The sequence below is a fragment of the Spirosoma migulaei genome (genome assembly GCF_054776855.1).
On record NZ_BAAHBG010000002.1, the window covers coordinates 685,336 to 732,445 of the forward strand.

The 47,110-nt window shown below is 46.9% G+C and carries 41 protein-coding genes and 1 tRNA gene (1 of these 42 cut by a window edge); 12 read left to right on the forward strand and 30 right to left on the reverse strand.

Translation table 11 applies throughout. The features are described from left to right. Nucleotides 1-471, reverse strand: partial view of an alpha/beta fold hydrolase gene (locus ACYVGO_RS04130; RefSeq protein ID WP_460967715.1) — the 5' portion only. It extends 354 nt beyond the left edge of the window; 471 of the gene's 825 nt are visible here — the first part of the coding sequence; the start codon lies at nt 469-471; the stop codon falls past the left edge of the window. An 837-nt stretch (nt 472-1,308) separates the two neighbouring features. On the opposite strand from ACYVGO_RS04130, the gene ACYVGO_RS04135 reads away from it, so the two are divergent. After that, nucleotides 1,309-1,539 (forward strand): hypothetical protein, encoded by a 231-nt coding sequence (locus ACYVGO_RS04135; RefSeq protein WP_142770561.1) that lies wholly within the window; start codon nt 1,309-1,311, stop codon nt 1,537-1,539. A 580-nt stretch (nt 1,540-2,119) separates the two neighbouring features. On the opposite strand, the gene ACYVGO_RS04140 is transcribed toward ACYVGO_RS04135, so the two are convergent. The 5 genes from ACYVGO_RS04140 to ACYVGO_RS04160 all read right to left on the reverse strand — a co-directional run bounded on the left by ACYVGO_RS04140 (nt 2,120) and on the right by ACYVGO_RS04160 (nt 7,057). Then, nucleotides 2,120-2,902 (reverse strand): alpha/beta fold hydrolase, encoded by a 783-nt coding sequence (locus ACYVGO_RS04140; RefSeq protein WP_460967717.1) that lies wholly within the window; start codon nt 2,900-2,902, stop codon nt 2,120-2,122. A 53-nt stretch (nt 2,903-2,955) separates the two neighbouring features. Then, the gene (locus ACYVGO_RS04145) at nt 2,956-3,711 is read right to left on the reverse strand and encodes an SDR family oxidoreductase (protein ID WP_460967719.1); all 756 of its coding nucleotides are present in this window, start codon (nt 3,709-3,711) and stop codon (nt 2,956-2,958) included. Nucleotides 3,712-3,759: 48 nt separating this feature from the next. Next, nucleotides 3,760-5,262 (reverse strand): aldehyde dehydrogenase family protein, encoded by a 1,503-nt coding sequence (locus ACYVGO_RS04150; RefSeq protein ID WP_460967720.1) that lies wholly within the window; start codon nt 5,260-5,262, stop codon nt 3,760-3,762. A gap of 101 nt (nt 5,263-5,363) precedes the next feature. Further along, entirely contained in the window at nt 5,364-6,188 is an 825-nt protein-coding gene (locus ACYVGO_RS04155) for an alpha/beta fold hydrolase (protein ID WP_460967722.1), read from the reverse strand. Between the two features lie 38 nt (nt 6,189-6,226). Further along, entirely contained in the window at nt 6,227-7,057 is an 831-nt protein-coding gene (locus ACYVGO_RS04160; protein ID WP_460967724.1) for an alpha/beta hydrolase, read from the reverse strand. Nucleotides 7,058-7,620: 563 nt separating this feature from the next. Here ACYVGO_RS04160 and ACYVGO_RS04165 point away from each other — a divergent pair. Together ACYVGO_RS04165 and ACYVGO_RS04170 are read left to right on the forward strand one after the other, a co-directional pair. After that, on the forward strand, nt 7,621-9,894 hold the full coding sequence (locus ACYVGO_RS04165) for a tetratricopeptide repeat-containing sensor histidine kinase (RefSeq protein ID WP_460967726.1): 2,274 nt from the start codon (nt 7,621-7,623) through the stop codon (nt 9,892-9,894). Beyond that, a complete protein-coding gene (locus ACYVGO_RS04170) occupies nt 9,878-11,929 on the forward strand; it encodes a sigma 54-interacting transcriptional regulator (RefSeq protein WP_460967727.1) in 2,052 nt (683 codons plus the stop codon). The genes ACYVGO_RS04165 and ACYVGO_RS04170 overlap by 17 nt, the downstream gene beginning before the upstream one ends. A 270-nt stretch (nt 11,930-12,199) precedes the next feature. On the opposite strand, the gene ACYVGO_RS04175 is transcribed toward ACYVGO_RS04170, so the two are convergent. From ACYVGO_RS04175 to ACYVGO_RS04225, 11 genes are all read right to left on the reverse strand, one after another. Further along, nucleotides 12,200-15,478 (reverse strand): histidine kinase dimerization/phosphoacceptor domain -containing protein, encoded by a 3,279-nt coding sequence (locus ACYVGO_RS04175; protein WP_460967729.1) that lies wholly within the window; start codon nt 15,476-15,478, stop codon nt 12,200-12,202. A gap of 28 nt (nt 15,479-15,506) precedes the next feature. After that, nucleotides 15,507-16,019 (reverse strand): YybH family protein, encoded by a 513-nt coding sequence (locus ACYVGO_RS04180; RefSeq protein WP_460967731.1) that lies wholly within the window; start codon nt 16,017-16,019, stop codon nt 15,507-15,509. A 23-nt stretch (nt 16,020-16,042) separates the two neighbouring features. After that, nucleotides 16,043-16,447 (reverse strand): hypothetical protein, encoded by a 405-nt coding sequence (locus ACYVGO_RS04185; protein WP_460967732.1) that lies wholly within the window; start codon nt 16,445-16,447, stop codon nt 16,043-16,045. A gap of 73 nt (nt 16,448-16,520) precedes the next feature. Further along, nucleotides 16,521-17,057, reverse strand: a complete 537-nt coding sequence (locus ACYVGO_RS04190) for a GNAT family N-acetyltransferase (RefSeq protein ID WP_460967733.1) — start codon at nt 17,055-17,057, stop codon at nt 16,521-16,523. A gap of 306 nt (nt 17,058-17,363) precedes the next feature. Then, complete coding sequence (locus ACYVGO_RS04195) at nt 17,364-18,608, reverse strand: DUF1624 domain-containing protein (RefSeq protein WP_460967735.1); 1,245 nt, start codon at nt 18,606-18,608, stop codon at nt 17,364-17,366. Between the two features lie 109 nt (nt 18,609-18,717). Beyond that, nucleotides 18,718-19,221, reverse strand: coding sequence for a RidA family protein (locus tag ACYVGO_RS04200; protein ID WP_460967736.1), 504 nt, complete (start codon nt 19,219-19,221; stop codon nt 18,718-18,720). 28 nt (nt 19,222-19,249) lie between these two features. Then, entirely contained in the window at nt 19,250-20,308 is a 1,059-nt protein-coding gene (locus tag ACYVGO_RS04205; protein WP_460967738.1) for a proline iminopeptidase-family hydrolase, read from the reverse strand. Between the two features lie 60 nt (nt 20,309-20,368). After that, complete coding sequence (locus tag ACYVGO_RS04210) at nt 20,369-20,908, reverse strand: nuclear transport factor 2 family protein (RefSeq protein ID WP_460967739.1); 540 nt, start codon at nt 20,906-20,908, stop codon at nt 20,369-20,371. A gap of 70 nt (nt 20,909-20,978) precedes the next feature. Beyond that, nucleotides 20,979-22,085, reverse strand: a complete 1,107-nt coding sequence (locus tag ACYVGO_RS04215; protein ID WP_460967741.1) for a YybH family protein — start codon at nt 22,083-22,085, stop codon at nt 20,979-20,981. Between the two features lie 51 nt (nt 22,086-22,136). Then, nucleotides 22,137-23,072 (reverse strand): NAD-dependent epimerase/dehydratase family protein, encoded by a 936-nt coding sequence (locus ACYVGO_RS04220; RefSeq protein WP_460967743.1) that lies wholly within the window; start codon nt 23,070-23,072, stop codon nt 22,137-22,139. 81 nt (nt 23,073-23,153) lie between these two features. Then, nucleotides 23,154-23,930 carry a hypothetical protein gene (locus tag ACYVGO_RS04225; protein ID WP_460967745.1) on the reverse strand — a complete coding sequence of 259 codons (777 nt, stop codon included), beginning with the start codon at nt 23,928-23,930 and terminating at the stop codon, nt 23,154-23,156. Between ACYVGO_RS04225 and ACYVGO_RS04230 the strand changes: the two genes are divergently transcribed. Then, nucleotides 23,929-24,102 (forward strand): hypothetical protein, encoded by a 174-nt coding sequence (locus ACYVGO_RS04230; RefSeq protein ID WP_460967747.1) that lies wholly within the window; start codon nt 23,929-23,931, stop codon nt 24,100-24,102. The two genes, ACYVGO_RS04225 and ACYVGO_RS04230, sit on opposite strands and share 2 nt — an antisense overlap. Nucleotides 24,103-24,130: 28 nt before the next feature. Here ACYVGO_RS04230 and ACYVGO_RS04235 read toward each other — a convergent pair whose 3' ends face one another. Next, nucleotides 24,131-24,868 carry a LytR/AlgR family response regulator transcription factor gene (locus tag ACYVGO_RS04235; protein ID WP_460967749.1) on the reverse strand — a complete coding sequence of 246 codons (738 nt, stop codon included), beginning with the start codon at nt 24,866-24,868 and terminating at the stop codon, nt 24,131-24,133. A 654-nt stretch (nt 24,869-25,522) separates the two neighbouring features. On the opposite strand from ACYVGO_RS04235, the gene ACYVGO_RS04240 reads away from it, so the two are divergent. Then, on the forward strand, nt 25,523-26,665 hold the full coding sequence (locus ACYVGO_RS04240) for a hypothetical protein (protein ID WP_460967751.1): 1,143 nt from the start codon (nt 25,523-25,525) through the stop codon (nt 26,663-26,665). A gap of 100 nt (nt 26,666-26,765) precedes the next feature. On the opposite strand, the gene ACYVGO_RS04245 is transcribed toward ACYVGO_RS04240, so the two are convergent. Continuing rightward, entirely contained in the window at nt 26,766-27,716 is a 951-nt protein-coding gene (locus ACYVGO_RS04245; protein WP_460967753.1) for a FlxA-like family protein, read from the reverse strand. Between the two features lie 160 nt (nt 27,717-27,876). Here ACYVGO_RS04245 and ACYVGO_RS04250 point away from each other — a divergent pair, with 160 nt between their 5' ends. Next, the gene (locus ACYVGO_RS04250; RefSeq protein WP_460967755.1) at nt 27,877-28,290 is read left to right on the forward strand and encodes a response regulator; all 414 of its coding nucleotides are present in this window, start codon (nt 27,877-27,879) and stop codon (nt 28,288-28,290) included. A gap of 71 nt (nt 28,291-28,361) precedes the next feature. Here the strand turns inward: ACYVGO_RS04250 and ACYVGO_RS04255 are convergent, their stop codons facing one another. Beyond that, nucleotides 28,362-28,688 (reverse strand): YXWGXW repeat-containing protein, encoded by a 327-nt coding sequence (locus ACYVGO_RS04255; RefSeq protein ID WP_142770628.1) that lies wholly within the window; start codon nt 28,686-28,688, stop codon nt 28,362-28,364. A gap of 373 nt (nt 28,689-29,061) precedes the next feature. Here ACYVGO_RS04255 and ACYVGO_RS04260 point away from each other — a divergent pair, with 373 nt between their 5' ends. Next, complete coding sequence (locus tag ACYVGO_RS04260; RefSeq protein ID WP_460967757.1) at nt 29,062-29,484, forward strand: BLUF domain-containing protein; 423 nt, start codon at nt 29,062-29,064, stop codon at nt 29,482-29,484. Between the two features lie 138 nt (nt 29,485-29,622). Here the strand turns inward: ACYVGO_RS04260 and ACYVGO_RS04265 are convergent, their stop codons facing one another. Then, nucleotides 29,623-29,955, reverse strand: coding sequence for a hypothetical protein (locus tag ACYVGO_RS04265; protein WP_460967758.1), 333 nt, complete (start codon nt 29,953-29,955; stop codon nt 29,623-29,625). An 887-nt stretch (nt 29,956-30,842) separates the two neighbouring features. Between ACYVGO_RS04265 and ACYVGO_RS04270 the strand changes: the two genes are divergently transcribed. Next, the gene (locus tag ACYVGO_RS04270) at nt 30,843-31,124 is read left to right on the forward strand and encodes a hypothetical protein (RefSeq protein WP_460967759.1); all 282 of its coding nucleotides are present in this window, start codon (nt 30,843-30,845) and stop codon (nt 31,122-31,124) included. Between the two features lie 142 nt (nt 31,125-31,266). Here the strand turns inward: ACYVGO_RS04270 and ACYVGO_RS04275 are convergent, their stop codons facing one another. The 5 genes from ACYVGO_RS04275 to ACYVGO_RS04295 all read right to left on the reverse strand — a co-directional run bounded on the left by ACYVGO_RS04275 (nt 31,267) and on the right by ACYVGO_RS04295 (nt 35,249). Next, a complete protein-coding gene (locus tag ACYVGO_RS04275; protein WP_460967761.1) occupies nt 31,267-31,398 on the reverse strand; it encodes a hypothetical protein in 132 nt (43 codons plus the stop codon). A 90-nt stretch (nt 31,399-31,488) separates the two neighbouring features. Then, complete coding sequence (locus ACYVGO_RS04280; protein ID WP_460967763.1) at nt 31,489-32,571, reverse strand: acyltransferase family protein; 1,083 nt, start codon at nt 32,569-32,571, stop codon at nt 31,489-31,491. A 664-nt stretch (nt 32,572-33,235) separates the two neighbouring features. Next, nucleotides 33,236-33,308 (reverse strand) — tRNA-Gly (locus ACYVGO_RS04285). 54 nt (nt 33,309-33,362) lie between these two features. Beyond that, entirely contained in the window at nt 33,363-34,634 is a 1,272-nt protein-coding gene (gene bioA, locus ACYVGO_RS04290; protein WP_460967764.1) for an adenosylmethionine--8-amino-7-oxononanoate transaminase, read from the reverse strand. Between the two features lie 102 nt (nt 34,635-34,736). Continuing rightward, entirely contained in the window at nt 34,737-35,249 is a 513-nt protein-coding gene (locus ACYVGO_RS04295; RefSeq protein ID WP_460967766.1) for a KdsC family phosphatase, read from the reverse strand. 47 nt (nt 35,250-35,296) lie between these two features. On the opposite strand from ACYVGO_RS04295, the gene ACYVGO_RS04300 reads away from it, so the two are divergent. The 3 genes from ACYVGO_RS04300 (at nt 35,297) to ACYVGO_RS04310 (ending at nt 38,708) form a co-directional block, all read left to right on the forward strand. Next, nucleotides 35,297-36,733 carry a methyltransferase RsmF C-terminal domain-like protein gene (locus ACYVGO_RS04300; RefSeq protein ID WP_460967768.1) on the forward strand — a complete coding sequence of 479 codons (1,437 nt, stop codon included), beginning with the start codon at nt 35,297-35,299 and terminating at the stop codon, nt 36,731-36,733. Beyond that, nucleotides 36,730-37,782 (forward strand): alpha/beta hydrolase, encoded by a 1,053-nt coding sequence (locus tag ACYVGO_RS04305; protein ID WP_460967770.1) that lies wholly within the window; start codon nt 36,730-36,732, stop codon nt 37,780-37,782. The genes ACYVGO_RS04300 and ACYVGO_RS04305 overlap by 4 nt, the downstream gene beginning before the upstream one ends. Nucleotides 37,783-37,892: 110 nt before the next feature. Further along, nucleotides 37,893-38,708, forward strand: coding sequence for an enoyl-ACP reductase FabI (locus tag ACYVGO_RS04310; protein WP_142770637.1), 816 nt, complete (start codon nt 37,893-37,895; stop codon nt 38,706-38,708). A gap of 72 nt (nt 38,709-38,780) precedes the next feature. Here the strand turns inward: ACYVGO_RS04310 and ACYVGO_RS04315 are convergent, their stop codons facing one another. Then, entirely contained in the window at nt 38,781-39,602 is an 822-nt protein-coding gene (locus tag ACYVGO_RS04315) for a hypothetical protein (protein ID WP_460967772.1), read from the reverse strand. A 252-nt stretch (nt 39,603-39,854) separates the two neighbouring features. Then, entirely contained in the window at nt 39,855-40,874 is a 1,020-nt protein-coding gene (locus ACYVGO_RS04320; RefSeq protein ID WP_460967774.1) for an alkaline phosphatase D family protein, read from the reverse strand. 244 nt (nt 40,875-41,118) lie between these two features. On the opposite strand from ACYVGO_RS04320, the gene ACYVGO_RS04325 reads away from it, so the two are divergent. Next, entirely contained in the window at nt 41,119-41,952 is an 834-nt protein-coding gene (locus tag ACYVGO_RS04325) for a nuclear transport factor 2 family protein (RefSeq protein ID WP_460967775.1), read from the forward strand. Between the two features lie 299 nt (nt 41,953-42,251). Here the strand turns inward: ACYVGO_RS04325 and ACYVGO_RS04330 are convergent, their stop codons facing one another. Both ACYVGO_RS04330 and ACYVGO_RS04335 read right to left on the reverse strand, forming a co-directional pair. Then, entirely contained in the window at nt 42,252-45,362 is a 3,111-nt protein-coding gene (locus ACYVGO_RS04330) for an AAA family ATPase (RefSeq protein WP_460967777.1), read from the reverse strand. Continuing rightward, nucleotides 45,359-46,585: a metallophosphoesterase family protein gene (locus ACYVGO_RS04335; protein ID WP_460967779.1), complete on the reverse strand. Its 1,227-nt coding sequence runs from the start codon at nt 46,583-46,585 to the stop codon at nt 45,359-45,361. Before ACYVGO_RS04335 ends, ACYVGO_RS04330 begins: the two co-directional genes overlap by 4 nt. Nucleotides 46,586-47,110: the final 525 nt, after the last annotated feature.

Below are 47,110 nucleotides of genomic sequence, written 5' to 3' on the forward strand. Positions count from 1 at the left end.
ATTAGCCCAACCGATATAATTCTTCTCCATGGTCAGTAACAACTCCTCAATATCGGTGCGGTTAAATCCGCCCACATACTCCGCCCCGTCATTGATGTAGCAGGGTGAAGGCCCGATCAAAATCAGGCGACTGAACCGTTCAGGCGCTTTTAGTGAAGCCAGCAAGCCAATCATACAGCTAACTGAATGGCCCACAAAAATGATGTCGGTCAAATCCAGCGCTGTACAGATGTCAAGCACATCCTGGGCGTAGCCATTAAGGTTATTGTAGCGGTCGGGGTTATAGGCGCTGAGCTGGGACGAACCGGAGCCGACATAGTCAAATAAAATAAGTCGGTAGTCTGTCTCGAAGGCTGGGGTAATGAATCGCCACATCTGCTGACTGCACCCAAATCCGTGGGCAAACAGCATGGGTTGATGCCCGGAGCCCCGAATAGTGACATGATTACGAGTTAGAATGGATGTTTCCAATACAGCAATAAGGAGAGGCTTCCAATAAAGGTAGGAAAAACAAGCGGTAAACTTAGAGTATACACTTAAATAGGAGGTTTAAGCAGGGTATATGTACCTGTCTGCTTAGATAACACTTGGCCGGAAGGAACTAGCTGACTCTCCTATTGAGGGCTTTTTGAACGAACAGGTTAACCGGCACTTGTTACAAATACTTGGATTGTAACTAAATCAAGGTCTTTCTGCTTGGTCAAACGTAATAAGTCGCCATAAAGTCCAGATCGGATTGACAAGGCCATGCTTCACTTTTTGAAAATACAAATGATAAGTGAAGCATTTGTATGCTATCATATTATCACCCCAAAAATGAGCTTAAACTCTTAAAATTAGGGCTTTCGCCCTATTCTTCTTAAAGCACGAAACGGCATTATGACGAAATTATACTATAAATGCTCGTTTGCACTTGATAAAATGAATGCTCTTTTAGGTATAACATTTAACGGTTATTGCTTGTAACAGGCAGCTACAAGCAATAACCGGTGCTCACGAACAGGCTACCTCTATCTGGAACAGTCCTGCCTAAAGGCTCCCCTGCCTCTTTAAATAGATGCCGCTGCGTTGGTAGTATTATTCGTTTTACTACAGAAGAATGTTTACGGGACTAAAGTTGGGATAATAACCCTAATTGATAGGGCTATATGAATATAATAAAACAAAAAGTTATAACAAGGTGTACTCCCGCTGTAGGTAACTTTTCTGGACTCGCTGTTGCCAGATTCTACACTACGCTACGCCTGATTAGGGCAGTAATATCATACTATAGTGAGAGCAACTGGGAGTAGTTTTGAGGGCCGCCTAATGCAAAAAATACAAAATGCCCTACCGACGGTAACCCCCTATATTGAGACAAATAACCCCCATTTCCTGGGGCGTATTGTTTCGATTTGGATTAAGGAGATTGAGACGACGATTGAACTTAGGCTTCCTGATATTGAAGTAGAGGAATGGAGCTTAAACGAACCTGTATATATTTCACTGATTGTCAAACATCTCAAGCAGGTTTATCAGGAACTTGAAAAAGCACCTTAAACGATGCTTTTTCAGATCTAAAGTAGACATGTGGTTAGCAAACTAATGAAGTAGGTCTATACCTAAGTTAGGTCATCCCCCAGGAATGCTGCTGCTTTCAGTTTTGACTGAACATACGGATCGATCTGTTGGCTGGTAGACGGTGTCGTGTCAAAGTATCCAAAAAGGAGCCAGAGTCCAGGAAACGTAATTCGTAGATACTTTACGGAGTACCCATTCGCTTGGGTACAAGAAAGCGTCCCCTCCCGTATTGCCCCCGGAATCGTAAATAGCGTTTGTCGGCTGTAATCAGGATAATTTCAACTGCTATTACCGGAGATAGCTGTACACGTATACATGCCTCTGAGAATATATACTATATTAATGGGACAGCTGCGTCTAGCTACTCGTACATGGGAGCAGGCCGATGCTCTTTTTAACTACATGCTGAACCAACGCATTTCCAAACTCTGGTAAAATCCGGGTTGGGAAGATAGTTGGGACAAAAGGCACCTACGTCAGCTAGTACTAGCCCTTCTGAAAGTCTCTCGTCAAGGCTTGCCCTAATTTAGGGGCAGGCCTTGACGAGAGACTTTCTAATTTAGTGCCCGTTTACATGACTGGCTGCTTCGATAATAAAAGCGGCTACCTTCTCCGGTTGTGAGACCATGGGAACATGGCTGGACGTGAGTGTAAGGGTGGTTGCCTTGATCTTCTTCGCTAAGGTTTGCTGAAGTTCTGGATTGATCATGCGATCTCCGCTGGCAACAATGTACCAGGAGGGCTTTGTTTTCCAGGCAGCTTTGGAAATTTTATCGTCGATTGCTTTGGCCGACCAGGGGCCCTGCGTAGTAAACATAAGCTTAGTCTCCGCTTCGGACAGATCCTGGGCAAAATCTTCTTTAATGCCTTTGGCTGTTAGGGAAAGAAAGCCGGAAGCGTCGGGTCTGACTTCACCAAAACCTGGAGCAGGAGGGGCGGCCTGGCCCATCTCACCAAACGACTGTCCTTCGTTGGGCGCACCAGCCGCCACATATACCAGCCCGGCTACCTTGGGGTCGTTGCCCGCTTCGGTGATCACCGCGCCACCCCAGGAGTGACCCACTAACAGCACCGGGCCGTTCTGTAAGGCGATGGCCCGTTTAGCAGCTGCTACGTCGTCGGCCAGTGAGGTTAGTGGATTTTGTACAGAAATTACAGTAAGGCCTTTGGCTTCCAATAAAGGAATAACCTTGGACCAGCTTGACCCATCAGCGAATGCACCGTGAACAAGTACTACGTTGGTTACTCCTGTTTTTGTCGATTGAGCGGCTACTCCGCCGATTGTTGAAACTGCCATAATAATGCTGGTTAGAACGCCCAAAGAGCGGTTAAGTGTGTACATGATTGTTTTGGTTAAACTTGGGAGCTACCGTTAAGTAGCTTCCTATAGCTGTTTTAGCCCATTGACATGCCGCCATCCACGATCAGCTCGGCACCCACCACAAATGAGGAATCGTCCGATGCGAAGAATAGGGCAACCTTGGCAATTTCTTCTGGCCTTCCGAAGCGCCCCAGCGGAATAGCCTCAATAATTCCCTGATTCATTTGGATCAATTGCTGATCCGAAATGCCGAGTTTGGTTGCACTATGCAAAGACGTATCGACCGGCCCTGGACTAATGGCGTTTACCCGTATCTGGTGAGCAATTAGCTCGGTAGATAAATTTTTGGCCATCGTCAGCAAGGCTCCTTTCGTGGCTGCGTATACACTAGCACCGGGTGCGCCAACGTGGGCATTGATAGACGTGTTTAAAATGATAGAGCCGCCATTTTTAAAAAAAGGAACAAGCGCCTGAATGGTGAAATAAGCCCCTCTAACATTGGTGTTTATACTTTCGTCAAAAATGGCTTCCGTCATTTTCTCAAAAGGGGCAAATTTGGCCACCCCTGCATTGATGAACAGAATGTCGATACTGGAGAAGTTGGCCTGCACGAAGGATGACAAATGGTCTGCATTGTCTGGAATGCTGGCATCCCAGACAATGCCATGTGCTTTTTCTCCCAGTTCAGCGGTGATTTGAGCCAGTGATTCCTCACTACGTCCGGTAATCAGAACAGTGGCTCCCTGAGCGATAAATTCTTTGGCAGTGGCCAGGCCGATACCACTGCTTCCGCCTGTAATAATGGCTACTTTATTTTGAAGTCGATTCATGGTTGTGTGTTGAAGTAAGGTTAATGCCTGCTGACACGCAACACCGAGTTAAAACGGATATTGCCGTGCCACTTTCTGAACACTCACCCATTGAACGGTCGTCAGTTCTTCCAGAATAAAATCACCACCAAAGCGACCGGTTCCCGATGATTTTTCACCCCCGAATGGGGTATGCACTTCGTCGTTAGCCGACTGGTCGTTGATGTGCATCATACCTGTTTCCACGCGCCGGGCCAGTTGCATGCCCCGGTAAATATCTCGGGTATACAAAGCACCACTCAAACCGAAGTCGGTTGCATTGGCCAACTCGATGGCTTCCTCGTCGTTGGCAAAGGAAACCAGGCCTACAGCTGGGCCAAAGATTTCCTCTTTGAACACACGCATGTGTTTAGTGACACCTGATAGAACGGTGGGATGCAGGACATTCCCTTCGGCTCTGTTTCCGGTTTCGACAACAGCACCATCCGCTACGGCACTTTGCAAAATGCCCAGAATACGCTGAACCGATTTATGATCGATCAGGGGGCCAACCACTGTGCTTTTATCCGCCGGATCCCCATAGGGAAGTTGATTTACCCGGGCCACAAATTTGGTTTTAAACTCTTCGTACAAACTTTCGTGAATGATAATGCGATTGGTAGCCATGCAAACCTGACCCTGATGCAGGAATCGCCCAAACACGGCCCCGTCAACGGCTTTATCCACATCGGCATCATCCAGAACCATGAATACATTGTTGCCTCCCAACTCCAGCGCCGACTTTTTGAGCCCTTCCCCAGCAATTCGTCCTATCCCTTTTCCCACTGGCGTAGACCCCGTAAACGAAACCATTCTCGAATAGGGATGAGCCGTGAAGTAATCCCCCATGATGTCCGACCGGCCAACCACTACATTAAACACACCGGCAGGAATACCCGCTTCTTCCAACAGTTTGGCAATGATTGTTCCGCCCGTAACCAGGGATTGTGAGGCCGGTTTGACAACCATCGTATTGCCAACCGCCAGGGCAGGAGCGATTGTCCGCATGGAGAGGTATAGAGGGAAATTCCAGGGGCTAATCAGGCTTACAACACCTAACGGTCTTCGGTATACGTATGTCTCTTTTCCATCAATTGTTGAGGTGGTGGTACGTCCATGCATGCGGGTAGGAAACGAGGACGCTTCTACCAGAATATCGTGAGATTGCTGCACTTCAAGCAAGCCCTTTAAATAAGTGCTTCCGGTTTCGCGGGTGAGCCAGTCAATAAACTCCTCCTGACGTTCCAGCAGAATTGCAGCTGCTTTCAGTAATATATCCCGACGAACGAGCGGATTTGTGGCGGCCCAGGTAGGAAATGCCTGTTTAGCAGCCTCAAAGGCAACATCCACATCAGTCGTTCCTGCCGAATGAAGCGTATGAATAACTTCATTCGTAAATGGATTCAGGTTGTCAATGGGAGCATCTTCCTGTCCATCAACCCATTGCCCATGAATAAACTGCTTATTTAACGCTGTGTAATTGACCGGTGCCTGTTGGTCATCGAGACCAATGGCTGCTTCTAGGGTTAGCATAATAGGAAAGGATTAAGACTGTTTGATTCGTCTCTCGTCTGAGTCAGTAGAAGGAGGGTCCGACGTTTCGGTTGGGACGGCCGCATCCGTGAGGTGAGTTTTTATTGGGCTGGAACTTGTTTTGCAATATCCTGAAGTAGCACTGTCACCTCAGTTGGCATCGACAGGAACGGGCAATGACTACTATTGAGTGTGTATGTACTTTTAATTCCGGCTGCGGCTACCATACGTTTTTGCAGATTTAGGCCCACCGCATGATCCTGCGCCGTATACACGTAATATTTGGGTACTTTTCCAAAATTGGTTGCCGTCAGCGTAACCGGATTGGTGAAGGGAATGGACGGTTCAGCCCGGTAGTTATCGATAACCTGCTTTTTCACGGCATCTGACCCATCCTGAATGAAGAGGGGGGCTAAATTCTCAGGTTTGATACCCAACGTAAGCTGGTCCGCAGAGGGTATTAAAGCGGGACCCAGTTGCGAGGTGCTATCTGTGGAAGCCAGCGCCAGCAGGGATTGGCCATTGGCCGGTAAAAATGCCCCGATATAAACCAGTTTGTCGATTCGGCCGGGGATTTTTTCCGCAACGGTCGATACAACCATCCCCCCCATACTATGACCAACCAAAATCACATTTTCGGGGAGAGCGTTTATCGCAGCCACGACCTTATCCCGGTATACATCCATGGATAAGGTAGTAAGTGAGGTATTGTCCGCTCCATGACCAGGCAGTTCGACTACCACTACATGTTGACCTTGCTGTACCAACTGATCTTTAACGGCCTGCCAGGCATAGGGTGCCTGCCAGGCTCCGTGTACCAGCACAAACGTTTTGGACGCAGACGTAACCGCGTCATCTTTTGAACATGACGATAGGGTAACAATGCCCGTTACCAGGAGTAATACGGATAGGAGGATGGTTTTCATGGGAATTGATTGGTTGATACGTGGACGAAAGAGGCACATTATTCGTGATTGATTTTCATGAACTGAGGGGGCATTTCAGTTTGAGGTAAGGTCTTGTTAAGCCAGGATAGAATGTAGTCGGCATCTTCTTTCCAGGTAGGTTGCCCCAGCACAAAGTGATTGCGCCCTTTGAACTCTTTATAGTCCGTTACCGAATCGGCATGCTGGTATTTGAGGTAGTTATCGTAGTTGAGCGAGGCCGGGATCGTGTGATCTGTACTACCAGCTGTGAGCAACAGGGGCGCATGAGGCTTACTAAAATCGACGTGGGCTGCTGAGGTAATGGTATCCCGAACAATGAGTTTGGATTCAGGAATGGCGAACTGGTGGTAAGCCGTTTTTTGCTGTTCCACTGGCATGCCATTGGTAAAGGCATATTGCCAATCTTTGAACGACATCAGATACGATTCCTTAGTGGAGGTGAAAAAACCGAGCGCCTTCCAACCTGCTTTGAGAAACGACAGTTTGAAGGTGAATATCCCCTGCGGAGGAACCGAATGAATGGCGATTCCTGCTGCTCCAAGACCCCGCTGCAATAAGAGCTGAACCATCAGACCACCAATGGAATGACCAATTAAAATGGGTTTTTCAGGTAACTGCCCAACAATCTGAGCGTAATAATTCGTCAGTTCTGCCAGCCGATTGGAGGCAATCTGGGCATCCGGCTGGCGGTTACGTAATACGTCGGCCGGGGCACCTTTGTGGGGCCAGGCCGGAGCGAGGGTCGTGTATCCCTTCTGCTGAAAATAAGCTTGCCACTCCTGCCAGCAATCATTGCTAACAAAGGCACCGGTAATAAAAACGATGGTTTTGGGACGAACAGGTTTCATGATTTCAGTTGTTTGGTTAAAACAGTATCAGGATTCGATCACGTTTAAGCGGCCACTGCTTGTCTGGATACCAAGTGTCATACCAAACCTGTAAGGCCGATCCGGAAAGAGCTTACGAACCTCATGAAATAGGGCCTGGCAGTTTATAAAAGGGATTTTGATGTAAAAATGAACTTCGCTGATTACCAGCATTAATCAGTTAGCCAGCCAAAAAATCTTGGTGAAATCTGGGTGAAACTGGAGATTTCTGGAGATTCTGGGAGAATACACGAGGAACCTTTTTGCTGTTTAGGCCATAGCTTACTGCTGGACCACATTACATTGATTGGCATTTAAATTGGTTGATGGCCCTTAACAACGAGGGTAACTCGGCCACGACTGATGTTCTGAATGGAAGTGATGACGGCCAAAAACAAGCTGTTGGTCAATGGCTTGTTGGCTATTCTGTACTATCTTGAATCAGTTTTTAAGCCTCAACAGGCAGTAGCTTCACCCTATGAAAAATGAACTCTTTGGTTTAGCTGCAAACGCTTTAACAGAAGAACTTACTCCATGCAAAACGGATGAATATCCTCAGAAAGCTTTCCTTACTAACTGGAATAGCCCTGTTCTCCCTCGAAGCAGTCTATGCGCAGCTGGCATTAAATAAACCATTAGATCAGATACTGACACAATATCAAGGTGCTGAATCAGGCGACAAGCAAGTGGAGTTTGCGTTGCAAATGGCCGATTATTACATGTTTAAAAATGAAGCTACCCGAATTGATATAGACAGTGCTTTTATATTTATTAAACGAGCAGAAAAAAAGAATAATGAGCTTCATTCGCTGAAATGGCGGGAAGAAATACTCTATTTTTTAGGCGAGTATTATTATAAAGTAGGAGATATAAATAAGGGAAAACAATATAGCATATACCTATCAAACACTATTGGTAAGCTGAAATCGATTGAAAATCAGATACAGATATGGCATAGGATTGCCTTTATCCTGCCGAAAAGAGATACGGTTGGGCTGACAAAATTAAATTGTTTTGAGCGAATAACGGCTTTATATCAGCGATTAAATAATACGGTGAAAGTGTTAGAAACGCAAATGTATATTGCCGATGTACACTTAATGCAAGATAAATTCGATCTGGCTGAAAAAGAATTTTTTCAACTACTAGCTAACTATAAAGCGATCCATTTTCCAAACCTGCACTATGTATATAACTATCTGTCTGTTATTAATCATCGTAGAGGAGATTATAAAAAATGCCTGCACTATTCCCTACTATGCGTGGAAAGCATGGAAAAAACGAACGACAAAGCTGGCGCAGTCAATCTGTATAGCCGATTAGCTAATATATATCATGAACTGGGGCAGACAGAGAATTGCATACGCTACTACAGGAAAGTGTTCAACTGCCCTATTTCGAATCCCGTTGACTTTTACACAGTCCGGGAAGCTGGCCTATTTGTTCGGGAGTTAATTGCGCTAAATAGACATAAAGAAGCATTGAGTTTCATTAAAACCTTTTCAAATGAACATCCGCCTGCCGATTATTATGGCAAAGCCAGTTTAGCCAGAACATTCGCTTATTATTACAATAATATTCATAATCAGCCAGTAGCGGAGAAGTATAATGAGCAAATGATCGAGTTTGCCAATTTTTTAGGGAAATATAATGAAATTACAGGTGATGTCGAATATGATATTGGTTGTTACTATTACGAAAAAAAACAGTTTGCCAATGCGATTATTCATTTTAAGAAAGCATTATTTGAAGCTAGCCATGTACATGCATTTACAACAATACGTGATATTCAGAAAATGCTTTTTAAGGCCGATTCCTCAGGAGGTGACTATTTGTCGGCTATTAATCATTTAAATCAGGCTCAATTAATAAACAATACCATTTTTAATGAAGCCAAAAACAAGCAAATTCAGGAAGTGCAGGTTAAATATGAAACAGCTAAAAAAGATTTAGACATTCGGTTTTTGACTGAACAGGGGTTACTACAAAAAACGCAGTTGCAGCAGGCAAATAATTTGAAGAATGTCACCCTGGTCAGTATTGTTCTATTATTATTAATCGTAGCGCTACTCTATAACCGGTACATGATTAAACTACGAAATAGTCGACGATTGGAGCGGCACCAAAAAGAAATCAACGACAAAAATGAGTCGCTTCAGGCTTTGGTCAGTGAAAAAGAATGGCTATTAAAAGAGCTTCATCACCGGGTAAAAAATAACCTGCAACTGACAATCAGCTTGCTGCACACCCAGAGTAAATACCTCTCCGATCAAGGTGCCATTCGGGCTATTGAGCAGAGCCAGCACCGGGTGCGTGCTATGGCGCTTATACACCAGAAACTGTACCGCTCCGACAGCCTGTCGCACGTCGATATGTCAACTTATATCCGCGAGGTAGTCGACCAACTGGAAGAATCATTTAATCATGAGGAACAGATCACCTTCCACTACCAGTTAGCTCCGCTGGAACTGGATGTCTCACAGGCAATTCCGCTAGGTCTAATCATTACCGAAGCCATTACCAATGCCCTAAAGTACGCCTTTCCTGCGGGGTACCCGTCTGATGAGCAAGGTGGTACGATAAACTTGTCATTGACTCAAGTGGACGACGAAAACTACCAACTAGTGGTTGAGGATGACGGCGTGGGTTTACCTGAAAACGTTGATCTTCGTCGTCAGGGATCCATGGGGGCGAATATCATGCGTCGCCTAACGAAGCAATTGGGCGGTATATTCCAGGTTGAAACTAAAGGAGGAGTCAGAATATCCGTTTCATTTCCGGTAATCAAACTTCAGCCGCATCATGCCCACCTCAACTAATCTCGCCGTTGCTGGAAAAACGGTTAATCCGGGTGCTCGGGTGCTGATTGTGGAGGACGAACTGCTGATTGCCGACAACCTGGAAGATATACTCCTGGACGCTGGCTATACAGTCGTTGGGATTGCCGTCAGCGTGCAGGAAGCTCAGGACCTTCTTGCTGACCATCAACCAGATTTGGTGCTGCTGGACATTTACCTGAAGGGGGGCGAAACGAGCTTAGACTTTGCCCGAACGTTGCGGACCCAGCACATTCCGTTTATCTACATTTCGGCTAATGCGAATGATGGTGTTCTGCACGAAATAAAAGCAACGCAGCCCTACGGGTATATTGTTAAACCGTTTCGTTCGAAAGATATTCTTTACACGCTGGAAATTGCCTTTTATCGCCACGCCCATAGTTTGGAGCAGAAACTTCGGGAGGAAAAAATGCTTCAGATTTCGTTGACGAATGCGCTGTCAGAAGTCAATGATTGGGTGCAAAAACTGCTAAACGTAGCAACCTGTCTGCAGCCCTTTATTCCGTTCGATTTAATTACGCTCAGCCTTGACGAAGGAAAGACCACCCGATCCTGTAGTTTCTTCAGAATCGGACTAAACGAGTACCAGACCATTCATTCAGTTGATTTTCTACGAATGACTGGGTTAACGGCGCAGAAATACGATCAGTTACGGGCCGAACTCCCCCCTCTGGACGGCATTAGCCTGCTTACCGGAAACGAGTATGCGGAGTCTTGCCAACGCTTCCGTTTAACACAGATCATTGCGAAAACCTTTTCATTACAAGCTAATCTACTAGCAACTCTATCCACTACGCAGGGAAGCCTCTTTACGATTTCCTTTTATAGCCGCCAACCGGATGCCTATCTACCTGACCATGTATCGCTACTGGAGCGGTTGCAGCAATCGGTTAGACTCACCCTGGAGCGTTTGCTGGCTTTTGATGAGATTGCCCGTCTGAATGAGCAATTAGGCAGAGAAAATAAGTATTTACAGGAAGAAGTAAAGACAACGGCCAGCTTTAATGAGATTGTGGGTACAAGCCCCAAACTCCATCATGTGTTCAAACAGGTCGAGAAGGTTGCCCCTACCGACGCTACTGTGCTCCTAATGGGTGAAAGCGGTACGGGAAAAGAGTTGTTTGCCCGCGCTATTCATACGTTATCGTCCCGGAAAGATAAGTTGCTGGTGAAAGTAAATTGCGCTACCCTACCCATGAACTTGATTGAATCTGAGTTATTTGGGCACGAAAAAGGGGCATTTACCGGAGCAGCCGAACGGCGGATAGGGAAGTTTGAACTGGCGCATCAGGGCACCATTTTTCTGGATGAAATCGGTGAAATGCCCCTGGACTTGCAGGCGAAGCTCCTGCGTGTGTTACAGGAAAAAGAATTTGAACGCCTGGGAGGAAAAGGAACCATTCAAACCGATGTACGGGTGATTGCCGCTACAAACCGGCATTTAGAAAAGGAAGTGGCCGAGGGCCGTTTCCGCCTGGACTTGTATTATCGATTGAGTGTGTTTCCAATCCTGTTACCGGCCCTTCGGGAAAGGCCAGAGGATATTCCTTTATTGGCTCATTTCTTTGCGCAGAAGTATAGCCAGAAAATGGGGAAATCAAGTCCAGGAATTAGCTCAACAACTTTAGCAGAACTCCTTAGCTACGCCTGGCCAGGCAATATTCGAGAATTGGAGAATATTATTGAGCAGGCAGTCATCATCAGCGATGGCCTGGGACCGCTCACACTCGGCCGATCATTGGCTAACAACTGGATTATAACTAACCCCAGTTCCGGCCACCCATCAATCAACGATCCTGTTAATAAGTCAAATCAGGTGCCAACACCTATAACAGAACCAAAGACATTATCGGATGTAAAGTCAAGGCATGAGCAAACTGAACGCGATTATATTCTATCGGTACTTATACAAACGAATGGCAAAATTCGGGGTAAAGGTGGGGCTGCTGAACTACTGGGTTTGAAACCAACTACTTTAGAATACCGTATGGAGAAATTAGGTATTAAAAGTAAATAAATCTTGGCCTGCCTTTATTCGGAGGTTTACGTGGACGATTCTAGATGCTTCTTAGTCTGATATAAGTCGTTCATTAGCACAATATTAAGTGCATTTTAGTTTGGATTGACAACCCTTTTAGTGCTCTTAAACAGCCAGTCGAAGAAGGAGACGAAAGGGTATGATAATCAATAGATTCGTTACATAGTGAAAACGACCTCTATCGAAAACAGGAAATTGGTTACCAGATAAGCGAACGGTCGAATACAGAGTTCTGATTTTTGACTGGATTTAGGCAATGGCTGGCCGGTTGAAGCGAAGTTTGATAAGCGTTCCGTCCTGGTTTTCGTAGGTCAACCTACCTTCGAGCTGGCGGGTAAGCAGTTCCACTAACTGGGTGCCGAAGCCCGTTTCGTTGACTGCTTCCACAGGCTGTTTACCGATACCATTGTCGGCTACCTGCAACAGCAACGAATCGTCGCCCATCCGCGTCAGGCTGATGCGAATTGTGCCGTTGTCTTTACCGATAAAGGCATATTTAAGCGAGTTGGTTATCAATTCATTCGTTATTAGTCCTATGGAAACCGCCGTGTCAATATCCAGTACCAGCTCGGGCATCGAACAGACAATGGTAATGTGACTGGCTGCATCGAATGAATCGAGAATGCTTTCACCCAGATTGTTAAAATAATCGCGCATTTCGATAGCCCCTAACTGCTTGCCCTGGTACAGTTTCTGGTGAATGATGCCCATACTCTGCACCCGGTTTTGACTGGCCTGTATGGCTTCCTGTACGTTAGGGTCAGTAACTTTAGCCGATTGTAATGCCAGCAAACTTGACACCACTTCCAGATTATTCTTGACCCGGTGATGAATCTCTTTCAGCAGGAGTTCGTTCTGGGCGTTTTTCTGAGCAATCTCGTCGCGCTGTTGTTTAATGACAACGGCTTCCTGCAGGGCCAGTTCACGGGCCTGTTCACGCAGACGGACCTTCAATAAATACCAAAAGCCGAGTAGCAGCACCAGCCCATAAGCCGCATAGGCCCAAAGGCTTTGCCACCAGGGCGGGCTGATGTGTATGCGGAGGGGTGCCAGATTTGTCCAGATTCCGTCGCTATTGCGGGCTTTCAGGTGGAACAGGTACGTTCCCGGCTTCATCTGGGCAAAATCAACGGTGTTTTTCAGGCCGATGCTTACCCATTGTGGCTCGTCATTCGGTCCGGTCAGGGAATAGGCATAGGCACGACTGCTGGTGTTTCGGTAATCCAGCAGCGCAAATTTTAGTTCTAAGGTGTTTTCCCGGTGCGACAATGCCAGCTCATTGGCTCGCCAGCGATCTGGGGGCAGGAGACGCATGGTTTGCGTCCCGTCGATGTCGAAGCAGGAAACGCCCACCAACCGCAGCGGTGATGAGGCTTTAGGAATGGTATGGATGGTATCGTTTGGCCCAAACCTCCGTAAGTTGTTCTGGCAACCGAAATATATTTCGCCGGTAGTAGCCAGTGCTGTAATGGGCGTAGAATAAACCGAGTTGCCTACAAACTGTGGAAACGTGGTTACGCGCTCCGTAAGAGGGTCTATACAGGATACCACCTGATTCTGATTGAGCCAGATTTTACCGGCCCTGTCGAGGGTAGCGTGAGCAAAATAATCATCCGTGAACCCGTTTGCTGCACTATATTTTTTGAATCTCCCCGTTTTGACCGACAGCTTCTGTAAGGGAGCCGCATACCCACTCGTTACCCACACATCGCCCTGCTTATCAATCAGGGGCGCAAACGTGTAGTTGCTGGCTAGTCCATAAGGGTCGCCTTGCCGGAGTACAAACCGCTGCACTTGTCGGGTTCGTTTGTTCACCCGACTAAGGCCGTGAGCGGCTCCGCACACCCACACCGTGTTCTGGGCATCGACCGCAATCTTTTGCAGCGTGTTCGACAATAAGCTGTTGGCGTTGGTAGGATCGTTTTTCCACTGTTCATAGGTACTCACCAGCCCCGTCTCGACCGATAAGCTGCCTTTGGGAATGCGAAAAAGCCCCTGCCCCCAGGTCGAAATCCAGAGGTCACCATCCCGGTCAATAACCGAAGCGATGGCATTCGGGATCGTCTTACTCCCGGCCTTGTCTAAACGAACACGTGTTAGATGACCTGTCTTTTTATTGTAAACGAACAGGCCAGCTTCCGCACCGACCAGCAGGTATGGATCGTAGCCGGTTCCGGTCGCACCTGGAAGCGGTAGGGTGAAATAGGTCAAGGGCTGTTTCAGTACAATCTTCATCTCATTCTGGCCCGGCCTGGACTGGCCCATCCAGGCCGGGCCCGGCTTGTATCGAATCAGACCCAAATCGGTACTGATCCAAAGGAAGCCTTCCGAGTCGGGCATGAGGGACTCCGTTACGGGCCGGGCCAATCCAGGCCGGGCCGGAACCGCACCGGCGGTGTTAGTAAATTTTGGCAGTGGAATGTTGGGGTGGCGTTCCTGGCGGGGGTCGAAAAAAAGCGGATTTTTGTCGCTCGCCCTCTCCAGCCAGATTAACCCCTGGCCATCTTCGTAGAGGGTTACCAACTCTTTGAGTTGTTCCCCATTGCTGATGGCTATGGGTGTGCATTGTTCCACGACGGTCCGGTCGGCTGAAATACGGAAGAGGTCGTTATCGCAGCAAAGCCAAAGTCGACCCGCCCGATCTTCCAGGATCACTTTTGGAAACGGAATGGGTTTGCCGTCGACCGTTCGCCTATCGAACCATTTGATTTGCCCTGTTTTGGGGTTAAAAACCCGCAGCCCGGTTTGGTCCGGAACACCCATCCAGATCAGGCCCTGACGATCTTTGCAGAGGCCGTTAATCACATTGAGACCATCAGGGACGTTAGGGATGGGCACCCCTGATTTATTTACAGTCGGAAAGCACCGCCATTGATTATTTGATCGATCAAACTGCTCGAATCCAGCCGTTGTGCAAACGTAAACATCGTGCGGCCTGGCGCGGCCCGATTCCACCAGAATAGGCGACAGTGGGTTACCCTGCAACTGCCCTGACTCGCCTGGTTTGGGCAAAAAACGGACGGTGCTACCCGTTTTAGGGTCGAACCGATTCATGCCATAATCGCTGCCGATCCAGAGATAACCGGATTCATCGCGTTGAAGAAACCGGAGCTTATCCGACGATAGACTGGTCTTGTTGGTTGGCAGGTGTCGAAAATGGGCCACGTTGCCGGTTCGCTGATTGTAGGCATTCAGGCCCCCGTCGCGAGTGGTTATCCAGAACGTGCCTCGTTCGTCCTGAATCATATCCGCCACCCGCGCCGAGGAGAGGGAGTTCAAATCCGCCGGATCAGATCGTACCGTTACGATCTCATGGCCGTCGTACCTGCTCAGGCCACTGCCGGTGACGAACCAGAGAAAATCGTCGCGGTCGGTAAAGAATTGATTGATGGTTAATTGATTTCGGTTGCGGCCCAGCGTCTCTTTGGGGGGTTCGTCGAAGTAAAGCACCGTGGATTGTGCCTGCCCGGCGGACGCGGGTAGGCACAATAGCAGGAGGAGCCACCCAAAAACAACGTATCCATTCATGTTGACTTGTTTGTTAGCTCAAGCTACTTCACTTGTCTTTCTGATCCTCGTTGTTAATATCGCGGATGCAGATAAATTTTCCGTCGCGTTTTTCAAAAATGCCCATGTATTTGCCGGTGCTCACCACGTTGCCAGCCTCGTCTTTAATCGTTGTCTTCCCGACTTCGGTTATTACGTTGCCATCGCCGTACACGTCCATCGTCTCGTAGGAAACCGTCGTCCCGGCCTTGCGCGCTTTCATACTTTTGAGCAACACCTGCCGGATGGCAGCCTTTCCCACGGACATGGGTTCGTCATCGGCCATTTCTACGGCATCGTCTGCGTAGAGTGCCATTACTTTGTCGATGTCCTTAGCGGTTGTGGCGCTGGCCCATTCGGTTTCGATGGCTTGTATTTCCGTTTTGATGGCGGCCATATCGGGTTTAGCAGGTAGCTGCTCCGTGGTAGCTTCTGTTTTTTTTGCGGGGGCGTTGCAACCCGTAACGCAGACAGACGTCATGGCAACAACGGTCAGGAGTAGGGTAAATGGATTGGTTTTCATTGGTTTTTTGATGGTTAGACGATTTAGGGCACTCTCACTAAGCGACGATAGAGTTCAACGGCTTTTATTTTCTCGTACACCGTACCCAGTTTTTTATCTGCTTCCTGAAACGATTTGTCGTCGTGGATTTTCTGGTATGCGCTGGCATTGGGCCAATTGCCCTCGAAGAAGTAGCGGTATTTGTCGGCTCCTTCTCCCGCTACTTTGTAGAGTGTGTATCCGGCGTTACTGTACCCTAAGCGTTTAATGACCGTGTTCAGCTCGCCAATCAACGCCGACAGCTGGGCCTCCGTTACACCCGCTGGCATATCGAATAGGTGGATACTTTTGAGTGAAGGCGTTGCCGTTTGCTGAGCCTGTGCAGATGCCGACAGGCCGAGGCTAACCAGCAGCCAAAGAGCAGAGAGGGAAATCAGGAAATGTTTCATGGGTTTGATTGGTTAGTTTGACTGTTTTAAGATCGATTCACCAGCACCATAGGCTGGGCTTATTAGTTCGGATTTACGTAGTGTCGTCCGTTAAATCCAATTCCATGAATAACAAATAGTCTTTAAATTCTGCGGGGATTTCCATTTCTGGATACGCGTCAATGTCACGAAATCCAAAACGTTTATATAAGGAGTGAGCCGCTTTCATAAACTTCGGACTGTCAAGCCGAATTTTCTTATAACCGACTTTTTTCGCTTCAAGTAAAAGGCCTTCGAGGATAGCTCGTCCAGCTCCAATTCGTCTGCTAGCTGGATCAACAAACATTCGTTTTATTTCACCGATTTCGGGATTGATACGTTTCAGACTTCCAAGCCCACATACGTTACCTTCATAAATAGCCAGGATTAGCTGTCCGTAAGGGGGTTGAAACTTGCCAATCTGTTGGATGTCCTGGTCAACAGCTTCTTTGGGATTATGCGGATGGACGCCATAGAGCTCCTGCATTTTGTCGTTACCCCAAACCAAGTAGTCAAACCATAATTTTTTAACAGCTTCCAGGTCGTCAGGAATGACAACAGTTCTTGTTTTTACTTTTTCACTTTTGTCCATTTCCTGAATAGGTTTTGGTTGGACTGTTTAAACGTTTATTTTTCTAGCCTTCTTTACCCCTAAATCCCCTGAAGGGGACTAAATTCCTACTTAGACAAAGTCCCCTTCAGGGGATTTAGGGGTAAAGAAGGCTGAGTTACATATATCGTTATGATGTAGATAAAAAAGTTTAAACAGGTTCGTTGTTTACTTTCTGTGGTAGCCCTGCCGCTAACTCGCCGATTTATATCATCCGGAAATGGGGAAGTGCCATACGGGTTCGAATTTTACACCCGAATTCCCGTTGTTTCATCCCGAATTGGTTGATCACAGGTAGCTCAGCCACCACTGCTCTTTGTGGGTTGTCTTGTAGGTATCAAACCAGCGACACAGGGGATACAACGACGCGACAACGGCTATCCAGATCAGGTAAACCAACCCAAGGTTGTAGCCTCCATCGCCGGGTAGCACAAACCGCATCGGTATGGTTTTCAGCGCTTTATCGGCCTCCGTCATGGTATGGCCAGTGGTAAAAAAGACAATCATGCGCAGGGTATGCAGGACATACCAATGGATCGTGTAATAAAAAAAGGCCGTTCGTCCGTAGGTGCGCAGCACGCCCGTAACGCGGTTGTGTACGTTCTCCAGCAACGCCAGTCCCAGCAGTCCCGGCCCTACCGTAATGCACATATACAGCAGCGATGGGGGGTATTTATGCACTTTCAGGAACGAGAACAAGGTAGTGAGACCGTCTTTCTGGACGCTCCAGGGGAAGGGGTCGCCGTATCCATTCAGCAAACGCAGCACCACAAATAACCCAATGGCACCGGCACCGAGAGAAAACAGCCACTGTTGTCGCTTCGTGGGCGAAACCGCTGGCTCAAACAAACGGCCCAAGCAGTAGCCCAGCATCATTAGCCCCAGCCAGGGAAGAAACGGGTACAGTACCACAATGACCCGACCGGGAGCGAATTCAAACACACGGTGATCACCACCATGAAACAGCGCCCACCAAAAACCCGATGTAAATCCCGGTGCCTGTTCCACCGCATCCAGCAGATTATGGCCTAAAACGATCGCTAAACCAAGGCTTAGTATGGCCCGGAACGGCAGCCACGTCAGCCCGGCCATGAACACCATACTGATGCCCAGCGACCAGAAAACGACCAGCGTGATGGTATTAAACAGTGTAAACGTATCCGCCGGAACAATCAGGAGTACCTCGGCTGCAATGAGCCATAGACCCCGTTTCAGCAGGAACAGACTCAACTCGCTACGCGATTTTCGTATGCCCTGCAAGTAGATGGACGTACCGGAAAGCAAGGCAAACGTAGGAGCGCAGAAGTGGGTAATCCAGCGGGTGACGTACAGGACCGGTGTAGTGGTATCGAGATTGAGCGGATCATCGGTATAGGCCTGGGCGTGGAAGAAATCGCGCGTATGGTCCAGCGCCATAATGATCATAATCAGGCCCCGCAGTACGTCGATGGACTCGATGCGGTTTTTGATCAATGAACGCGCTGGATTGAGGGAGCTTTCGGTAGCAGATGTATGGGTAAGCGGGAAGGTCATTTCGGTATGGCAGCTGACACTCGTTTATGTGTTCTGGGCGTTCTGGATAACATCAGGCAAGAATCTGTAAAAAGAAGATGAGGCTCATCATCGAATCCGATTAACTGAATTAGCGCACTTTATAGGCTTCTAACTCAATCTCAATCAACTGGCCGGGCAAGGCTAATTCTTTTACGCCAAACCACGACCCGGTCGGAAACTGCTTTTTATAGATCGTATTTCGGTAAGCCGACTGGTTCACAAATTCGGGCATGTTCGTGGTCAGAATATTCTCCACCACAACGTCGTCCCAGCTGTAGCCATAGTGTTTCAGAATTTTGTCCAGATCGGCGTAGCAATTTTTCATTTGTTGTCCCAGATCACCTTTAGCCGTCAGGTTTCCTTTCTCGTCCATACTGACCGCACCCGATATTTTCAGTTCATTGCCAATCCGAACGGCATGGGAATAGCCATACGCTTTCTCGACCTCGGGCCGTAACATAAAGTACTCCGGTGCATCGGATTGAGTCGCTGGTTTCTCATCTGCTTTTTGGGGAGCGGTATTGCAACCGACGGTCAACAGAATCAGGGCGGTAACAACGGCCAGCATCAGGGCGGATTGGTTGGGTTTCATTGGGATTTGGTTGGTTAATGTGAAGAGATCAATTCCCTTTTTTCAAAAAAGAGATCAATCCGGTGAAATACGTTTGCTGGTCGTCGTACATCGCCAGATGGCTACCGTTGGTACAGAGCAGAAAAGTGCCATTTTTGACCTGCCTGGCCATCATCGCCATGTGTTTAGGGTCCATCGTGTCGTAGGTGGCTCCAATCACAAGCGTCGGCACTGTTATTTTTGGCAGGTCTTTACTACGATCCCAGTTCTTTAGGTTAGCATCACCCGCCATGCCAAACTCGCTTGGTCCCTGCATAGTCACATACTGCTCCTGGTTCAGTTTGGCTAACCCACGATTCAGCGGTTCGGGCCATTGCGCCGTTGGTATACGGCAGATGTGCTTTTCGTAGTAATTGGGCAGCAGCAGTTCCATATAGCGCGGGTTGGTGAAGTCGCCTTTGGCTTCAAGGGTTTTGATCTCGGCCAGCACCTTCGGATCCATTTGTTTGGCGAGTACGTCGTTGGCGTATTGGCTGTAGGCGGGCGCGCTGCTCATCATGTTCGAGATAATTAAACCCCTGAGGTTTTGTCCGTATTTAAGCGCATATTCAATACCCAAAATGCCCCCCCACGACTGACCGTATAGGTAAAGGTTGTCTTTGTTTAACCCCAACGCTATCCGAACCTGCTCTACTTCTTCCAAAAAACGGGGTAATACCCACAGGCTCTTGTCAGTCGGCCGGTCGCTGTTACCCGCGCCGAGTTGGTCATAATAAATGAACTCAATGCCTTCTTTGGGCAGAAAACTCTCGAATACCTCGTAGGCCTCATGACCTGCACCAGGACCGCCGTGCAGAATCAAAACCTTGACCGTTGGGTTGTTTCCAATCCGCTTCGTCCACACGTTGAATGTGCCTTTCGGGGTCTTGATCGGGATTATTTTCACGCCCCCGGTTTGTATACCCGTATCGGCGGGGGCAAAGTAGGTTTGAAATGCGTTAGCCTTGTCGGCGTTTGGTTTTGGGTCACAGCCTGCAACGGTCACGCCAATGAGCAAAACAGCAAAAGTGGCTGGTAACAGTGAAGATAGAAATTGGTTGATTTTCATAGGTCTATCGAATAGAGAAAAGGCTGCGAGGATATAGGTTTTAGTTGCGCTCAGTCTTCGCTACTTGACGGCTACCGGTGCCGATGCCGACTCCTGGTAAAACGTCGCTTTCCACGCGCCATTGATTTTGGTGAAGAGCATCGTTCCCGCTACGTGTTCAAACTTCATTTTCTGGCCGGTTTTGAGCGTTGCATTCTGTTCCATCGAGAACGTATAAAGCACCAGTGAGTCAGTCAAAACCCGAATCGCTTCCTTTGCTGGCACGACACTCAACGTCTTCATCTGGCTAAACCCGTCTGCGTTCAATTTTTTGAGTGCGTTATAATCGCCAAAGGTGCCATCGGGATTGACGGCCTGAAAATCAGGTGTATTTTCAAAGTACGTCATGCACGTTTCAATGTCCAGTTTTTCGACCTGTTGGAAGAATCCGTTCACAAGGGAAGAAATTTCCTGTTCAATAGCTTGCTTTTGTTCGGTTGTCATTGTCGACACGTCGGTCGTCTGGGTAGGCGTTTCTTTGGCAGGTGAACTACAACCGGCGGCAAACAGGAGCAGGGCCACGAAGACAGCCAGGGCGGGGGCGAATGGGTTGTTTTTCATTGACTTGGTTTGGTTGTTTCGCCCGGTATGCAACGTCGCATACCGGGCGAGTGTGGTGGGATAGATTCAGTTATTTCTTGCTCATAATCAGCATGGTAGGCTTTCCAATGACACCATCTTTTCGCATCGTTTCTGCCAAATCCGGACGGGCAAAAAAAGCCTTCGGTGCGTCGGGCGAGGCCCACTCGCTGATGATACAAACCGTGCTAGGGTCGTCGGCCAGCGTACTGACTTCGGCACTTAGTTCGCCTGCCAGCATTCGTTCGTTATAAAACAGATCGAAGCCTTTTTTCCAGGCGGCATAGTCAGCCACTTTGTGATAGACCATCGCTTTGACGAGTTTGGATTGTGTGTTGCGGCTGATCTTCCACTGCCCGTTCTCTTTGACCGCAGTGTTGCTGTAAGCCCCCTCCCTCACGATCCGGTCTCCTTTTGCCGACCGTCCCGTTAGCCGATAGGTTCCCGTGAAAATCACGCTGCCATCGAATTGCGGGCTAACATTGGCCAGCGAAACGACGTTGGTCACGTCTGCATCGACAAACCCCTGTGTGTAAAAGTCAATTATCGCGGCCCCTTTCGTGGTGGTGCCGTCCGTAGCCGTCCGCACGGCATCGGCGGTGAACATCGTTTTCAGGGTCGCTGCTTCCTCGCGGTTGAAGGCATCCTGAAACCGCTTCATCAGGTCGCGCATCTCAAGCCCCACCATGTTCATACTCCACTTGACCTGACTGATTTTCCACTGTCCGCCGACCTTGCCGATCAGCATCTCGTAGGTGCCTGCCGTGGGGTTGAGCTTTACGCCGGTTTTCCGCACAAAATCGTAGCCGCTAACGGTCGTGCCGATTTTTACCTTGCCATCGGGCTGGCCCTCGGTGCTGACCACCGTGAAGTCCATATAAGATCCGGCCGTTTCGCCGAAATCGCGTACATAGTCGGCTTCAACATCGGCTTTAGAGCCGGGCGATACACTGCCATCGGGGTTTACCCAGCCCACATTGTCGGCAAAAAGGGTCATCAGCGTAGGTCGGTCTCCTTTGTTGTAGGCTGTCTGGTAGGTTTTGACAAAGGCAACAGCTTCTGGGTTGATGCCCTGAGCGAGGGTGGTGGCTGCGAAGGCCGGGAGGAGCAGCAAAGTCAATAGCCGGGCCATTACGAACAATAGGTTACTGGTTTTCATGGGTGTGTATGGTTATGTGAGTTGATTCGGTGAATTCTTGAGCCAGCAATGCTACACAGCCTGATGCAGCGTTTTCTGTGCCGACCTGAATGCTACGCCGAGGTCATTGGTCGCCAGGGTGTTGCTGTATACAAGTGCGGCTTCGGCTGCGGGCGGTTGCTGGTTCAGCATGAGCGACAGATCGGAGATGCGGTAACTTTCGCTCGAAAGGAGGTAGTTTTTACCGTGCAAGCCCGACCGGGTAGCTGCCTGAAAAACGGCCTCGGCCACGTCGCGCACATCCACCACCGAAAACGCTATATCATTGGCAAAAAGCATTTCGACAAATGGGTTGGGAGCGATCTTGTGCTTGAACAGATATTGCATACTCATAGACATTGAATCGGCGCGGGGCGACAAGCTATTGCCCACGACAAAAACGGGTGAAACGGTAGTGATCTCGAAGGGTAAATCCGGGTTTGCCTCGATGAACTTCCGCACGACCTGGTCGGCCAGAAATTTGGCTTGTCCGTAGGGATGGTCCTCCGCACTGAACCAGGGCGTATCGGCTTCGGAAAATACCTGACCGGCAGGGTGGTTCGGGTGAGGCATGGGAAACGAAGTATTATAGGACGCTACCGACGCGATGAACACCACACTTTTGAGTCCCTCAGTTCGGTTGGCGATGGCCAGAAAATTTTCTGTGCCTCGGATTGTGGGGTCCAGCAAGTCGCGCTGCGGGTCTTCTACCGCCAGCTGAAAAGGTGTGCCGCCGTGTACCACAATCGCGCAGCCCTTCATGAAGGCTTCCAATGCGGTTACATCGCGCACATCGCAGGATACCAGCGTAAGGTTTTCGCCCTTTTTGAAAATGCTCAGGTGAGCGTACTTTTCGGCGTTGGCCGGGTCAGAAGCCGATACTTTCACAGCATATCCTTCGGTCAGAAATTTTTGGGTGACGTAGCTACCGATGAAGCCAGCACCGCCAAGGATGCCTACAGTTTGCATAAAGTTGTGGTTTAAGTCGCCGGGCAGTCTGCACTGCCCGGCGGGAATTGACTAGACGTGGTTATAGAAGACAGGAGGTAATTAGTTCGTAGTCGAATACGACAAATCGGACCGGAGGTGGCCAATTCTCGATTCTATGCGCCGAATGAAAGGCTTCAGTTCGGCAAAAAGGTTCTTAAACCCGGCCCGAAATTCTTCAGTATTAGCCTCATTTCTCGCTTTAAAGTCGGCCTGGCTTTTGGCCAGGTCTTCGACCAGTACGAAATTTTCACTAGTACCGAACCGGCTCATATATACGTTGTAGGGGATCTTGCCTGCTTTACTGGTGTAGAGTTCCTTAAACCGGTTGAAGAGAGCATTTACCTTAGACTGATTATGTGGTTCGTAATAGAAGTAATCGTACCCGTGGTAGGCGTACTCCGACTGACTGGTCTGGTCAGGTGTGTAGGAGTACTCCGGGAGGTACACCAGTATATAATCGCGGTGGCTGGGGTAGCACTTGTCGAAATCGGCGAATAAGGCTGCGAAGGCCTCTTTGCCCATTTTTTCCTGCAAGGGAGCCAGCGGGTCTTTGTCGAGGTCAGCCATGTGCTCGATTGGCTCAATGGTGTAATACCGATGGTCATTGTCCTGAATAGTGAGCCAACCGTTCTTTATGCTGTGTTTTCGACATTGACTAACCAGTTCGTTCGAGGCCTGTTCGTACTGGATCACCATCGTCGGCATAACGGGGTCCTCATGGATGTGGAAGAGCTGCGGTTTGGTGGGCGTGTCCTGAGCCAGCAAAACGGCGGCCGGTACGAGCCACAGGAAGCAAAAAACCGCTGGCGAACGAATAGTAGCAAACGGGAACGGCATGGTTAAGCATAGTTTGGGTGTGGTCTGGAACGGAGCGGCCCAATCAGCCCGGCAAAGCGATTTGGCTGATAACGGATCTAAACTATCGCCAGTGTGTTCCCCAACCAAGTTCGCCCGGACGAGCGTATCCTTTTACTGTCCGAAAGGGGGTATTTTCTTACCGGATGTGTGAACGGTAATGCCGGTTTTGTCCGGCGGCCTCAAATGGTCTGAATTCGTTTCAGTAGTGTCTCGCGCAGGAGGTGGCTGAGCGGAATCGTTTTACCCCCGATTCCGATATGGCCTTCACCTACTTCATCGACCTGCGTCAGATTTACCAGATAGGAGCGATGGACCCGCACAAAAAAGTTGGCCGGGAGCTTATCTTCCATCACCTTCAGGGTCGTTGTCAGCAGGTATTCTTTGGTGGCCGTGAAGAGGTGGCAATAGTTGCGGTCGGCTTCTACGTAGAGAATATCGGCGATGAAAATCTTGACGATCTTTTCGCGGTGCCGTACAAAAATCCGGTCATTGAGCACAAAGGGCGCGTCGGGGACAGGGTTGGCAGAGGTGGGTGGCTCGTCGGCCAGGCGGCTCATGGCCAGCTCGATAGCCCGTTGTAGCTCAATTGCCCGGATCGGCTTGGCGATGTAAGCGTAGGGATGCGTTTTTTTTGCTCGGGCAAAGGTGGCCTCGTCGGTATTGGCCGTGACGTAAATAATCGGGATGTTCCACTGCTGGTGGATAGCATGGGCTGTGTCGATACCGTCGAGTGAGCCTTTGAGACTGATATCGAGCAGAATCAGGTCAGGCCGGTTGGTTTCAGCATGTAGAATGGCTTCTTCGCCCCTAGGCACAATCCCGCTCACCTCATAGCCAAGTTTAGTGAGTTGCAGGGCGATGTTAGCGGCAATGATCATGTCGTCCTCCACGACGAGCAACTTTAAAGGGGTGTCCATTCTATTTGTTGATCATTCGTCAAGTAACCATTACGCGCGTACCGAAGGTTGAATTCTGTACCGCGTATCCTCGATAGTGCTGGCAGTGTAATCAACCCTGTAAATCTGCTACGAAGTAAACTCAAATTTTATAGTTATGAAAACCAATAGCTTGATTAAGTGAAGCCATTAGGATAAGACGTATTTGTGACATTCAGTAAACCTATCAAAAGATTAAGTTTTATAACCTGTCTTGTCCGTGATTTAGTTGGATGTTTTAACGGTAGCTGAGTTGTAGAGAAGAGACTGTAAACTGACTTTTTTGCGTTCAGAAAAGCCGTTCAGTTTGGTAGTTCACCATTTTTAGCCAAGTTTTTGTTTTGTGGACGTATGACATCTTTCTGGGTAACTTGCTTATAAAGTTTGATCGTCGATCCTTTATCCTTTATTGAGTAACTTCGCCGATGTGGAGTCGTGTTCCTTACGATTCCATCTTATTCAAAAAGACTTCTTTGCTTTCCCTACTAAATGAATCAATTAGTTTCTGAAATTAGGCAGATTAGTTAGTCAATCAAGATAAAGTGCGGCTCGATCTATCAACCATGCATTGGCGGTTTATACTGGCAGATTGGTCGGGTTATCGTCTTTTATGATCACTTGACCCTATACCTCACAATGAGATTTCTACGCGTGTTTTTGCTTCTCGTGCTGGCGGTTACGGCCGGGGCCTATGCCCAAAATACTTCCTTGCCTGATTCGACACGACGCAACGTCCTCTTCAGCAGCGACTCGGTGCTGGCCTTTACCCTCACGGCTTCGTTTCAGCGCATTTTGAAAGACCGGGGTGACACCACAATGGCGCACTCTGCCCAACTCAATTATCACAGTACCCAGGGTGAAACTGTAACGCTTCCTGTTAAACTCCAGGTGCGCGGCAACTTTCGGAAGCTGTGGAACAACTGTTCATTTCCGCCCCTGTACCTGAATGTACCCAAAAAGAAAGCCAGCCAGACAGTGTTTGCCAACCAGAATAAGCTGAAGTTGGTCACCCACTGCGAAGGTGAGGAGTACGTTGTGCGGGAGTATCTGGTGTATCGGCTTTATAACCTGCTGACTGATTACAGCTTTCGGGCACGACTATGCCGGGTGAGCTATGTGGACTCGGCAGGTAAACGCCCCACCGAAACCCGGTGGGGCGTGCTATTGGAAGACGAATCTAGTTTGATGAAACGAAATGGTGGGCTGCCCAATCAACTCCGGCAAGTCAGCATGGCTAGTATGGATTCCCTACATATGGCCACACTGGCGGTGTTTGAGTACCTTATTGGCAACACCGATTGGTCAGTACCATACCGGCACAACATCCGGCTGCTAACACTTCCTACGCTTAAGAATCCTGTGCCGGTTCCCTACGATTTCGATCAGGCGGGTATTGTTGAGGCCTTTTACGCCCTGCCATCCGAGAACATTGGAATTACCTCGGTGCGGGAACGGGTCTATCGGAGTATAGCCTATCCGTCGGCGTTGTTTCATCGAGTCTTTGACCGGTTCAACCAACTGAAACCCCAAGTTTATGCGCTGTACTCGAATGATCCCCATCTGGATTCTGCCTACGTAAAGCGCACGCTAAAGTACTTCGATGAATTTTATGCTGTCATCAACAACCCGGTTAAAGTTTTTTTGGGCCGTGTCCAGCGCAGCGAGGTTATTAAAAAGCCGAAGGCGCTTCTGGCGGTGCAGAAAAAGAGTACCCCCAAGGCTACGGCTACGAAGTCTGCTACCAAAAAATCAATTGTGAAAAAAGTAGGTCAGAGTTAACCATTGCTACTACCGGCTCCAGCGTGTTGCTATAAACTACGCATGGCTTTATAGATCGTCGCTATTTATTGTCGGTCAACTCACCCACAACAGATCAGACTTACAGATACTCTTCACGATTCGTTTTTGTATTAATCACCGGTAAACCTGCGATGAGGGGGTTACGCTCAACACCATCAAGCATGGACATTTGTCCTGCCTGATCTCTGCTTTCTCGAAACCGTGAATAAACATAACCCTCCTTGGCCGACAAAGCCGTTAAACCATTTAATTTTTCCTTCTTAACAAAGTAGGCATTATTACCTGCCTGATTACAGCCCACAAAAGCATAGCCCTTCTCAATAGCTAAGTCATATAAAGCGGGTAGTGAAGCGCCAAAGTACAAATAGGAGTAATGGGCTTGCTCTCGCATAAAGTCCGGTTGATAGGGAATCGTAATCGCTCTATCTGAGCCAAACAAACTGTTGTATTCGATAACTACAATGTCGGCTTCGACCGCCGTAATGGCTTTCCATACCCAGTAATCATTCCCATCGATATCAATACTGAGCAAACCAATCTGGCCAGTAATCCCATTATCAACCAGTAGTTGGTTTATGTTTTCGGCGGTAACAAAACTCGCAACGGCTTTTAAGCTGTATCGCCAATAAAATGTACTGGACTTAATGAAATCAATAAACGTTGACGAACCATCGATAATCAACCCCTTCCAATTATTATTCATTAACAAAAAGCGGGTGTTTGCTTCTTCATAATCTTCTACTCCAAATTCAACGAATGTATCCAGGCTGGGTTTGACCCAACTTATCAGATACTGAATAATGCCATCATCCCCAAACTGAGAAAATACCTTAAATTCGGCTTCCTTCATAGATGTAGCCTGTCTGGCTAGTTTAGTCAGCCCTGCCCCCATCACTAATTTAGTGGCCGCATTATCTGCTTTGGCTTGCCTAAGTTGCTCTTGTACTTGATTGATTTGCGCTTGCACCTGATTGATTTGTGCTTGCAACGGTTCGGTAAGTAATCGCCTTATTTTTTGGATTAATTTCATACGATACAACGGTTGTGGACTTGCTCTCTAGTATAAGAGAGTAAGATCAGGCTTTTTTCAAACAGTAATTTTGTTGCCATTCTTTTCAATCTTCGAAGCTATAGTTAATAAAAGAAGTTAATTAGCTGTCCCATTCCAAAGTTGATTACTACTCTCTCATATGCCTACTACTGTTGCCATCGTCGACGATCACCATCTGTTTCGTGAAGCGCTGGTCGCTTTAGTCCAGAAAGTTGATGGCTATGAAGTACTTTATGAAGCTAAAAACGGGCGGGATTTGCTGGCACAGATACAATATAGAAGCCAAGCTCCTGATCTGGCCTTAGTGGATTTGCACATGCCGGAAATGGATGGCTTTGAAACGACTATTCAGCTACGACACTTATATCCAGTTGTACGGGTGCTCATCGTGACTATATCGGATCTGAAAGAAGATATTGTGAAGGCCGTTCGAACTGGAGCACATGGATATGTGGTTAAAGGTGTCTCACCCAACGAAATCCAGCAGGCGATGAATGAATTGATGACCAGGGGCTATTATTTCCCGAGTTTGCCGAATATTAATGGCACTTAGAGAAAATTTAACACCAATGTATGATAGGCAGAACCGTTCTGAGTTAACCCTCAGAACGGTTCTGCCATTATCTAATAACTCCAATAACCTTCAACCCAAACCTGGCCTCGGGGGGTTTGTCGCCAATAACCGGGATTCCAGGTTTTATACCGGGCTGGTTTTGAATAAGTGGCATACTGGACGGGTGTTGTCCGATAATAGCCATTTACCCAGATATAATCGCGTCCTCGACGGACGTGGTGACCCGGAACCCACACTTGACGGGCTACAGGTGCCCTAGGAATAACGATGACCCTTCTGGGTCCGGGTGCTTGTGCAACGGCAGTATCTGAAGCTACTGTACACAAGGCAGTGAGCAACAAGCTTGCTAATGCCACTACTTTCATGTTCGTTTTCATAGCGTTTACCGATTAAGTTCGACAGAGAATCGGTTTCTTCATCTAATTAGATGGCCGTTTTCTGTTCCAATTATCTCTACTGGCTATGGTTTATAAACCGAAAGGTTTCAAACCTGGCTATATATCAACCTATCCTAATGCGATATTGTTAGAGAATTTTGCCGAGCCGATAAATTGATTCAATTTGACGGACAATTCTGGCTCCTTATAACAGCCTACTACCGCCAATAATAAAATCCATAATCCTTATTCAAGCTTTGGAACTCATCTTTCAATTTTATTTGTTACTATTTTATAGTTTTAATAAATATATATTTGTCTATATTTGTCTATATTTATTGAAGAGCCATCTTATGATACTTTATATACCCTAATGGAATATTGTATTGTGTACATCAGTTCGTCAAAAGGTTTATTTTCCGAAGAACAATTAACAAACATCCTGGAACACAGTCAACAAAACAATAGCTTTTTAGGCATTACGGGTATTATGCTGTACTTCAACGGTTCTATCATCCAAGTCTTGGAAGGGGAGGAAGAACGAGTTAAAACTTTGTACAATAGTATTACACAAGACCCTCGGCATACCGGTATTATCCCGTTCTTCAGTCATCCGATAGAGAAACGCTCTTTTTCCGAGTGGGCAATGGGCTATAAAAGCTTATCCGCCAATGAGCTTGGCCGTATAAAAGAGCAAGTGCCGTTCATTGGTGATCCAACCTTACCAACATTAAAGCAGGATAATATCATTCTATCTGTATTACAGACATTCTATTTAAATAATTACCGCAACTGAAGTTAGATTTACTATTCCTGTGTGAAGCGGTGTTTACTAGGTAATCAGGTATTACGCTAAGGGCATTTGTGTTGTCTTGCCGTTCTGACGCCATTTCGCATTTTCCTTATCAAAGACAAAACGGTCAGGATTATACGTTCAACTTAATACATTCTGATTTAATACAATAGCAATACGCTCATTGAGATTGTTAATAATATTGACATGATTTTCTAGCCTCACGTACTTGTGATGTAGGTCTGAATCTGGAGGGCTTAATTCATGCTCTAGGATTAGGAGTGTCTGATGCATGGTTTCTAACAAACTATGTAGTTCATCATTTGTAGACTTGAGATCATCAATGTGATGACTGGAAAGTTGTGGAACTATTCGATTGGCTTCAATTAGGCTGGCAATCTTTCTATAATTAGAATCATACTGCTGAATAGCCTGCACCCACTTCATAAGTATTAGCCCCAGTTGATTGTTCATATATAGTATATTGCCCCCAGTCAAGCGAAAAGTTGTAAAAATCTGGTGAGATTGATTCCAAAAAAGTTAATCTGAACATAGATACACCTTGTTGTAACTTTTTGTTTTTATATGCTTATATTAAACTATTGACTTTTATTTTTTACCTTCATTCTTCACCTCGTACTTTAAAAAAAAAGTACGAAAACTGGCATCCATTTCACTCTAATTTCCCGCACTAAGCTTTGTATTTGGGCATTTCAGGCTGCTCTATTTCCGTATTTTCTAGGATAGTACTGTCCTATGACTCCTTAGTTATAATCGAATTGCTAGCGCTTACTCGGTAGCTTTCTCCAGATCATAATGAAAAACGAGCTTACATTCGAGTGGGCTGGGCGGATAAAATTGAATGATAATAACAGTATCCCGTTTTATCATTTCGATCTATACATCTTTTGAGATTGCTTTTGCAGCCTGTCTATCAACTCAATCATCGGTGAGGTACTTATTGACGGAATCATCTGTATTCTTGTGGGCATTATAAAAAACAATGACCTCTGCCTGGCAGCAGTCAAACAGTTTTTGGATAGTGCTCATTTATAGATGAAGCGAGTGATTGCGGTAAATACCTGTTAAGACGTATTACAATAAAACATCCGATCCTGAAATAGAAAGCGACCCTGCTGTCGGAGCGTATATCCCAGTACGAGATTGCCTTTTCGTCTGAGCCGATCAATGATGTCCGTCGGATGAATTAGATTAGATGGGTTAGACATCGAAACAAGCAAACGCTGGCTTTACCTACATGAATTAGGGAGTAGATCCCTCTCCGGTTTTATGAGCTTTTTAAACCTTTTTACCTCCTAGTTTCGTTATATAGGTAAAAAATATCTTTAAATAGTACTCTCATGATCACCGAGGCCAACAATCTTATTCCTACCCTTACCCGAGGGGACATCCTACAATATGTTGCTACGCATGAGTTTAACGAGATTGGCGACCAGGAGTGGTTTCGGCTCATTCCTCATGGTGAGAACCTGTTTCGAACCCCCGAGTACGGTTTCTTTTCCGGTATAGAGTTAACGGTAGGCGATATATTATGGATAGCAGCCGGGCTTAGTAACGGTTATCAGGCGAGACCCTATGCGGCTGAACCAATTTCAGTTCCACATCTTGCTACAATGAGTTAGTAAGTGATAGGTAATCAGTTGATACTATGGGTAAGCAGGCCCGATTAAGCTACCAGGCCTGCTTACCCATAGTATTCATGTTCGGCATCCCATCGGCGACCCGGCCAAACCGCAATAACTCGCGTCTGCGCGTTTATCTTATTCAAATCAGATCCCCCGGCAATGCCACAATCATTTTCCAGAGCGCGGTAGGAACACTTAGTTTGTCGCTGGCAATAGTTGTAACTCGTTCGTTGTCTCCTTCACCAACTTTCCAGTTTTGATATCGAGCCACCGACGCCGTTTGATGTGGAGGAAAACTTGATGACCGCGAATAGAAAAGTCCTGGACGGTGATGGTGGGGGAAAAGGGGAAGACGACAAACCTAGAAAAATACAACCCGCTTCACAACTTTTGAGATTGCCCCCCTTAGCTTTGTGCTAACCCAATCATAACCGGCTCCGCCAGCGAGTTGGAATACCAGTTGCTTATGGTGAAGAGAAGGTAACGAGTTGAAATTCCCACTCAACAAACAAAACAAATTAGGCGTAACCCGATCCAGAAGTAAGAATATGGGTAACGTTACCGACATTGTCCATAAGGGGCTAAGCCAAAAAAAGATAGGACTAGCTTTGGTTGTAATTAAAAGCTGGAAGATAAAATAGTTGATAATGGGATGATAGAGGTAAAGCAGTTGTGAGTACATACAACCTAATCGACTTAGGATAGAGGAAGGTATAGTCAGTTTCAAGGATAATAAAAATATACCCACCGCATACAGGAGAGTTCCTCCAACCAACGTAATCGTCAATGAATCCTGCCAGTTTCTCGACAAGAAATTCATTTCGATAAACTGCAAGCTGATACCCATGCCAATTAGTAACCAACATGCCCATTTAGAAATAGACTGTTCAATCCGATATTTATCAATTAAAAAACCAATACACAAAAAAGGAATAGACAACAGCATGCGGGAATAAATAGGATGTGCGTTTATACCTACTAAGGAGTGATAGGGATTTATAACTACTATGATCACAATAACTAATGCGGACAGATAAGGTAATAAGCTTTCCAGTTTACAAACCCAAAAGAACCACAGTACCAGATAGCCCAGTAAAAGCGAGGTTAAGAACCAAAGGTGAAAGTACGTACCTACGATTAACGTAAAATGGTTAGCGAGGGAGGTTAAGGACCCAACCGTCAGCAACATAAAAAGGAGATAAAACCCATTGGCAAACAACGAGATGGATAATAAGGTCTTGAACGTTTTGGTAAAAGCATATCCTGCGTGTTTGCTGTAGCTTTTGTGGAAATAGTAGCCACTTACCATAAAGAAAAATGGCACAGACCACCTTCCCATTAAGACCAGGACTGGCATTTTAGAAGCATAAATGCCATGTGCTATGAAAACCGAAAAGGCCCCCAGAAATCGGCTAAGATCCACACTAGCGTTACGTTGATTCATTATCTGTGCTGTACTTAGAAATATTTATTTATATAATAGTCTGGCTTTGTGGCGTGCACTACCGTTTGTTAATCGAATGACCTACTCTGCGAGATAGTCATTTGTAGGAACCTCAGTCGCTTCGATAATCCAATTTAGTTTCAAAATCGGTGCTTGTGAACCTTGTTGAGCCATCCGAAAAATCGAAACTTGAGTTAATATCACGGATATTGACAGGTGATATTTTCATCAAGCTGATCAATTGAGACGAGTATAGAAAAGGTTGCTCAAGTACACTTGGCTCCCTACTTTCCCATACACAAATGATAGACCAATTAAGTTTATTGATATAAATTATTGAATATCAATGTGTTAGTTTGGAGCTGCTTGGGGAGCATTCCAAAATATGGAAATAAAGTCTACTCCTTATAAAGTAATACTCCCGTTTATAGACAGGTTGTTTTTACAATTAGATGGGTTTATCCCAGACGACTTATAAAGAGTCATAATCTACTGCGTTCGAATTTTATCAAATGATCTAGAATTAGCTCAAAACTCAAACTCAGAAAAATACAACGCCCTCCGCAGCTTTTGGAATTGATACGTGCAAACCGCTCCACACCATACATAAAAAATGCCGGCCAACCTTTCGGCTAACCGGCTAATTTTCATATAGTTATGGGCGAGCGGGAAATGGGTCTCGAACCCACGGCCTGCAGCTTGGGAAGCTGCCGCTCTACCAACTGAGCTACTCCCGCTTAATTTATACGACAAAGTTGATTCTTTAAAATCATAATGTCAAGGGCTGGTAGTCAGATAGTTTGTGCCAGATATATTATCTGTTGGTATACATAGTCTAACTGCTCATTTGTTGTGCAATAGGGAGGCATTAGATACAATACGTTACCTAGGGGACGCATCAGTACGTTTCGTTCCAGTAGAAAATTATAGGCTGTATCGCGAATGTTATTGAAGTATGACGTTTGTTCTCCGGCTTTTAAATCAAAGGCAAGTAAGGTGCCGCGTTGCCGAATGGTTTCAATGGTGGAGTAGGTTGCTAACTGGTCTGCAAAGGCAGTATGTTGCTGGGTAATACGTTGAATATTGGCTTGTGTTTCATCGGATAATAGCAAGTCCATGCTGGCTAGTGCAGCTGTACAGGCTAACGGATTTGCGGTGAAGGAATGCCCATGAAAAAGCGTTTTGAATTTGTCGTCCGAGAGAAAAGCATCATAAATGGCTTGGGTACAAGTTGTGACACCTAACGCCATTGTTCCACCAGTCAGCCCTTTGGACAAGCACATCAGGTCGGGTTTCTCCTGCAAATAATGAGATGCAAACAGTCGACCTGTTCGGCCGAAGCCAGTCATGACTTCATCGGCAATAACGAGTGAACCCTGTTGCTGGGCGAGTCGAATCAGTTTATCCAGCACCTCGGGTTGGTACATGACCATGCCCCCTGCGCCCTGTACTAAGGGTTCGGCAATAAAAGCGGCTACTTCATCGGTAAACAGCGTTGCGGCACGTTCCAGAACGATTTCTTCCTGACCAGCTATAGGAACGGGAAGGTATTCTACATCGAACAAAAAGGGGACGAACGGGGCTGTGAATGCACTACGTCCACCTACCGCCATTGCGCCAAATGTATCGCCGTGGTAGGCATTTTCAAAGGCAATAACTTTACGGCGTGGTTTGCCCAGGTTGTGCCAATATTGAAAGGCCATCTTCAGGGCGACTTCAACTGCTGTTGATCCGTTGTCGGAGTAAAAAATCTTGGCTTGATTGTGAGGGAGAATTGTTACTAATCGCTCGGCCAGTTCAACGGCTGTTGGGTGGGTAAAGCCTGCGAAAATGACATGCTCGAGAGTTTTTAGTTGCTCCGACACGCGTTGAGCAATATACGGTTGAGCATGTCCATGCAAGTTGACCCACCAGGAGGAAATCATATCCAGATATTCCCGGCCATCAGCACCGTAAAGCACCGAACCTTCACCCCGTACAATTGATATGGGCAATGGAGCCGTCTGCATTTGCGTGAAGGGATGCCAGATAACGGCCTGATCACGTTCAGCTAAGTTGTTCATTTAACTTTCAATGTAAAATGAATAACGTATAATGCTTAATGGATAGTGGGGATGAAGTTTTTGCTCCATTATCCATTTTATAGTAGTCATTATCCATTATGATTAAACGCCCCATTTGCCCTGGGCTTTCAGTACCTGTTCAATTACATCCCGAACGGCACCCCGTCCTCCCGATCTAGGCGATATATACTGGCAAATCCCCCTAATTTCGCTAACGGCATCAGCGGGGCAGGTACTGAATACGGCCGGTCGGCTCAGAATTGTGGAGTCGGGAAGGTCATCGCCCATGTACAAAACTTCGGATTCGTTTAGACTTTCGCGGGCTATATAGCCAAGGTAGGCGTTGACTTTCTGGTCAGTAGGGCCACCCATGAAAATGTCTTTCACATTCATGTTCACGAGCCAGTTCCGAACGCCGTCGGCATTGGAAGAGGATAAAATACCTACCCGGAAACCTGCTTTCAGGGCTTGCTCAATAGCATAGGTATCGCGGATGTGAACTGTGCGGAACCGCTCGCCAGTGGCTAACAGATGAACACTGCCGTCGGTGAGTACACCATCGACATCGAAAATAAATGTTTTAATGTGGGCAAATCGGTCTTGTGTTGCTGCCATGCTGCAAGTTTAGTGAAAACCGCCCGACAGTTGCGTATTTTTGTGGAATGAATCCTCATAACCTGCCCCCGGCTGGACTGCCTCCAGTTGGATTGCCTCCGGCGTTTCAGGCACAGATGCAGGCGCAGCTGCCAACCGAATTTCCTGATTTTCAGGCTGCGCTTACGGCACCTACGCCGGTTAGCATACGCTTGAATCCGCGTAAGAAAGTATATAATACAACTGGTTTAGAATCGGTTCCCTGGTGTCCAGAAGGCCATCCTGTCGAGGGGTTTTATCTTCCCGAACGGCCTAATTTTACACTTGATCCGCTGTTTCAGGCGGGCGCCTATTATGTTCAGGAGGCATCGTCGATGTTGTTGTATGAAGCTCTTCGGCAAACCGTTAACCTGGATCGGCCGTTACGGGTTCTGGACTTATGTGCGGCTCCGGGTGGAAAAAGTACACTGCTGGCATCGGCTTTGCACCCCGATAGTCTGCTGATTTGCAACGAAGTGATCCGTAGCCGGGTGTCGGTATTGCGCGAAAATCTGGATAAATGGGGGTATCCAAACGTTGTCGTTAGCAATCACGATCCAGAAGATATGAGCAATCTGACGGGATTCTTCGATCTGGTTTTAGTTGATGCTCCTTGTTCGGGCGAGGGACTTTTTCGGAAAGACCCGGATGCTATGCAGGAATGGTCGGAAGCGGGTGTTGATCTTTGCTCGGCCCGGCAAAAGCGCATTCTGGCCGCAGCAGCTCCGTTGCTGGATAAAGATGGCATCCTCATGTATAGTACGTGTACCTATAATGACCAGGAGAATGCTGAGAACGTCGCCTATTTAACGGAAAATGGGTTTCGAAATCGCCCGCTAATTTTGCCATCGGAATGGAATATTGTGGAAAGGCAGGCTGGTGACCCGGAAATCGGCGAAGCCGTTGGGTATCAGTGTTATCCACACCGAGTACGGGGCGAAGGTTTTTTTATTAGTGTATTTAAGAAGACTACGTTTACCGCCCCTGTAAAATTAGATGCCCGTACGTTCCGAAGTATCCGGGCCTTGCGCCCTCGAGAAACGGCATCAGCAGCCAGGTGGTTACAAAATCCAGCGGATTTCTCATTCTGGGAAAAACCTAATGGTGATGTAATGGTACTACCTAAAAGCCTGGAAAAGACATTCTTGTTTCTGGATAGTGCCCTGAAGAATAAAGGCTTTGGCGTTGAGATTGGTCAATTTAAAGGACAGGATTTTATCCCATCTCATGGGCTGGCACTCAGTACTATCGTTAATCAGAAGCTACCTGCTGTTGCGCTAAGTAAAGAAAACGCCTTGCGCTACTTTAAGAAAGAGAATCTGGTGTTCGATGAACCCGTAAAGGGATGGTTGTTAGCCCAATATAACGGCCTGAACCTAGGTTGGGTGAAAGGAGTGGGTAACCGGGTAAATAATTATTTGCCAAAAGACTGGCGCATTCGAATGGACATAAAAGAATACGTATGAAACGATTTCTTGCTGTTTTGGGCCTATTGCTGGCTGTTATGATCGTTGGGTATTTACTGGGCCCAACGGCTCATTCCGATCCTATTAAAGATGAACCAATTACACTTGACCCAGATTTAGTGAAGCTTGAACAGAGCATTGCTGAGTCGGAGCGAAAGCAAAACCTGCGTCTGGATAACGAAGCGCGCATTATCTGGGCCGATAGCCTTCATAAAATCAAAACACCTTATAGCATCGTTTATCTGCCAGGTTTCTCGGCAACCTGGGCTGAGGGTGATCCTGTTCATAAACAAATTGCAGCCCACTTTGGCTGTAATCTATACCTCGCCCGTCCGGCCGAACACGGGGTTAACTCGCCGGACGCGCTCAAGAATATAACGCCATCAAATTATGCGGGTTCTGCCGAGCAAGCGTTGGCGATTGGTAAGGAACTGGGGCAGAACGTAATTGTAATGGGTACGTCGGCGGGTGGAATGCTGGCACTCTACCTGGCTGCCCATCATCCTGAAATCGACGGATTAATTCTTTATTCGCCCTGTATCGCAACGGCTAATCCAGCGCTGAAACTGGCTACGGGCCCTTGGGGTAAGCAAATACTTGATCAGGTCTTTCAGGGAGAGCACCTGATCAATACACACTATAGTGGTGCCCGTGCTAACTACTGGCTACCGCAGTACCACACGAATGGACTGATTACGCTACAGACTATGCTCGATGAGTTTATGGTACCTGAGCAGTTCCAGAAAGTGAACCAGCCTTTGTTTATGGGATACTATTACAAAGACGAAGCTCATCAGGATAAGGTTGTGTCGGTGGCGGCTATGCTGGATATGTATGATGAAGTAGGGACGCCTGCTGATAAAAAAGAAAAAGTGGCTTTTCCCAATGCAGGTGAACATGTCATTGCCTCTCATTTCACATCTAAAGACTTATCAGGGGTTTATAAAGCCACCGAGAAATTTATGGCCGACGTACTGAAGTTGCCACCGGCACCTGTACCAACAGCTGTTGTAGCCCTTCATCGTAACGGCGATTCGACCAAAAAATAACCTAACTTTGGGGTAATTAATGAATAATGAATAATGTGTAATGAATAACGTTCTAGTACGTCATCTGCCATCTATTGTTCATTCTTCATTCTTCATTATACATTAAACACATGGCTTACGGATTACTGAACGGAAAACGCGGCATCATTTCGGGTGCCTTAGACGAAAACTCAATTGCCTGGAAAGTCGCTCTGAAAGCGAAAGAAGAAGGCGCCATCTTTACACTGACCAACGCGCCGATTGCCATGCGTATGGGTGCCATCAAAGAATTGGCTGCACAGTGTAATGCTGAAATCATTCCGGCCGATGCTACCTCTGTCGAAGATATTGAAAACCTGTTTACCAAGTCAACCGAAGTGCTTGGCGGTAAACTGGATTTTGTTTTGCATAGTATCGGTATGAGCCCGAATGTGCGGAAAGGAAAAGCCTATACTGATCTCAACTACGATTGGTTTAAGCAGAGTATCGACATCTCGGCGATATCGTTCCATAAAATGATGCAGACTGCCTATAAACAGGATGCCATGAACGAATGGGGGTCAATCGTTGCCTTGACGTACATGGCTGCTCAACGGACGTTTCCGTTTTATGGAGACATGGCTGATGCCAAAGCTGTCCTGGAATCAATAGCTCGTAGTTTCGGGTATCAATATGGCAAATACCGGAACGTACGTGTAAATACAGTTTCGCAATCGCCCACACCAACAAAGGCGGGTAGTGGCATTGGTGGATTTGATAAATTCTTCGACTTTGCCGATAAAACGGCTCCCCTTGGCAACGCTACTGCCGATCAGTGCGCTGATTATGTGATCACGCTATTCTCCGATCTGACACGCATGGTTACGATGCAAAACCTGTTCCATGATGGCGGTTTCTCGATGACCGGTATTTCGGAAGACGTGATGGCATTGATTAATAAGGAATAGTAGGTACAGTAGTGAAATGAGTGCAGTAAGTGGAGTGAGTTTCATTTGCTCCACTTATTGTACTCATTTCACTTACTGTATACCAACATACGTATACGTGGCTGTTTGTGTGCCGCCCGGATACGTTTCTGTATGCGAAACAGGGTAGTCTTCAGCATTGTATTGATACACATATTGTGAGCGGTGCAACTGAATTTCAGCACCATCCTGACCCTGACTATATTGGGTGATGGTGGCTGGGTTATTTAGTTGAAAGGTAACGTTTGGTAGGAGTGGATAAATGGTCCACAGACTCGTGACGTTTTTATGCGAATCATAGTCTGAGAAGCGCGTTATGTAGTCAATCTGATACACACCTGTTTGCGCATCTTTGGCGAGGTTAACCACTTGAGACAGATTCCCTTTGGCATCGTAGGTAAATGTTCTGGCTGTTTCTACTGTCGATGCGCCTTCTCCTCTCGTTTCATCCAGGCGTATCAACCGATTTTCGGACGAATAGGTATATTGCCTTGTCGTTAACAGCTTGCCCATTTTAGTAAACTCCTGCGTACGACTGACTTTATTACCATCGTAGCTATAGGTAACATATGAGCCGTTGGACGCTTCTACACGTGTTAACTGTGTGCTGGAATAGATCAGATTGTAGACGACCTTAAGCACTTCGCCAGTTCCCTCATTGTACAGGCTTTGTCTGGTGTACCGAATGGGTTTGTTCCCGGCGTCATACTCGACTTCTTTATAATCGGTATTGGTCCAGCTAATCTTCACTCGCTTAAAAACGCTGATTGAGTCGGTCGGTTTGCCCGGTGTCGTATCTGGCAATACTGTATTCGATTGGCACGCTACAAAAGCTATCATCATGCCCAGCACGACTATTGGTAAGTTGGTTTTCATTGTGTTTACTGTTTTATGCTATTGATAGTAATTGGTGGTTTGATTCATATTAAGGATAGCTATAGCTTACTAACCGTTCTGTAAGGGCTAATGAATCGACATAAAAGGCATTTGAACTGCTATATTGTTCGAATGAAGCGTATGCTGTCTGATTGGCTTGGACAAAAGAAAAGCGGTGAACGACCAAACGTTCACCGCTTTTCTGAATGAATTTCGTTCTCCTGCTATCAGCTATTCAGTAATGCTGATGGTTCAAAATTTAATTTCCTGGGTAAGATACGTTGCCTGGTTATCGCCGTTAATTTGAACAGTAGCCGTTATTGGTTTGGCCCGCCAGTCAATAGTAATCAGACCGTAGTTTAATTCGGAAACGATTTTACCTACACGGTGACGATTGGCCTCTTCGTGTGGCGCCGAAACGTGGGTTAAGCCGCTGCTGGTAATATCGAAAAGATCATAGCCTAATCCGGGTAAGCTTACTTTCGATACTTCCGCCATATGCCGGTCGCCACTGATAAATAAGGCCCCTTTTGGCTTTGTCTTCGCTAACATATCCAACAACCGCTGGCGGGCAGTTGGGAAGTTGGCCCATTTCTCATACACATGCTCTTCGGGTAAAACCTGAATACCACTACCAATAATATGTACGTCGGCATCCGAGTTCGTGAGCTGTTGCTCCAGCCATTTCCATTGCGATTCGCCCAGTACATCGCCCGATGGATCGGGTACATTTTTTTTATTCTCTTTCTTGAGTGGGTCACGGAAATAGCGGCCATCCAGCAGAATTACTTTTACCCGTTGCCCTTTAGGCCCATACGTGTGTGCAGAGTAGCCGCCTTCCTGGGTGCGCAATGGGCTATTGGTAGGAACATCCAGAAAATCCAGCATGACCTGCTGACTTTCTTTCCGTTTAGGATACTCCTTCCCGCCATCATTGACGCCGTAATCATGATCGTCCCAAACGCCAATGATTGGCGTTGACTGCCGTAACTGCTGGTAAACCGGATTTGATTTTTGACGGGCATATTTTGCACGAAGCGTATCCATACTTTCGGAGTCGCCGTAGATGTTATCTCCCAGCCAAATCCAGATATCAGGTTTTTGGGCCACAATATCATCCCAGAGAGGTTGTGGTCGTTTTTGGTCACTGCATGACCCGAAAGCAATGGTAGTAAGTGGTTTCTGCTCTGAAGAGGAAGATTTTGGCTTGGTTGTATGGCAACCGGATAGCACTAAACAGCCGAGAACGAAAGTCGTAACAAAGTTTTTCATTGGAGCGGGATTGATCAGTTAGCTGGTAAAAGTAAAAAAGCTACGTTGTTTCCAAAGCGCGTTCAAGATTTGTTAACTTTGGGCACTGCAACGTAGAATCACATACCGCCAACCATCGCTGAAAACGCTTATCTATTAAGATAGTGCCTTTCAGCGCATGCTGCCCAACTTCAGGCAGTAGTAGACTCACTATTTTCGTTTGGTAGGGTCCTATTCATTCCGTTTTAATTAAATTTTTCTACCGATGAAATTTCAACATTTCATCACGGGTCCCCTATGCGTAGGCGTATCCCTGATTTTGTCGTGTTCCAAAACGATTTCTACTAAAATGCAGATCATACAACAGGAAGTAATAAATAAATCCATTATCCGCGATTTCTATCGTCGGGCGGTTAGTCAGGGCGATCTTGACTTTGCCAGGGCAATAATAGCGGACGATTACATACAGCATAGTCCGATGGTTAAGCCTGGAAAAGAAGGGCTGCTGGAAGCACTTGCCTACATGAAGCAAATGCCCAAACCCGCCACAACTTCGACGCCCTTTTTACGATTAATTGCCGAAGGGGAGTACGTTGTAACGAATATGAGTTTCGGTTGGGGAGATAAGCAGAAAATTGTGGTTGATTTATTCCGGTTTCGGGATGGTCAGGTAACGGAGCATTGGGACGCCATTGAAGACCAGCCCGAAACGACCCGAAACGGAAATCCCATGATGGACGGTCCGTTGCCTATGGATGCATCTGACCTGACGACAGCGAATAAAGCTCTTGTGTCGGAATTTTACGAACGGGTTCTCGTGAATCATCAGCTCGATATTCTTCCAAATTTTGTTGATGCCAACCTTATTCAGCACATTCCTGACATTGACAATGGTCTTGCTGGATTAAAAAACTACTTACAGCAGGAGACTGTCCAACTCTCAGTTGAAAAGGTGACTCATATTATAGCTGAAGGAGATTTTGTGGTTGTTCAGGCAGTCGGAAAACTGGAACAAAAAACGACCACGTTCTACTCCATTTTCCGCTTGAGTGAAGGAAAAATAGTGGAGCAGTGGGGCGTAAAGCAGATTGTTTCGTAGTTGTATAACCCCACCACCGGCCTCTATCCTTAGTTTAAGGATAGAGGCTAAAAAGCTTCCTGTAGTATTCACGTTCTCGCTTGGCTTCGCCGACCGGGCTGGCGTACCAGTGAGGGCTATTCGTTCCAGGGCCTCTGGCCCGTTTTCTACTAATTGGTTATTCTCTGGCCAGAGACCGTTAAAACAATATTACTCACTCGGCGAAGCCAAGCGAGAACATGCGGGGCGGGACTAAAAAGCTGTTGATAGTATCCCCTCTCCTGTTTTAGGAGAGGGGGCAGGGGGTGAGGTGAGCATCTCTACTCATCCCAACTCCTTCGAATACGACTCCCGTTCTCAGTCGATTCGGCTTGAATAAAGTTTTCCACTTCTTGCTGCAATTCTTCTACATGTGAGATAATACCCACTACACGATTTTCGGATCGCAGGGCTTTGAGTGTTTTAAAGACCGTTTGTAGTGAATCCTTATCGAGCGTACCGAAGCCTTCGTCCAGGAAGAACAGGTTCTGTTTGGCTTTGGTCAGGTGCTGAATATTGTCGGATAGTGCCAGTGCAAGCGATAAAGCCGCCTGAAATGTTTGCCCACCCGAAAGCGTTTTCACGCTCCGGGTTTCTCCCCCGTTGAGGTAGTCGCGTACCTGGAAATTGTTTTTATCGTCTAACTCAAGCTTTAACTGGTTGTTCGTTAGTTTGAAAAACCGATCATTGGCCGATTCGCACAGGTTCTTTAAGTAGACTGACGATACATAATTGACAAAACCCTGCGCCCGGAACAACTCGTCCATTTTCTTCAAATCCTGCCGACGAAGGTCTAACTCATCATGGCGTTTTTGATGTTCCTGTTTTTTTGCCCATTGCTGCTTTAGCGTTATCAGAACATTGGTGAGCTGCCCCAATTCTTTATTCAGGCTATCTTTCTGATCACGGAGGGTTTTTAAATGGCTTTGCACGTTCGTAAGTGCAATCGCATCAAAGGGAGATTTGAAAAGCTCGTTTTCTAAATCAGTGATTTGCTTCTGGAGCCCAGCCCGTTTTGTATCATAGTCGCGGATGCGCTGCTTTTCCTGATCGATGTCCAAATTACTCTGCAATACCTGCTCCACTACGTCGCGGGTTATGGACTGTTCAGCTAGATTTTGGGCCAGATTACCCTCAACAGCCTGAATATCATTGTCCAGGTCTGCCAACTGGTTGATTACCTGTTGAAGTTGTTCAGCCAGTGTAGCCTGTAGTTTCTCCGCATCCGATTTTTGCTTATCGGCTTCTTCAAAATTTGTTTTTGTCTGGTCGTATGTACGAGTGAGCGAATCGCGCAAGTCGGCAATCTGGCGCAGGTTCCATTGTTCAACTTCCGAAAGCCGATAATAGTCCAGCGATTCGACCGCCGTTTTTAATTGACCATTTAGGCCCGCAATTGCTGTATCGAACTCGCTTAATTGCTTTTCCTCTTCACGTAAGGCCGTTTCAACCTCATCAATTTGTTTGCTCAACTCCCGAACGACCTTCTGACCTTCCTGAAGTTGTTTTTGCTGCTGACTCTCCTGCTGGATGGCCCCTGCCAGATCAGACTCCCGATCCTTGTCAAACTCGTGCCAACTAAACTGGTCCTCATGTTCGGTAAGTTGCCGTATAATCTCTGCTCGTTCCTGAATTAGTCGTTTGCTGTTGTCTAAAGCGCTCCGAAGATCTTTGGTCATGCCTTCAATAAGTAACCTTAGGGCAGTTGTATCATCAATACGTTGGTTGACTTTGTTGAGTGCATTTTCGCTTTTGAGCACCTCCTGCCTGATTAAATCGGCATCCGAGTTGCCCTGACTAGCTGTATGTTTAGCTGGATGGTGCTCGGACCCGCAAAGCGGACAGGGTGTACCATCGGTCAGGGAATCAGTAAAGTGGACTAATTCCTGTTTTACGAAAGCCTGCTGGTACACCTTTTCGCGGTCTTTGCGGATGGCTTTCAACTGTTCCAGCGCATCGTCAATCTGGGCAGGCAATGTTTTTAAGGTAAAAGCAGCCCACTCTTCCGGAAAGCCTGCCAGTGCCTTGTCTTTTTGCTGTTTGATCTGTTCGATCAGGGTCTCATGATCAGTCAACTGTTTTTGTAACTCGTCGGCCTGTTTTTTGAGCGGCTTATAAATGGCGAACCATTTTTCTGCCTGATAGAGCCGCTCTAACTGCGATGTCTGCCGAAGTAAACTGTCGATCAGTGTTTGGTGCTTTTGCCGTTCAGCTTTATATCCATCAAGTGACAGTATCTGCCGCCCGATCCGAATCGCTATTTGCTGCCGATTTCGTGTTTGAAGCTCAATCGATTCCTGTAAGAGACGGATCTGCTGCACCGTATCTAACTCATCAATCTGTTGCTGCAATTGATTCCGGCCTTCATAGGCTTTTTTGGTGGCCTCGTAAACCGACTGTAGGCCCAATAATTGACCATCTGTTACTGAAAGTTGCCTGGCTGTTTTGTTCTTTGCCTCAACCAGACCCGTTTGCTTATCCGTCAGCTTTCGTAGCATGACCAGATCCGACTGAAAGACTAACCGACAGGTTTCGTAAAGGGCAATTGTTTGTCGGAGTTTGCTATAGGTCGGTTCTAATGTTTGCAGACCTGCCAACTCCCGCTGTAGTGTTGCCAGATTCTGACTCTGCGTTTGGGCGTGTAACAGTAGTCGTTCGGTTGGCTCCACTTGCTCAATCTCCGTCTCTTTTGCCCGAACTGCATCGTGGCTGGACGCAATATTGGCTTCGGCATGTTCAATAGCCGCAGGGGTAACCGTTGCCAATGGACTTAATAATCCTCGAAGTTCGGCCAGTTGATCGTCGTTGGCTTTACTCAATTTGCCTACCCGCCCAGCCAGGTCGTATTGATCCAGTTTGAACAGCTGATTCATCATCTTGGTCCGCTCTGTGGGACTAAGTTCCAGAAACTCGCGAAACTGGTTCTGGGGAATGATAATCGTACGCTTGAAATTCTCGTAGTCTAAGCCCAGAATTTGCTTCGACAGTACGGAAATATCTTCTTTTTCATTTCCGATTGGATGCCAGTCATTTTCCTGCCGAATGAACATTCGACGCTCGCCGGGACCTATCTCGTGGTGTTTCTTAGGATGTCGTTTCGCTTCGTAGACAAATTTATAGATATGCTGATCGGGGCCAGCCTGAAACTCGAAGTCAATCAGCAACTGCTTCGACTTCAGATTCATCATATTATATTGTCGATTATCGCGGCTGTTCAACCGTTCCGTTTCGCCATAGAGCGCAAAGCTAATCGCTTCCAACAGGGACGTTTTGCCACTGCCCACCTTACCGAATATGCCAAACACACTCGACCCGGTCAGCCGCTGAAAGTCTATTTCCTGTAAATCCTGGTATGAATAAAGGCCTTGAATCGATAATTTAATGGGTATCATTCAGGTTCGGTGGCTAAAATCTCCCGAAACAGGTGCTGCAATCGCTCATTCGGCTCCTGTCCTTTGTTTCGGTTCTTAAAATAATTCGCGAATAGCGTTTCCATACTTTGGGTAAGGTCGATGGCGGGTGCAGATTCCTGCTCCGGCTCATCCACCGTCCGAACATCAGGAATAATCGTTACCAGCGATTCATGCGCCTGCTGAAGTTGCCTACGTTCTTCACTCGTCAGATAAGTGGTCGTTTGCAGCGTAATCTCAGCGAAACAATTAGGATTTTCCCGGAGCCAGTCAACAGCCTCGTTGACGAGCTTAAATTTAGGGCGAAGGAGTCGCTTACCGGTTTTCAGCGGAACCGGTGTAAAGGTTACGGCCTGATTGGGCTCAGCCTCAATCCGTACAACATACTTTTGTTGATCGGCCTCCGCAAAGCTATAAGCTAACGGGCTACTACTATATACAACTGGGCACGGGCCACCACCCATTTCCTGATAGCGATGCAAATGGCCTAAGGCTGTATATTGTATTTGCGGAGGAATCATATCGGTATACACCATCGAAGCGCCACCAACCTGCAAAATACTCCGCTCATCGTCCGACTCTTCGGGTTGTTCGCCACCCCGCTTCATAACAAAGAGGTGCGCCACCAATAAATTGATACCCTTTTTATCCATATAGGTATCAGCCAGTGTTGCCCAATGACCTTTCAGGCTTTGCCGGAGTTCATCGTCAAGATGAGTCATCCCGAAGTACGAGCGCATTCGGGTTTCATTGGCATAGGGTGTTAAAATGATTCGAACCGGCGCATCGTGTCTGGGGAGTTTCAATTCAATAAAGCCAGGAGCGGTCTGAAGTACCTTTGCTTCACAGCTTAATTCATGGGATTGAATGTTTGTCTTTGGAAAACCAGCGAAGATAATTCCACACTCCCGACCAAAATGGTCTTGGGCTTCAATTCGGTCGGGGTTGTCATGATTACCCGCAATGGCGACCACGGTCCGACGCCCGCCTGCCGTTAATTGCTTAAGCGTACTATATAATAAGTCCTCTGCTTGTGGATCGGGATTAAACGTATCAAACAAATCACCTGCCACCAATACCAGATCTGCATCTTCGTTGTCTGCCACCTGTACAATTTCAGCCAATACTTCCTGCTGCTCCTGTAATCGTTGAAAATCCTGTAGCCGCTTGCCTAAATGCCAGTCAGCAGTATGTATTATTTTCATCGTATGAATAATCATACCCTAAAACAGGGCCCAAAAGAAAGATGCAATATACTTCATAGTACTCGTATTAGGGTTAAAAAGAGCATCCCTTGAGGGTCATTCTACCGCTCTATACCAGTTGCGTATCGATTGTTTGAAAAAAAGTTAGCATTTTTCTACTGTGTAAGTGGTTGAGGATGGGAGCTTTACCAAATAATGTTTGGTGGGCTCCCATTTATTTTCTGAACAAGCCTTGACAAAGCTAGTTTAAGCCCCTACCTTTGCAGTCCCAAATCAGGGAAATGAGTTGAAAACAAACGCGAAAGCGGCTGGTAATCAATTCATTAGGTGCAACTCGCTGAGAATCAATTGCAAAATTTATTTTCAGATTTACTTGACAAAGCAAACTGAGTCTCGTACCTTTGCACTCCCAAACAATGGGAAAGATTGGCGAAAAAAGAATTAACCCTCTCATTGTCAATCAATTACAAGGAAAAAGTTGAAAATTAATTTAAAAAAATAATTTCACTTTCACTTGACAATCGG

Coding starts and splice junctions, on each gene's coding strand:
- ACYVGO_RS04135 (WP_142770561.1), top strand. CDS start 1,309: ATGCAAAAAATACAAAATGCCCTACCGACGGTAACCCCCTATATTGAG.
- ACYVGO_RS04140 (WP_460967717.1), bottom strand. CDS start 2,902: ATGTACACACTTAACCGCTCTTTGGGCGTTCTAACCAGCATTATTATG.
- ACYVGO_RS04145 (WP_460967719.1), bottom strand. CDS start 3,711: ATGAATCGACTTCAAAATAAAGTAGCCATTATTACAGGCGGAAGCAGT.
- ACYVGO_RS04150 (WP_460967720.1), bottom strand. CDS start 5,262: ATGCTAACCCTAGAAGCAGCCATTGGTCTCGATGACCAACAGGCACCG.
- ACYVGO_RS04155 (WP_460967722.1), bottom strand. CDS start 6,188: ATGAAAACCATCCTCCTATCCGTATTACTCCTGGTAACGGGCATTGTT.
- ACYVGO_RS04160 (WP_460967724.1), bottom strand. CDS start 7,057: ATGAAACCTGTTCGTCCCAAAACCATCGTTTTTATTACCGGTGCCTTT.
- ACYVGO_RS04165 (WP_460967726.1), top strand. CDS start 7,621: ATGAATATCCTCAGAAAGCTTTCCTTACTAACTGGAATAGCCCTGTTC.
- ACYVGO_RS04170 (WP_460967727.1), top strand. CDS start 9,878: ATGCCCACCTCAACTAATCTCGCCGTTGCTGGAAAAACGGTTAATCCG.
- ACYVGO_RS04175 (WP_460967729.1), bottom strand. CDS start 15,478: ATGAATGGATACGTTGTTTTTGGGTGGCTCCTCCTGCTATTGTGCCTA.
- ACYVGO_RS04180 (WP_460967731.1), bottom strand. CDS start 16,019: ATGAAAACCAATCCATTTACCCTACTCCTGACCGTTGTTGCCATGACG.
- ACYVGO_RS04185 (WP_460967732.1), bottom strand. CDS start 16,447: ATGAAACATTTCCTGATTTCCCTCTCTGCTCTTTGGCTGCTGGTTAGC.
- ACYVGO_RS04190 (WP_460967733.1), bottom strand. CDS start 17,057: ATGGACAAAAGTGAAAAAGTAAAAACAAGAACTGTTGTCATTCCTGAC.
- ACYVGO_RS04195 (WP_460967735.1), bottom strand. CDS start 18,608: ATGACCTTCCCGCTTACCCATACATCTGCTACCGAAAGCTCCCTCAAT.
- ACYVGO_RS04200 (WP_460967736.1), bottom strand. CDS start 19,221: ATGAAACCCAACCAATCCGCCCTGATGCTGGCCGTTGTTACCGCCCTG.
- ACYVGO_RS04205 (WP_460967738.1), bottom strand. CDS start 20,308: ATGAAAATCAACCAATTTCTATCTTCACTGTTACCAGCCACTTTTGCT.
- ACYVGO_RS04210 (WP_460967739.1), bottom strand. CDS start 20,908: ATGAAAAACAACCCATTCGCCCCCGCCCTGGCTGTCTTCGTGGCCCTG.
- ACYVGO_RS04215 (WP_460967741.1), bottom strand. CDS start 22,085: ATGAAAACCAGTAACCTATTGTTCGTAATGGCCCGGCTATTGACTTTG.
- ACYVGO_RS04220 (WP_460967743.1), bottom strand. CDS start 23,072: ATGCAAACTGTAGGCATCCTTGGCGGTGCTGGCTTCATCGGTAGCTAC.
- ACYVGO_RS04230 (WP_460967747.1), top strand. CDS start 23,929: ATGGTTAAGCATAGTTTGGGTGTGGTCTGGAACGGAGCGGCCCAATCA.
- ACYVGO_RS04225 (WP_460967745.1), bottom strand. CDS start 23,930: ATGCCGTTCCCGTTTGCTACTATTCGTTCGCCAGCGGTTTTTTGCTTC.
- ACYVGO_RS04235 (WP_460967749.1), bottom strand. CDS start 24,868: ATGGACACCCCTTTAAAGTTGCTCGTCGTGGAGGACGACATGATCATT.
- ACYVGO_RS04240 (WP_460967751.1), top strand. CDS start 25,523: ATGAGATTTCTACGCGTGTTTTTGCTTCTCGTGCTGGCGGTTACGGCC.
- ACYVGO_RS04245 (WP_460967753.1), bottom strand. CDS start 27,716: ATGAAATTAATCCAAAAAATAAGGCGATTACTTACCGAACCGTTGCAA.
- ACYVGO_RS04250 (WP_460967755.1), top strand. CDS start 27,877: ATGCCTACTACTGTTGCCATCGTCGACGATCACCATCTGTTTCGTGAA.
- ACYVGO_RS04255 (WP_142770628.1), bottom strand. CDS start 28,688: ATGAAAACGAACATGAAAGTAGTGGCATTAGCAAGCTTGTTGCTCACT.
- ACYVGO_RS04260 (WP_460967757.1), top strand. CDS start 29,062: ATGGAATATTGTATTGTGTACATCAGTTCGTCAAAAGGTTTATTTTCC.
- ACYVGO_RS04265 (WP_460967758.1), bottom strand. CDS start 29,955: ATGAACAATCAACTGGGGCTAATACTTATGAAGTGGGTGCAGGCTATT.
- ACYVGO_RS04270 (WP_460967759.1), top strand. CDS start 30,843: ATGATCACCGAGGCCAACAATCTTATTCCTACCCTTACCCGAGGGGAC.
- ACYVGO_RS04280 (WP_460967763.1), bottom strand. CDS start 32,571: ATGAATCAACGTAACGCTAGTGTGGATCTTAGCCGATTTCTGGGGGCC.
- bioA (WP_460967764.1), bottom strand. CDS start 34,634: ATGAACAACTTAGCTGAACGTGATCAGGCCGTTATCTGGCATCCCTTC.
- ACYVGO_RS04295 (WP_460967766.1), bottom strand. CDS start 35,249: ATGGCAGCAACACAAGACCGATTTGCCCACATTAAAACATTTATTTTC.
- ACYVGO_RS04300 (WP_460967768.1), top strand. CDS start 35,297: ATGAATCCTCATAACCTGCCCCCGGCTGGACTGCCTCCAGTTGGATTG.
- ACYVGO_RS04305 (WP_460967770.1), top strand. CDS start 36,730: ATGAAACGATTTCTTGCTGTTTTGGGCCTATTGCTGGCTGTTATGATC.
- ACYVGO_RS04310 (WP_142770637.1), top strand. CDS start 37,893: ATGGCTTACGGATTACTGAACGGAAAACGCGGCATCATTTCGGGTGCC.
- ACYVGO_RS04315 (WP_460967772.1), bottom strand. CDS start 39,602: ATGAAAACCAACTTACCAATAGTCGTGCTGGGCATGATGATAGCTTTT.
- ACYVGO_RS04320 (WP_460967774.1), bottom strand. CDS start 40,874: ATGAAAAACTTTGTTACGACTTTCGTTCTCGGCTGTTTAGTGCTATCC.
- ACYVGO_RS04325 (WP_460967775.1), top strand. CDS start 41,119: ATGAAATTTCAACATTTCATCACGGGTCCCCTATGCGTAGGCGTATCC.
- ACYVGO_RS04330 (WP_460967777.1), bottom strand. CDS start 45,362: ATGATACCCATTAAATTATCGATTCAAGGCCTTTATTCATACCAGGAT.
- ACYVGO_RS04335 (WP_460967779.1), bottom strand. CDS start 46,585: ATGAAAATAATACATACTGCTGACTGGCATTTAGGCAAGCGGCTACAG.